Annotated in this window: 54 protein-coding genes, 1 pseudogene and 1 riboswitch (1 of these 56 running past the window's edge); of the genes and pseudogenes, 25 read left to right on the forward strand and 30 right to left on the reverse strand. The window is 64.8% G+C overall.

What is annotated here, in order from left to right; all coding sequences use genetic code 11:
• On the reverse strand, positions 1–649 hold a 649-nt coding region (locus L6D75_RS23520), incomplete at its 3' end, for a urocanate hydratase family protein (protein WP_476748325.1).
• A gap of 316 nt (positions 650–965) precedes the next feature.
• The gene (gene hutC, locus L6D75_RS23525) at positions 966–1,715 is read right to left on the reverse strand and encodes a histidine utilization repressor (RefSeq protein WP_176517554.1); all 750 of its coding nucleotides are present in this window, start codon (positions 1,713–1,715) and stop codon (positions 966–968) included.
• A 112-nt stretch (positions 1,716–1,827) separates the two neighbouring features.
• Here hutC and L6D75_RS23530 point away from each other — a divergent pair, with 112 nt between their 5' ends.
• Positions 1,828–2,385 carry a YdeI/OmpD-associated family protein gene (locus tag L6D75_RS23530; RefSeq protein ID WP_176517555.1) on the forward strand — a complete coding sequence of 186 codons (558 nt, stop codon included), beginning with the start codon at positions 1,828–1,830 and terminating at the stop codon, positions 2,383–2,385.
• 99 nt (positions 2,386–2,484) lie between these two features.
• Here L6D75_RS23530 and L6D75_RS23535 read toward each other — a convergent pair whose 3' ends face one another.
• The 7 genes from L6D75_RS23535 to L6D75_RS23565 all read right to left on the reverse strand — a co-directional run bounded on the left by L6D75_RS23535 (position 2,485) and on the right by L6D75_RS23565 (position 8,303).
• Positions 2,485–2,973: a DUF2878 domain-containing protein gene (locus L6D75_RS23535; protein WP_176517556.1), complete on the reverse strand. Its 489-nt coding sequence runs from the start codon at positions 2,971–2,973 to the stop codon at positions 2,485–2,487.
• 2 nt (positions 2,974–2,975) lie between these two features.
• The gene (locus L6D75_RS23540; RefSeq protein WP_176517557.1) at positions 2,976–4,235 is read right to left on the reverse strand and encodes an SAM-dependent methyltransferase; all 1,260 of its coding nucleotides are present in this window, start codon (positions 4,233–4,235) and stop codon (positions 2,976–2,978) included.
• Positions 4,210–5,022 (reverse strand): DUF1365 domain-containing protein, encoded by an 813-nt coding sequence (locus tag L6D75_RS23545; protein ID WP_176517558.1) that lies wholly within the window; start codon positions 5,020–5,022, stop codon positions 4,210–4,212. The genes L6D75_RS23540 and L6D75_RS23545 overlap by 26 nt, the downstream gene beginning before the upstream one ends.
• A complete protein-coding gene (locus L6D75_RS23550) occupies positions 5,019–6,266 on the reverse strand; it encodes an NAD(P)/FAD-dependent oxidoreductase (RefSeq protein WP_176517559.1) in 1,248 nt (415 codons plus the stop codon). The genes L6D75_RS23545 and L6D75_RS23550 overlap by 4 nt, the downstream gene beginning before the upstream one ends.
• Before the next feature lie 6 nt (positions 6,267–6,272).
• On the reverse strand, positions 6,273–7,025 hold the full coding sequence (locus tag L6D75_RS23555; RefSeq protein WP_176517560.1) for an SDR family NAD(P)-dependent oxidoreductase: 753 nt from the start codon (positions 7,023–7,025) through the stop codon (positions 6,273–6,275).
• Entirely contained in the window at positions 7,022–7,444 is a 423-nt protein-coding gene (locus L6D75_RS23560) for a nuclear transport factor 2 family protein (protein ID WP_176517561.1), read from the reverse strand. The genes L6D75_RS23555 and L6D75_RS23560 overlap by 4 nt, the downstream gene beginning before the upstream one ends.
• 61 nt (positions 7,445–7,505) lie before the next feature.
• The gene (locus L6D75_RS23565) at positions 7,506–8,303 is read right to left on the reverse strand and encodes a LysR family transcriptional regulator (protein ID WP_176517562.1); all 798 of its coding nucleotides are present in this window, start codon (positions 8,301–8,303) and stop codon (positions 7,506–7,508) included.
• Positions 8,304–8,425: 122 nt separating this feature from the next.
• Here L6D75_RS23565 and L6D75_RS23570 point away from each other — a divergent pair, with 122 nt between their 5' ends.
• From L6D75_RS23570 to L6D75_RS23590, 5 genes are all read left to right on the forward strand, one after another.
• Positions 8,426–9,157 carry an SDR family oxidoreductase gene (locus L6D75_RS23570; RefSeq protein WP_176517563.1) on the forward strand — a complete coding sequence of 244 codons (732 nt, stop codon included), beginning with the start codon at positions 8,426–8,428 and terminating at the stop codon, positions 9,155–9,157.
• 117 nt (positions 9,158–9,274) lie between these two features.
• Positions 9,275–10,204 (forward strand): malate dehydrogenase, encoded by a 930-nt coding sequence (locus tag L6D75_RS23575; protein ID WP_176517564.1) that lies wholly within the window; start codon positions 9,275–9,277, stop codon positions 10,202–10,204.
• 37 nt (positions 10,205–10,241) lie between these two features.
• Positions 10,242–10,880: a dihydrofolate reductase family protein gene (locus tag L6D75_RS23580; RefSeq protein WP_176517565.1), complete on the forward strand. Its 639-nt coding sequence runs from the start codon at positions 10,242–10,244 to the stop codon at positions 10,878–10,880.
• Between the two features lie 77 nt (positions 10,881–10,957).
• A complete protein-coding gene (locus L6D75_RS23585; protein WP_176517566.1) occupies positions 10,958–11,596 on the forward strand; it encodes a LysE family translocator in 639 nt (212 codons plus the stop codon).
• 3 nt (positions 11,597–11,599) lie between these two features.
• On the forward strand, positions 11,600–12,478 hold the full coding sequence (locus L6D75_RS23590) for a LysR substrate-binding domain-containing protein (protein ID WP_176517567.1): 879 nt from the start codon (positions 11,600–11,602) through the stop codon (positions 12,476–12,478).
• A gap of 36 nt (positions 12,479–12,514) precedes the next feature.
• Here the strand turns inward: L6D75_RS23590 and L6D75_RS23595 are convergent, their stop codons facing one another.
• Positions 12,515–13,732, reverse strand: coding sequence for an amidohydrolase family protein (locus L6D75_RS23595; RefSeq protein WP_176517568.1), 1,218 nt, complete (start codon positions 13,730–13,732; stop codon positions 12,515–12,517).
• Positions 13,733–14,061: 329 nt separating this feature from the next.
• On the opposite strand from L6D75_RS23595, the gene L6D75_RS23600 reads away from it, so the two are divergent.
• The gene (locus tag L6D75_RS23600) at positions 14,062–15,216 is read left to right on the forward strand and encodes an MFS transporter (RefSeq protein ID WP_176517569.1); all 1,155 of its coding nucleotides are present in this window, start codon (positions 14,062–14,064) and stop codon (positions 15,214–15,216) included.
• Here the strand turns inward: L6D75_RS23600 and cynR are convergent.
• Positions 15,164–16,099, reverse strand: coding sequence for a transcriptional regulator CynR (gene cynR / locus L6D75_RS23605; RefSeq protein ID WP_176517570.1), 936 nt, complete (start codon positions 16,097–16,099; stop codon positions 15,164–15,166). The genes L6D75_RS23600 and cynR overlap by 53 nt on opposite strands.
• A 110-nt stretch (positions 16,100–16,209) precedes the next feature.
• Between cynR and L6D75_RS23610 the strand changes: the two genes are divergently transcribed.
• The 3 genes from L6D75_RS23610 to L6D75_RS23620 are packed head-to-tail and all read left to right on the forward strand — an operon-like array spanning position 16,210 to position 18,643.
• Positions 16,210–16,869 (forward strand): carbonic anhydrase, encoded by a 660-nt coding sequence (locus L6D75_RS23610; protein ID WP_176517571.1) that lies wholly within the window; start codon positions 16,210–16,212, stop codon positions 16,867–16,869.
• Between the two features lie 24 nt (positions 16,870–16,893).
• A complete protein-coding gene (gene cynS, locus L6D75_RS23615; RefSeq protein ID WP_176517572.1) occupies positions 16,894–17,364 on the forward strand; it encodes a cyanase in 471 nt (156 codons plus the stop codon).
• 55 nt (positions 17,365–17,419) lie between these two features.
• Complete coding sequence (locus tag L6D75_RS23620; protein WP_176517573.1) at positions 17,420–18,643, forward strand: amidohydrolase family protein; 1,224 nt, start codon at positions 17,420–17,422, stop codon at positions 18,641–18,643.
• A gap of 11 nt (positions 18,644–18,654) precedes the next feature.
• On the opposite strand, the gene L6D75_RS23625 is transcribed toward L6D75_RS23620, so the two are convergent.
• The 7 genes from L6D75_RS23625 to L6D75_RS23655 form a co-directional block, all read right to left on the reverse strand.
• Complete coding sequence (locus tag L6D75_RS23625) at positions 18,655–19,584, reverse strand: LysR family transcriptional regulator (RefSeq protein WP_176517574.1); 930 nt, start codon at positions 19,582–19,584, stop codon at positions 18,655–18,657.
• A gap of 16 nt (positions 19,585–19,600) precedes the next feature.
• Entirely contained in the window at positions 19,601–20,110 is a 510-nt protein-coding gene (locus L6D75_RS23630; protein ID WP_176517575.1) for a flavin reductase family protein, read from the reverse strand.
• A 25-nt stretch (positions 20,111–20,135) separates the two neighbouring features.
• Entirely contained in the window at positions 20,136–21,167 is a 1,032-nt protein-coding gene (locus tag L6D75_RS23635; protein WP_176517576.1) for a methionine synthase, read from the reverse strand.
• Between the two features lie 27 nt (positions 21,168–21,194).
• On the reverse strand, positions 21,195–22,181 hold the full coding sequence (locus L6D75_RS23640; protein ID WP_176517622.1) for a DUF1852 domain-containing protein: 987 nt from the start codon (positions 22,179–22,181) through the stop codon (positions 21,195–21,197).
• A gap of 134 nt (positions 22,182–22,315) precedes the next feature.
• Complete coding sequence (locus L6D75_RS23645) at positions 22,316–23,326, reverse strand: ABC transporter substrate-binding protein (RefSeq protein WP_176517577.1); 1,011 nt, start codon at positions 23,324–23,326, stop codon at positions 22,316–22,318.
• A gap of 121 nt (positions 23,327–23,447) precedes the next feature.
• A riboswitch (cobalamin riboswitch) is annotated at positions 23,448–23,645 on the reverse strand.
• A 32-nt stretch (positions 23,646–23,677) separates the two neighbouring features.
• Positions 23,678–24,394: a murein L,D-transpeptidase catalytic domain family protein gene (locus L6D75_RS23650; RefSeq protein WP_176517578.1), complete on the reverse strand. Its 717-nt coding sequence runs from the start codon at positions 24,392–24,394 to the stop codon at positions 23,678–23,680.
• 110 nt (positions 24,395–24,504) lie between these two features.
• On the reverse strand, positions 24,505–25,539 hold the full coding sequence (locus L6D75_RS23655; protein ID WP_176517579.1) for a L,D-transpeptidase: 1,035 nt from the start codon (positions 25,537–25,539) through the stop codon (positions 24,505–24,507).
• Between the two features lie 337 nt (positions 25,540–25,876).
• Between L6D75_RS23655 and L6D75_RS23660 the strand changes: the two genes are divergently transcribed.
• Positions 25,877–27,148, forward strand: a complete 1,272-nt coding sequence (locus tag L6D75_RS23660; RefSeq protein WP_176517580.1) for a RidA family protein — start codon at positions 25,877–25,879, stop codon at positions 27,146–27,148.
• 11 nt (positions 27,149–27,159) lie between these two features.
• On the opposite strand, the gene L6D75_RS23665 is transcribed toward L6D75_RS23660, so the two are convergent.
• A complete protein-coding gene (locus L6D75_RS23665; RefSeq protein ID WP_176517581.1) occupies positions 27,160–28,131 on the reverse strand; it encodes a GlxA family transcriptional regulator in 972 nt (323 codons plus the stop codon).
• 132 nt (positions 28,132–28,263) lie between these two features.
• On the opposite strand from L6D75_RS23665, the gene L6D75_RS23670 reads away from it, so the two are divergent.
• The 3 genes from L6D75_RS23670 to L6D75_RS23680 all read left to right on the forward strand — a co-directional run bounded on the left by L6D75_RS23670 (position 28,264) and on the right by L6D75_RS23680 (position 30,327).
• The gene (locus L6D75_RS23670; protein ID WP_176517582.1) at positions 28,264–28,905 is read left to right on the forward strand and encodes an HD domain-containing protein; all 642 of its coding nucleotides are present in this window, start codon (positions 28,264–28,266) and stop codon (positions 28,903–28,905) included.
• A gap of 81 nt (positions 28,906–28,986) precedes the next feature.
• Entirely contained in the window at positions 28,987–29,379 is a 393-nt protein-coding gene (locus tag L6D75_RS23675) for a RidA family protein (protein WP_176517583.1), read from the forward strand.
• A 21-nt stretch (positions 29,380–29,400) separates the two neighbouring features.
• On the forward strand, positions 29,401–30,327 hold the full coding sequence (locus L6D75_RS23680) for an ABC transporter substrate-binding protein (RefSeq protein WP_176517584.1): 927 nt from the start codon (positions 29,401–29,403) through the stop codon (positions 30,325–30,327).
• A 45-nt stretch (positions 30,328–30,372) separates the two neighbouring features.
• Here L6D75_RS23680 and ada read toward each other — a convergent pair whose 3' ends face one another.
• Positions 30,373–31,449 (reverse strand): bifunctional DNA-binding transcriptional regulator/O6-methylguanine-DNA methyltransferase Ada, encoded by a 1,077-nt coding sequence (gene ada / locus L6D75_RS23685; protein WP_176517585.1) that lies wholly within the window; start codon positions 31,447–31,449, stop codon positions 30,373–30,375.
• 79 nt (positions 31,450–31,528) lie between these two features.
• Positions 31,529–32,143: a DNA-3-methyladenine glycosylase family protein gene (locus L6D75_RS23690; RefSeq protein WP_176517586.1), complete on the reverse strand. Its 615-nt coding sequence runs from the start codon at positions 32,141–32,143 to the stop codon at positions 31,529–31,531.
• Between the two features lie 69 nt (positions 32,144–32,212).
• On the opposite strand from L6D75_RS23690, the gene L6D75_RS23695 reads away from it, so the two are divergent.
• Positions 32,213–32,374: a DUF2986 domain-containing protein gene (locus tag L6D75_RS23695; protein ID WP_176517587.1), complete on the forward strand. Its 162-nt coding sequence runs from the start codon at positions 32,213–32,215 to the stop codon at positions 32,372–32,374.
• Positions 32,375–32,386: 12 nt separating this feature from the next.
• Here L6D75_RS23695 and L6D75_RS23700 read toward each other — a convergent pair whose 3' ends face one another.
• The 7 genes from L6D75_RS23700 to L6D75_RS23730 form a co-directional block, all read right to left on the reverse strand.
• Complete coding sequence (locus tag L6D75_RS23700; protein ID WP_176517588.1) at positions 32,387–32,770, reverse strand: tautomerase family protein; 384 nt, start codon at positions 32,768–32,770, stop codon at positions 32,387–32,389.
• A gap of 254 nt (positions 32,771–33,024) precedes the next feature.
• Positions 33,025–33,399 (reverse strand): RidA family protein, encoded by a 375-nt coding sequence (locus tag L6D75_RS23705; protein WP_176517589.1) that lies wholly within the window; start codon positions 33,397–33,399, stop codon positions 33,025–33,027.
• Positions 33,400–33,423: 24 nt separating this feature from the next.
• Positions 33,424–34,110, reverse strand: coding sequence for a DUF3726 domain-containing protein (locus L6D75_RS23710; RefSeq protein WP_176517623.1), 687 nt, complete (start codon positions 34,108–34,110; stop codon positions 33,424–33,426).
• 2 nt (positions 34,111–34,112) lie between these two features.
• On the reverse strand, positions 34,113–35,807 hold the full coding sequence (locus L6D75_RS23715; protein WP_176517590.1) for a hypothetical protein: 1,695 nt from the start codon (positions 35,805–35,807) through the stop codon (positions 34,113–34,115).
• A 27-nt stretch (positions 35,808–35,834) separates the two neighbouring features.
• Positions 35,835–37,385, reverse strand: a complete 1,551-nt coding sequence (locus L6D75_RS23720; RefSeq protein WP_176517591.1) for a BCCT family transporter — start codon at positions 37,383–37,385, stop codon at positions 35,835–35,837.
• A 52-nt stretch (positions 37,386–37,437) separates the two neighbouring features.
• Positions 37,438–38,424, reverse strand: a complete 987-nt coding sequence (locus L6D75_RS23725) for a dipeptidase (protein WP_176517592.1) — start codon at positions 38,422–38,424, stop codon at positions 37,438–37,440.
• Between the two features lie 12 nt (positions 38,425–38,436).
• On the reverse strand, positions 38,437–39,879 hold the full coding sequence (locus L6D75_RS23730) for an aldehyde dehydrogenase family protein (RefSeq protein ID WP_176517593.1): 1,443 nt from the start codon (positions 39,877–39,879) through the stop codon (positions 38,437–38,439).
• Between the two features lie 95 nt (positions 39,880–39,974).
• Between L6D75_RS23730 and L6D75_RS23735 the strand changes: the two genes are divergently transcribed.
• Both L6D75_RS23735 and L6D75_RS23740 read left to right on the forward strand, forming a co-directional pair.
• Positions 39,975–40,856, forward strand: a complete 882-nt coding sequence (locus tag L6D75_RS23735) for a LysR family transcriptional regulator (RefSeq protein WP_176517594.1) — start codon at positions 39,975–39,977, stop codon at positions 40,854–40,856.
• 103 nt (positions 40,857–40,959) lie between these two features.
• Positions 40,960–41,724, forward strand: a complete 765-nt coding sequence (locus L6D75_RS23740; RefSeq protein ID WP_176517595.1) for an MHYT domain-containing protein — start codon at positions 40,960–40,962, stop codon at positions 41,722–41,724.
• An 8-nt stretch (positions 41,725–41,732) separates the two neighbouring features.
• Here L6D75_RS23740 and L6D75_RS23745 read toward each other — a convergent pair whose 3' ends face one another.
• Both L6D75_RS23745 and L6D75_RS23750 read right to left on the reverse strand, forming a co-directional pair.
• Entirely contained in the window at positions 41,733–43,043 is a 1,311-nt protein-coding gene (locus L6D75_RS23745) for an MFS transporter (RefSeq protein WP_176517596.1), read from the reverse strand.
• Positions 43,044–43,132: 89 nt separating this feature from the next.
• Complete coding sequence (locus L6D75_RS23750) at positions 43,133–44,557, reverse strand: amidase (RefSeq protein WP_176517597.1); 1,425 nt, start codon at positions 44,555–44,557, stop codon at positions 43,133–43,135.
• A gap of 124 nt (positions 44,558–44,681) precedes the next feature.
• Between L6D75_RS23750 and L6D75_RS23755 the strand changes: the two genes are divergently transcribed.
• The 8 genes and pseudogenes from L6D75_RS23755 to L6D75_RS23790 form a co-directional block, all read left to right on the forward strand.
• Positions 44,682–45,458: an IclR family transcriptional regulator gene (locus L6D75_RS23755; RefSeq protein ID WP_176517598.1), complete on the forward strand. Its 777-nt coding sequence runs from the start codon at positions 44,682–44,684 to the stop codon at positions 45,456–45,458.
• Between the two features lie 184 nt (positions 45,459–45,642).
• The gene (locus L6D75_RS23760; RefSeq protein WP_176517599.1) at positions 45,643–46,170 is read left to right on the forward strand and encodes an HvfA family oxazolone/thioamide-modified RiPP metallophore; all 528 of its coding nucleotides are present in this window, start codon (positions 45,643–45,645) and stop codon (positions 46,168–46,170) included.
• A gap of 65 nt (positions 46,171–46,235) precedes the next feature.
• On the forward strand, positions 46,236–47,075 hold the full coding sequence (locus L6D75_RS23765; protein WP_176517600.1) for an HvfB family MNIO-type RiPP peptide maturase: 840 nt from the start codon (positions 46,236–46,238) through the stop codon (positions 47,073–47,075).
• Positions 47,068–47,820, forward strand: coding sequence for an HvfC family RiPP maturation protein (locus tag L6D75_RS23770; RefSeq protein WP_176517601.1), 753 nt, complete (start codon positions 47,068–47,070; stop codon positions 47,818–47,820). Before L6D75_RS23765 ends, L6D75_RS23770 begins: the two co-directional genes overlap by 8 nt.
• 119 nt (positions 47,821–47,939) lie before the next feature.
• Positions 47,940–50,204: pseudogene (locus L6D75_RS23775) on the forward strand (type VI secretion system Vgr family protein); the annotation flags it as partial.
• Positions 50,205–51,285: 1,081 nt separating this feature from the next.
• The gene (locus L6D75_RS23780) at positions 51,286–51,810 is read left to right on the forward strand and encodes a hypothetical protein (RefSeq protein WP_176517603.1); all 525 of its coding nucleotides are present in this window, start codon (positions 51,286–51,288) and stop codon (positions 51,808–51,810) included.
• 10 nt (positions 51,811–51,820) lie between these two features.
• Positions 51,821–53,857 (forward strand): lipase family protein, encoded by a 2,037-nt coding sequence (locus L6D75_RS23785; RefSeq protein ID WP_176517604.1) that lies wholly within the window; start codon positions 51,821–51,823, stop codon positions 53,855–53,857.
• Positions 53,858–53,888: 31 nt separating this feature from the next.
• Positions 53,889–54,617, forward strand: partial view of a hypothetical protein gene (locus tag L6D75_RS23790; RefSeq protein WP_176517605.1) — the 5' portion only. Its footprint extends 36 nt past the window's final position; 729 of the gene's 765 nt are visible here — the first part of the coding sequence; its start codon is at positions 53,889–53,891; the stop codon falls past the right edge of the window.

The raw sequence follows: 54,617 nt of genomic DNA on the forward strand, positions 1-54,617 counted from the left end.
CGCTGGCCTGTTCGTCGACGTAGCGGGTTTCCAGGCGGAAGTCGATGCGGCTCTGCTGGCATTCGATGTTCAGCGAGCAGGCACCGGCCAGGGTCGCGGCCAGTGGCTGGGCGCCGCCCATGCCGCCAAGGCCTGCGGTCAGTACCCACTTGCCCTTGAGGCTGCCGCCGTAGTGCTGGCGGCCGGCCTCGACGAAGGTTTCATAGGTGCCCTGGACGATGCCCTGGCTGCCGATGTAGATCCAGCTGCCGGCGGTCATCTGGCCGTACATGGCCAGGCCCTTGGCATCCAGTTCGTTGAAGTGTTCCCAGTTGGCCCAGTGCGGCACCAGGTTGGAGTTGGCGATCAGCACGCGCGGGGCGTTGGCGTGGGTCTTGAACACGCCGACCGGCTTGCCCGACTGCACCAGCAGGGTTTCGTCGTCGTTGAGGTTAGTCAGGCTCTCGACGATCTTGTCGTAGCAGGCCCAGTTGCGCGCGGCGCGGCCGATGCCGCCGTACACCACCAGTTCCTTGGGGTTTTCGGCGACCTGCGGGTCGAGGTTGTTCATCAGCATGCGCAGCGGCGCTTCGGTCAGCCAGCTTTTGGCCGTCAGCTTGTTGCCACGCGGGGCGCGGATTTCGGTGTCACGGAATCGGGAAGCTTTCATGGCGGTTTCCTTCTTATGAATGCAGTGCAGAGGTGGGCGTTGTTAAGTCTTATACATACAAGCATATATCAACCTGTATATACAACATGGAGCGCGCCAACGTGCCTGATGCCAGGTGAAAGGTTTCATCTGCGTCGGGATAAAAAAGAATTGGCTTTGTTTTCAGTGGCTTGCGACTGATTGGAGAGCGGTCAAAGAGAGGGGTGAGCGGGGTTTGACGACGGAAGGTCAAAAAAAATTTTGATCGATGCCTAGCGCGATGCGCACGCGGTCATCGACGAAGCTCAGTCGATGACCCTGCCGGAGGATAGTGCGGTTACTGGCCGAAACGGCCCTCCAAGCGGTAGCGCGAGCCTGGATAGATCAGCCGAGCGCAGCCAACTTGCCTTTTACCCGACCAGCTGCGACGCCGGATGAGAAGACAAGGGTCGGTGCGTTTGATGTGCAGCAGTTTGCACTCCGCGGGTGTTGCCTGGATGGCCTCCACCATGTGCTCGGCTTCGGTCAGCGGCGCGAGCTGGATCAGGTAGGCAAACGGCGTGATACGGGTGAAATCCTGCTTGAGATAATCGGGGGCGATGTCGGCATTGACGAAGCGTTCCTCGATTTGCACGGGAATTTCGTTTTCGTAGTGCACCAGCACCGAGTGGAACAGGTTCTCGACCTCATCCAGGGAGAACAGCAGCGAAGCGGGGAGCGGCTCTGCAAGCGCCTCGAGCCGGACCACTTCGCTGCGATGCAGGTGTCCGCGCTTGGTGATTTCCTCGGCGATGTCGTGAATCTGAAACAGTGCGGCATGCCCTTTGACCTCTGCCACGAAAGTGCCTACGCCTTGCAGGCGCACCAGCACGCCTTCGATGGTGAGTTCGCGCAAGGCCCGGTTGATGGTCATCCGGCTGACGCCCAGCTGGTTGAAGAGCTCACTCTCGGAGGGCAGCTTGAAGTTGGGGCCCCAGACGCCGGTGCGGATCTGTTGAAGGATGATGTCTTTGACTCTTGCATAAAGCGGGGCGGGGCTTTCTAGGGCAAATGCGGCCAAAGATGCACGATCGTCAGGTTGGGGCACTGTTTTTTCCTGGTGAGAGGGAGTGACTAGCGAAGCAGTTTAACCTTTACTTCAGGTTCCTCGCCATGGCGGGCAAACCCCTGAACGTAGCGTCGTGATAGGAGGCGTTGCAATGCCAGCAACCGATGCGACATCCCGCTTCGAAGCAACGCTTCGTCGCCCGGCAAAGCCCGGCGACGATTCCTCGTGGGCGTTCGTGGTACTGCCAAAAGAGGCCAGTGCAAAACTGCCGAGGCGTGGAAGGACGAGCGTCGAAGGCACGATCAACGGGCGCCCGTTTCAGGCAACCCTGGAGCCGGATGGTCAACTGAGCCATTGGCTGCGGATCAGTGCGGCATTGCTCGAAGCGGCACAGGCAGCCATCGGGGATACCGTCACAGTGGAGTTGGCGCCTGCGGAGCAGGAGCTCGAACCTGATATCCCGGCAGATTTTCAAAAGGCCCTGACAGCCACGCCTGAGGCCCATCGGGTTTGGAACAGTACGACCACCCTCGCACGGGTGGACTGGATTCATTGGATGACATCGGCCAAGCAATCCGCGACGCGCGCAAAGCGCATTGCGGATGCATGCGACATGCTTGCATCCGGCAAGAAGCACGTTTGCTGTTTTGACTCGTCGGGCTATTACAGCAAGGCGTTTCGTGCGCCTGAGGCGGAAGATGACGCCTAGGGGCGGTCCCAGTGGATGGCACCGGCTGCGCCGGTGTTCGCGGGGCAAGCCCGCTCCCACAAGAAAGAAAGTAGATAGTGCCAGCTTTTGGGGGTTGGGCTAGCTTCTTGCTGCGAAGCGCAAGGTCAGTGGCAGTACCAGCATCCAGATTGGCGCGAGGATGAGCCCGGTAAGCAAAGGTCCTAATGGCAACTCGATGCCCGCCACCCTGGCTCCGGCGAGGTAGGCCAAGGGGCCGCCCAGCAGGCCCAGCAACGCGGCGCGCCAGAGCGGTCGGCCGGCCCAGGCCAGGCTGTGGCGCAAGCCGCTGGCCAGCACCAGCCACAGCAATGCCAGCCACAACGGCAAGGGCCCGTGTGCGAAGCGAAACACCCCCAACAGGCCCAGCACGCTGTCGAGCAGGCAGCCGGCCAGGGCCACCCACAGCAAAACCCGCACCTCACTGCGCAGGCTCGGGCACAGGCACAGGTGCACCACCAGCCCCGCCAGCACCAGCCACAGCAGCCACGGCTGCCGCGCGCCCAGCACGCAGGCCCACCAGCCGGCCTGCAGCCACAGGGCATTGCCCAGCAGCCAGCCGCGGGCCATGTTCAGGCGCCTGGCAGGGGCGCCCGGCGCGCCAGGGGCGCGGCCCAGAGCATCTGCGCCACGCCGATGGTGCGCTCCTCGAAACCGCCCTGGCAGTAGCACAGGTAGAACTCCCACAAGCGCTGGAAGGTTTCGTCATAGCCCAGCGCCGTGAGCTCCGAGCGCGCCAGGCGCAGGTTGTCGCGCCAGTGGCGCAGGGTGCGGCTGTAGTCCTGGCCGAAATCTTCCAGGTGCACCAGGTTCAGCGCGGTCTGGCGGCTGGCGGTGTCGAGCAGCACGCTTAACGAGGGCAGGGCGCCACCGGGGAAGATGTAGCGCTGGATGAAGTCGACCGAGCGCCGGGCCTGGGCGTAGCGCTGGTCGCGGATGGTGATGGCCTGCAGCAGCATCAGGCCGTCGTCCTTGAGCAGCGCCGCGCACTGGCGGAAGAAGGCCGGCAGGTAGCGGTGGCCGACGGCTTCGATCATCTCGATCGACACCAGCTTGTCGAAGCGCCCGCACAGGTCGCGGTAGTCCTCCAGCAGCACCGTGACCCGCTGCTCCAGGCCCAGGGCCTTGACCCGTTGCAAGGTGTAGGTGTGTTGCGCGGCGGAAAGGGTGGTGGTGGTGACCTGGCAACCGTATTCCAGGGCGGCGTGGATGGCCAGGCTGCCCCAGCCGCTGCCGATTTCCAGCAGGTGCTCATCAGGCTTGAGCTCGAGCTGCTGGCAGATGCGCTCAAGCTTGCGCCGCTGGGCCTGCTCCAAGGTTTGCCCGGGGCTGTCGAAGCGTGCGGCGGAGTACATCATGCTGGGGTCGAGCAGGCGTTCGAACAGCGCATTGCCCAGGTCGTAGTGGGCCAGGATATTGCGCCGCGCGCCGTGCCGGCTGTTGCGGTTGAGCCGGTGCAGCAGGCGCAGCGGCGGGCGCGCCAGGCGAGCCAGGCCGCCCTCCATGGCGTCGAGCACCTCCAGGTTGGCGACGAACAGGCGCGTGACGGCGGCAAGGTCGGGGCTGCGCCAGTAGCCGTGGATGTAGCCTTCGCCGGCGCCGATCGAGCCGTTGCCGGCGACCAGCCCCCAGGCGGCGTTGTCGAGGATCTCCACTTCCGCGTACAGCGGGCTTGCGACGTCGCCGAAGGTCCATTGCTGGCCCTGGCTGATCAAGCGCAGGTGGCCGTGGCGCAAGCGGCGCAGCTGCGCCAGCACGGCGTGCCGGGCCAGGCCGCCGAGCAGGGGCGCGAGGCCGGCCGATTTGCTAATGCTCAAGGTCGGTGCGGGCATGGTCGTGCTCCTCGCGGGCAGGTTGGCCGAGCGCCAGGTCGTGCTGGCTGGTGAAGTGGTCGTGTACGGGGGTGCGCTTGAGCAACAGGCGCAGGGCTTGCCAGTAGATGGCGCTGACGGTGCGCAGGCTCATCCACGGGAACGCCAGCAGGTAACGCTGCAGGCTGGCACGCGAAAGTGGCTGGCGCTGCAGGGCCAGGTCGGCTTCGAAGCATTTTTGCCCGGCGCGCCAGTTTTCCATGTGGATGCGCACGCGCTGGGCATCGAGGGCGAAGCGCAGGTGGTAGTCCATGTCCGCTGGCAGGAACGGCGAGACGTGGAAGGCCTTGGCCACGCTCAAGGGCTGGCCCAGCTCGCCCTGCACCGGCAGCACGTAGTGGAAGCGCTCGCGCCAGGGCGTGTTGCGCACCTCCAGCAGCACGGCGGCAACCTGGCCGTGGCGGTCATGGCAGAAGAACACGCTCACCGGGTTGAACGACAGGCCCCAGCTGCGCGGCTGGGTCAGCAGGTGCACGGCGCCTTCGGGCACCTGCCCGGTGGCCTGGCCGACCAGCAGCCGCGCGGCCTCGGCCAGCGGCATGCCCTGGCGGGTGAGGGCCGGCAGGTAGTCGGTCTGCCGCCAGCACAGCGGCGCCAACCGCGAGCGCCCGAGCCAGCGGCTCAGGCCTGGCAGTTGCGCTTGCTCGGCGAGGTCCAGGTAGAACATGCCGATGCGGTAGCCAAACGCATGGGGCCTGGGGGCCAGGCGCCGGTGGCTGACCCAGCCGTGGCAAAGGCTGCTGTTCACAGCTGTTCTCCAAAGTGTTCGGCCACCTTCAGCGCACTGAGCACGCCGTCTTCATGAAAGCCGTTGGCCCAGTAGGCGCCGCAGTAGTAGCTGTGCAGCGGGCCCTGCAGCTCGGCGTGGCGGGCCTGGGCGGCAACGGCGGCGAGGCTGTACTGCGGGTGCGCGTACTGGAAGCGGGCCAGCACCTGCTGCGGGTCCACCAACGCGCTCTGGTTGAGGCTGACGCAGAAGGTCACCGGCGCCTCGATGCCCTGCAGGATGTTCATGTTGTAGGTGAGCGCGGCAGGCGCCTGCGGGCTGCTGCCCAGGCGATAGTTCCAGCTGGCCCAGGCCTTGCGCCGGCGTGGCAGCAGGCGCTGGTCGGTGTGCAGCAGCACCTCGTTGGCGGCGTAGCGGATGGCACCGAGGATCGCCCGCTCCGCATCGCTGGGCGCCGCCAGCAGGGCCAGGGCCTGGTCGCTGTGGCAGGCGAACACCACCTTGTCGAAACGCTCGCTGCCGGCTGCGCTGCTGACCTGCACCCCTTGTGCGTCGCGCTCCACCCGCTGCACTGGGCAGCCCAGCCGGATGCGTTCGGCGAACGGCTGGCACAACGGCGCCAGGTAAGCCCGCGAGCCGCCTTCGATCACCCGCCATTGCGGGCGCTGGCTGACCGACAGCAGGCCATGGTTGCGGCAGAAGCGCACGAAGAACTGCAAGGGGAACGCGAGCATGTCGGCCCGTGGCATCGACCAGATCGCCGAGCCCATGGGCACGATGTACTGGTCGATGAAGCGCTGCCCGTAGCGCTGCTGGTGCAGGTAGGCGCCCAGCGTGGTGTCGCTGGCGATCCGCTGCTGGTCGAGGTCGGCCAGGGCCTGGCGGTTGAAGCGCAGCACGTCGCGCAGCATCCCCCAGAAGCCAGGGCGCAGCAGGTTGCGGCGCTGGGCGAACAGGGTGTCCAGGTTGTGGCCGTTGTACTCAAGGCCCGTGGCCGGGTCATGCACCGAGAAGCTCATTTCGGTCGGCCGGCTGGCCACGCCCAGCTGTTGCAGCAGGCGGATGAAGTGCGGGTAGGTCCAGTCGTTGTAGACGATGAAGCCGGTGTCCACCGCGTAGGCCTGCCCTTGCCATTGCACATCGACGGTATGGGTATGCCCGCCGAGGCGCGGCTCGGCCTCGTACACCGTGACCGGGTGGCGGCGTGACAGGAGGTGGGCGCAGGTCAGGCCGGCGATGCCCGTGCCGATGATGGCGATGTGCATGCTGGGCTAACCCTGGGGCTTGCGCGCGATGCGCCGGCCCAGTGCCAGGCGCCAGGCCGGCGGCAGGGCGCCGAGCAGGCGCAGAAGGCGAGTGAAGCCGCCGGGGAAGGCGATTTCCAGCGGGCGCCGGGGCAGGCGCGCGAGGATATGCGCGGCGGCGCGTTCGGCGCTCCACAGCTGCGGCATGGGGAAGTCGTTGCGGCGGGTCAGCGGGGTGTCGACGAAACCAGGGCTGACCAGGGTAACGTCGATGCCTTCGCCGACCAGGTCGATGCGCAGCGATTCCACCAGGTAGCGCAGCGCCGCCTTGGAGGCGCCATAGGCGCCCGCGCGCGGCAGCGCCAGCCAGCTGACCGAGCTGCCCATCACCACCAGGTGCGGCTGCCGGCCACGGCGCAGCAGGGGCAGGGCGGCGGCCAGGCAATGGCTGGTGCCGTTGACGTTGGTGCGCATCACTCGCTCGACAAGGGCCGGGTCGAACTGCCCCGGCTCCAGGTACTCGCAGGTGCCGGCGTTGAGCATCACCAGGTCCAGCGCGCCCCATGCCTGTTCGATCTGTGCGGCAATCTGCGCCACCTGCTCGGGCTGGTCGAGGTCACCCACCGCCAGCAATACCTGGCCCGGAAAGCGCGTGGCCAATGCTGCCAGGCTGTGTGCCTGGCGAGCGCCCAGGGCGACCTGGTGGCCTTGCTCCAGCAAGCGCAGCGCCAGGGCCGCGCCGATGCCGCTGCTGGCACCGGTCAGCCAGCAACGGCTCATGCCAGCCGGCCCTTGAGCCAGCGGATCGCGCCGCCCATCAGCGGGAGATGCTCGTAGAGCAGGGCGCCTGCGTCGAAGTAGTCCTGGTGAAAATGCACCCGCTCGTGCCAGCGCAGGTGGCTGCAGCCCTGCAGGCTGATCCGCCTGCCGCCGGCCAGGCGCGGGTGGCGGTAGTGCAGGGTCCAGCGGATGTAGCCGTGGCCGGGCTCCAGTTCGTCGGTGCCCTCGAAGTGGTACTGCACCTCGGACACGTTGGCGTACAGCTGGGCGAAGTAGGCGCGCAGGGCAGGGAGGCCGTCGATCTGGTGCAAAGGGTCGCGGAAGGCTACATCCGCGCTGTACAGGTCGCCCAGTACCTCGAGATTGTGTGTATCCAGCGTGGCAAAGCGTTCGACGAAGCGTTGCAGGAAGGCGGACATGCACAATACCTGTACAAAAGTAAGGTTCTGTACAAGGTATAGTGCAGGTGCCTGGATAAATCTATACAGCAGAACTGTTTTGTACAATTTTCTCCTGCAGGACATCACGCAGCTGGATCACCCCTTCGAGCGCCAGCGCCTGGGCTGAGTAGCACAGGCCGATGCGCCGGCGCAGGTCCAGCTGCGGCAACGCTTCGCTGCGCACTTCGCGGTGTTCGGCGGCAAGCGAGGCCGGCACGATGGCGCTGCCCAGGCCGGCGGCGACCATCTCCAGGGCCAGGCCGAAGGTCTCGGCTTCGGCCACCGGGCGGCTGTCGTAGAACGGCAGCAGGCGCTGGTGGCTGGGTTGCGCGGGGCAGGTGACCCAGCGCCTTGCCTCGCCCCCCTGCGGCGACGCCAGCACGAAAGGGTCGCTGTGCAGGGGCAGGAACAGTTCGTCCTCGCAGCGCAGTTCTTCGCTGGCCAGGCGCGCCGCGCCCGCGCAGCCGGTAACCAGCTGCAGCTGCAGCGCAGGGCTGAGGGTCGCCGCCGCCTGCACCACCTGGCGCAGCACCGCAGCGCCCACGTCCTGCTCGACGCCGATCTGCAGCGGCGCCTGTTCCCGGTCGTGCTTGAAGCGGGTCAGCAACCGGCCGGCATCGGCCACCATGCGCTGTGCCTCCGGGTACAGCGCGCGGGCATCCTCGGTCACCTCCACGCCCCTGGCCTGGCGCACGAACAGCGTGGTGCCCAGGGCTTGCTCAAGCGCCTTGATGCTGCCGGACAGGGCCGGTTGGCTAAGGTGAACGGTGCGCGCGGCGGTGGTGATGTTGCGCGCCTCGAAGACTGCGATGAAGGCGCGAAGCTGACGATAATCCATGGTTTACCCATAAGTGTTGCCGATGGCTGTCAAAAGAATATCCCATTTTTCGTGCCTGGAACTGGCTCCTATACTGCCAGCGCTACCTACCCATAGACATTTCGGATAACAGGACGCTTGCCATGACCGCTACCCACAAACCCCTGGTCGTCATCACCGGTGCCAGCTCCGGTATCGGCCTGGCCACCGCCAGGCTGCTCTCCGGCCGCGGCCACGCGCTGTTGCTGCTGGCCCGTCGGCTGGCGCCGATGCAGCAGCTGCAACTGCCCAACAGCCTGGCCCTGGCCGTGGACATCACCGACCGGGCGGCGGTGCTGGCTGCCGTGGCCGAGGCCGAGGCGCAGTTCGGCCCGGTGGACGCGATCATCAACAATGCCGGGGTGATGCTGCTGGGCAGCATCGCCACGCAAGACCCAAGCGAATGGGACCGCATGCTCGACGTCAACGTGCGCGGGCTGCTCAACGGCATCCACGCGGTGGCCGGCGGCATGGTCGCGCGCAAGCGCGGCACCATCATCAACGTCAGCTCCGTGGCCGGGCGCAAGGCGTTCCCCAACCACGTGGCCTACGTCGGCACCAAGTTCGCGGTCACCGGGTTGTCCGAGAACCTGCGCGAAGAGCTGGCGCCAAGCAACGTGCGGGTGATCACCATCGAGCCGGGGGCGGTGGATACCGAGCTGCTCAGCCACACCACCGACGACGCCATCAAGGCCGGCTACGACGACTGGAAGCAGGAGATGGGCGGGGTGCTCAGCGCCGAGCACATCGCCGAGGTGATCGACTTTGCCTATGGCCAGCCGCAGTCGGTGTGCGTGCGCGAGATCGTGGTCTGCGCGACCCGGCAACAGGCCTGACGCACCACGGCCGGCAAGACCTCAGGTCACCTGCGGGTGGCCTTTTGGCTTGCGCGGTCAATACTTCCCTGTACAGGCGGGCGTGCTGCGGGTTTCGCGCGCCGCGGGAGGTTACCGATGAACAAGCTAGCAATTGTGGGTGCCGGGCTGGTGGGCGAGGCGGCGGCGCAGATCATCGCTCGGGAAGAGTTGTGCCATGAACTGGTGTTGCTCGATGTGCAGGGCGAACTGGCCAAGGGCAAGGCGCTGGATATCTGGCAGGCGGCCATCGAGTCGGGCTCCGATACCCGGGTGGTGGGCGGGGCCGATGCGCAGATGCTGCAAGGTGCCGACCTGGTGGTGATCACCGCGGGCGTGCCACGCAAGCCCGGCCAGTCGCGCCAGGATGTGTTGAGCATCAACCTGCCGATTCTCGACGGCATCCTGGCGGATATCAGGCGCCAGGCGCCGGCTGCGACGCTGTTGGTGGTGTCCAACCCGGTGGATGTGCTGACCTACCGGGCCTGGTCGGTCAGCGGGCTGGAGCGCGACAAGGTATTCGGCCAGGCCGGGGTGCTGGATACCGCGCGCATGAAGTGCTTCATCGCCGAGGAAACCGGCTTTTCCGCACGCGATATCACCGCGCTGGTGCTGGGCGGGCACGGCGACAGCATGGTGCCGCTGATGCGCTACTGCGCGGTCGGTTCGGTGCCGCTGGCGCAGTTTCTGTCCAGCGAGCAGATCGAGCGGATCGTGCAGCGCACCCGCCAGGGTGGCGGCGAGATCCTGGGCTTGAAGAAGGTCGGCAGCGCCTGCGATGCACCGGGTGTGGCGATTGCCCAGATGGTCGATGCCATCGCCCATGGGCGCAACCGCATCTTGCCGACGGTGGCGATCCTCGAGGGCGAATACGGGCGCACGGATATCGCCATGGGTGTGCCCTGCGTGCTGGCCAGGCAAGGGATTGCCCGGGTGATCGAAATGCCGCTGGATGCGCAGGAGCAGGCGATGTTCGACCACTCGGCCGATCAGGTCGCGCGTGATATTGCCGAAATGAAGGCACTCTAAAGCGCTCCCACAATGCCCACCACACAAGAGGCAAACCATGAGCAAGGTATTCGTCAACATCGGCCTGAGCCTTGACGGCTACATGGCACCGGAAGGCATGAGCATCGAGCACTGGGACCACCCCGAGTACAAGGACTGGGGCGCCAAGTGGGGCGCGCTCATGAGCTGGATTCTCAAGCAGCAGTACTTTCGCGAACACCTGCTGTTCGCCAAAGGCGGCGAAACCGGCCCGGTCAACGACATGCTGCGCAGCACCATGGAGCGTGCCGGCGCCTACATCATGGGCAAGCGCATGTTCGATGCCGGCGAGCGCAGCTGGCCAGAAGAGGCGCCATTCCACGCTCCGGTGCTGGTCCTCACTCACCAGCAGCGCGAGCCGTGGGTGCGGCCGGGCGGCACCACCTTCCACTTCTTCAACCACGGCCCGGCCAAGGCGCTGGAGCAAGCCCGGGCACTGGCGGGCGGCCGCGACATCCGCATCTCGGGCGGCGCCGATGTGATACAGCAGTACCTGAACCTCGACGCCATCGACGAACTGGAGATTGCCCTGGCGCCGGTCATCTTCGCCAGCGGCCGGCGCCTGTTCGAGCACCTGCACGGCCCCGCCCCGCAGTTTCGCATCGACAAGGCCCTGCACACGCCAGACGCCACGCACCTGCGCTACGTGCGTGGCTGAAACCGCCAGTCCTCCCTGGCGGTGAGTTTCTGGCATCATGCACCGGCCCTTTCCGAACGCTGAACGAGCCTCAAACCATGGACCCGCATACCTTACTGGCCTTCACCCTGGTCGCTGCGATTGCCATCGCCAGCCCCGGCCCTGCGACACTGATGGCGATCAACAACAGCCTGGCCCATGGCCAACGCAGCACGATCTGGTCCTCGCTGGGCAACGCCAGTGGCCTGTTCTGCCTGTCGGCAGCCGCGATGCTGGGCCTGGGCGCGTTGCTAGCCAGCTCCGAATGGCTGTTCAACCTGGTGAAGATCGCCGGCGCCGGTTACCTGTTGTACCTGGGCGTGAAGCAGCTGCTGAACAAACGCCCGCTGCTGGCAGGCGACATCCACGCAGGGGAGGCCCGCAGGCCGACGCGCCGCAAGTTGTACCGCTCGGCATTCTTCACCGCGCTGTCCAACCCCAAGGCGACGCTGTTCTTCACGGCGCTGTTCCCGCAGTTCATCGACCAGGGCGCCGCCTTGTTCCCGCAGTTTCTGATCCTGACGGCGATTTTCATGACGCTCTCGGTGTCGTCGCTGAGCCTGTACGCCGCGCTGGCCTCGCGCGCCAAGGGCGTGCTGCAGCGCCCCGAGTGGTCGCGCTGGGTCAGCCGCGGCGTGGGGGTGACCTTCATCGGCTTTGCGGCCGGGATCCTCGCCATGCGCCGGCAGACGGCCTGAGCCATGACCGACAGTGCAAAACCCAACCGCGCCATCTACGACCTGGACATGCTCCGCGCCGTGGTGATGGTGGCCGACTGCGGCAGCTTCACCACCGCCGCCGCCCGCCTGCATTCCACCCAGTCGACGGTCAGCCAGAAGGTACGGCGCCTGGAAGAAATGGTCGGGCACCAGCTGCTCGACCGCAGCAACCGCGAAGTGCACCCCACCGATGCCGGCGAGACCCTGCTGGGCTACGCGCGGCACCTTCTGGCGGTGAGCAACCAGTTGAGCGAAGCCTTGTCGGGTGGGGTGACGGTCACCGTGCGCATCGGCCTGCCCGACGACTTTGTCGCCGGCAAGACCGTGCAGGCGCTGGCGGCTTTCAACCGGCGCAACCCCAAGGTCAAGCTGGAGATCACCGGCGGCCTGAGCCGCGACCTGATGAGCGCCTACGACCGTGGCGAACTGGACCTGGTGCTGGTCAAGCAGCGGCGCCACAGCCGCGAGGCCAATGCCTGCCAGCCGGAGCGCATCGAGTGGTTCGACAGCGCCCAGTACCCGTGTTTCGCCCAGGACCCGATCCCGCTGGTCACCTTCCCGCCGCGCGGGCTGTACCGCGACGACATGATCAACGCCATCGAGGCCATGGGCCGCAGCTGGCGCATCGGCTTTACCAGCTCGAGCCTGGCCGGCATCCAGGAAGCGGTGGCCAATGGCCTGGGCGTGAGCCTGCTGCCGCTGCGCGTGGTCACGCCGGAGCATCGAATTCTGGGGGCAAAGGAGGGGTTCAAGCCGATCAAGGTGTTCGAGGCGGCGATCTTCCATGGGCCCACGGCGGACCCTGTGGTCAAGGAGCTGGCCGATATCCTGATCGGGATTCTCAGGGCCGAGGCTGAGTAGTGCCGGGGGGCGGCAAGCGCCCCCCGCTGGCCGTTTTCAGCGGCGCAGTTCCTGGGCGAATTGCGCTGCCTGCAACTGCAGCACCGCAGGCCCGCCCCAGAACGCGCCACGGCGCACGATCACCCGTTCATGCAGCGCCGCCGCCACCGCCGCGGCCGCATTCGGCGCCTTGAACAGCACGAAACTCGCCTCGTTGCCGACCTTCAGCCCGTAGTCCTGCTTGCCCATCACGCCGGCACTGGCCTCGGTCGCCATGTGCAGCGCCACGCGCAGTTCCTCGTCGGTGTTGAAGCCCGAGCGGTAGCTCACCAGCATGGCCCGCTGCAGCATGTCGCCGTTGCCGTAGGGCCACCAGGCGTCCTGGATGTTGTCGTTGCCGGTGAACACCCGCACGCCACCGGCACGCAGGCGCAGCACCGGTGGGAAGGCGTGCTCGCCCGGCGCGTTGGTCATGATCGACACACCGGCCTTGGCCAGCACCTGGGCGGTGCGGTCGACCACGCTGTCGCTGACGTCGCCCAGGCCATAGGCATGGCTGACCGCGACCAGCCCTTGCATGCCCAGTGCCTGGGTGCGCGCGGCGATGCGTTCGAGCTGGGCGATGCAGATGTCGCCGGGCTCGTGCAGGTGGATGTCGACCTTCACGCCATGGCGCTCGGCGATGCCGAAGACGATGTCGAGCTGGCCCTCGGCGTCGCCGTCCAGGGTCGTCGGGTCGATGCCGCCGACCACCTGGACCCCTTCACGCACGGCTGCCTCCATCACCTCGGCGGTGCCGGGGCAGCTCACCACGCCGGCCTGGGGGAAGGCCACCAGCTCGATGTCGACCAGGTCCTTGCAGGTTTCACGGGCCTGGAGGATGGCCCGCAGGTTATCCAGGCCGGTGGTGGCGTCCACGTCCACATGGCAGCGCATGGCCAGGGTGCCGAACGAGGCGGCCTGGCGAATCAGCGCCTCGGCGCGCTCGACGATCGGCGGGGCGCTGGCCAGTTCGCGCTTTTCCACGGCCAGGCGCTCGCGCAGGCTGGCGACCACCTGGTGGGGGTGCCAGCGGTCGCCGACGAAGCTTTTGTCGAGGTGGATATGGCCGTCGACGAACCCTGGCAGTGCCAGCAGGCCTTCGAGGTCGATGGTTTCGCGGGCCGGCTCGGCGGCGCGCTGCGCGCCGAGGTGGCTGATGCGCCCGCTCTTCACGGCGATGTGCAGTGGCAGGCCATCGGCGTCGATGGCGTTGATGAACTCACGGTCGTTCATGGGAGGCCCTTGTGCAGCAGGGCCGGCTCGGCAGTACGCACCAGGCGAGCTGGCCCCTTTGGTTGTCAGTAGCGGTACACGGTAGGGAAGATGCCCGTGCCTCACAAATTAATTATCAGGATCGATTGCAGTGCGTTTCTGGATACAGCCCGGCAAACTTCGCCTGCATTAAAAAGCCCACTGCAGTCGATTTCGATATTTAACTTTCCAAGCTTTCGAACAGGCCCCAGGATTGACCGCGAGCCGGCCTGCAAGCTGTCTATTACGGCACTGGCGGCGCGGTCGGCACACACAATAAAAACAAAACAGCCGTGTTCGGGGATCTGTTCATGATCAATGATTCCAGGCGCCTGCGCGCCGCCCTTATCTTCATTGCCTGCACTTCATTCATCGTCTGTGGCGTGCAGCCCATCTTCATGGGCTTGCTGACGGAACGCCTGAACCTGTCACTGGACCTGCAGGGCTGGGTGGTGTCGGTCGAGATGATCGGCATGACCCTGGGCACCTTGTTGTGCCCGCTCATGATGAAGCGCCATGGCGGGCGCAGCCTGTGCCTGCTGGTCGGCCTGCTGTGCGTGGCCTTGAGCATCGCCACTGCCTTCGCCGAAACCCACACCGTGCTGCTGGCCGTGCGCCTGGCGGCCGGCACCTGCGCCGGGCTGGTGTATGCCTACGCGGTGTCGACCCTTGGCCGGCTGCCCAACCAGGACCGCTCGTTCGGCCTGATGCTGTTGCTGCAAACCCCGGAGTACTCGCTGTTTTCCGCCGCATTGCCGGTGCTCGCCGCGCAGAGCGGGGCGGTCACGGCCCTGTGCTCGTTCGGCCTGTGGTACCTGTTGATCTGCGCCGCCGCCCTGGCCCTGCCGCGCCGCCCCGCAGCGCTGCTGGCCAGCGGCGAAGGCTCGCCGGCCCAGGGCGGCTCGGCGCGTACCGGGCGCACGGCGCTGGTGGGCATGCTGTTCATGCAGATCGCCATCTACTGCGTGTGGGGCTTCATCGACCAGCTGGCACGCGACCAGGGCATTGACGGCGTGGACATCGGCTGGGCCTTCGGCCTGTCGGCGCTGGGCGGCTTGCCCGGGGCCGGGCTGCCGAGCCTTCTGGGTGCGCGGGTCAACCGCCAGGTGATGATCGCCGTGGGCCTGGTGGCGGTGTTCATCTCCATCGCCATGCTCACCGGCCACACCCGCACGCCGACGCAGCTGTGCGTTGCGCTGCTGCTGATCAACTTCGGCTGGGTGCTGTCGCTGTCGTACTACATGGCGCTGATCACCACCAACGACCCGACCGGCAAGCTCACGCCGCTGGTCAGCATCACCCTGATGGGCGCCGCGGCGGTGACGCCTGCGCTGATCGCCATGCTGGTGGAAGGCTCCAACCAGCAACTGATCTTCGTGCTGGGCACGGCGGCGCTGGTGGTCGCGTTTGCCGTCACGTGCCTGGGCGCGGGGCCGAAGGCGCTGCGCGGCAAGGCCGCTTGCTGAACAGGCGTTCCCCCACCACCTCGTTGGCCAGTTCGATGAAGGCCCGTGCTGCAGCGCTCTGGTAAGCCCCCCGGCGCTGCATCAGCACGGCGGTGCGCTGCAGGCGCACCGGGTCCAGCGCAATGGCCAGCAGGTCTTCATGGGCCAGCGCGATGGTCGCGGGCAGCAGGGTGGCCAGGGCCGTCCTGCGCACGATTTCGATCACCGCACTGATGGCGTTGGCCTCCATCCGCACCTGCGGGCGAATGTCGTGCTGCTGGCAGAAGCGGTCGATCTGCTCGCGGGTGGCGAACTCGGTGCCCAGCAGAATCAGCGATTGCGCGCTCAGCGCCTGCAGCCCGACGGACTGCGCCGTGGCCAAGGGGTGGCGGTCGTTGACCACCAGGGCCAGGGTTTCCACCAACAGCGGGGTGGCTTCGATGTCCTGGGCCTGCACCTGCTCGAAGGCGATCCCCACATCCAGCCCATCGGCGAGCAGCAGCGCCTCCATGCGCTCCTGGGACAGCTCGCGCACATCCAGGGTGATGTGCGGGTAACGGCTGTGAAAGGCCTCCACCAATGGGCCTACCAGGTAGGTGGTGAAGGTTGGCGTCACGGCAATGCGCAGCGCGCCGCGGCTGAGGTCGCCGACATCGTGGATGGCGCGCTTGGCTTCCTCCAGCTCCTGCGCCGCCCGCCGGGCATAGCGCAGGTACACCTCACCGGCATCGGTCAGGCGCGTGGTGCGCCCGCTGCGGTCGAACAACTGCGCGCCCAGGCTTTCCTCCAGCTGCCGGACCTGCTGCGACAAGGCCGGCTGGGACACGTGCAAGGCCGCGGCGGCGCGGGTGAAGCTCAGGTGTTCGGCCACCGCGAGGAAGTACTGGATGTGGCGGGCAAGCATGGCTACTCACATAAGATTATCTGATGTACCTAATCATAAATGAGACTTTTACCTTATGCCATGCGCTGCGTAACCTTTGCCTCACACCACGCCAGACAGAGGCAACAGCCATGAAAGAGATCATCGACGGCTTCCTGAAATTCCAGCAAGACGCCTTCCCCGAGCGGGTCAAGCTGTTCAAGGACCTGGCCACCCAGCAAAGCCCACGGGCGCTGTTCATCTCCTGCTCCGACAGCCGCCTGGTGCCGGAGCTGGTCACCCAGCGCGAACCGGGCGAGCTGTTCGTCATCCGCAACGCCGGCAACATCGTGCCGTCCTACGGCCCCGAGCCTGGCGGCGTGTCGGCCTCGGTCGAGTATGCGGTGGCCGCGCTGCAGGTCGCCGACATCGTCATCTGCGGGCATTCCGATTGCGGCGCCATGACCGCCATCGCCACCTGCAAGTGCCTGGACCACATGCCCGCCGTGGCCGGCTGGCTGCGCTACGCCGACTCCGCCCGGGTGGTCAACGAAGCCCGCCAGCATCAGGACCGGCACAGCAAGGTCGAGGCCATGGTGCGCGAGAACGTCATCGCCCAGCTGGCCAACATCCAGACCCACCCCTCGGTGCGCCTGGCCCTTGAAGAAGGCCGCGTCACCTTGCACGGCTGGGTCTACGACATCGAGAGCGGGCGCATCGACGCCTTCGATGGCCGCACTGGCCGGTTCCTGCCGCTGGCCGCCAACCCGCAAGTACACGCCGTATCCCATCAACCCAAGCACGTTGCCTGAACCATTACCCCAAGGAGACACCCCATGATCCAGTCCCAAGCCACCCAGAGCGTTCGCCAGGCCCTGACCGAAGTCATCCTCATGGCCAAGGCCCGCAAGGACCTGTCGTATGCGCAGATCACCGAGGGCACCGGCCTGTCCGAAGCCTTCGTCACCGCCGCCTTGCTCGGCCAGCACCCGCTGCCGGCCAGCGCCGCCCAGGTGGTCGGTGACAAGCTTGGCCTCGACGTCGATGGCATTGCCCTGCTGCAGACCGTGCCGGTGCGTGGCTGCATGGAGCGCGGTGTGCCGACCGACCCGACGATCTACCGCTTCTACGAGATGCTGCAGGTCTATGGCACCACGCTGAAGGCGCTGGTCCACGAGAAGTTCGGTGACGGCATCATCAGTGCCATCAACTTCAAGCTCGACATCAAGAAGGTCGAAGACCCCGAAGGCGGCTCCCGCGCGGTGATCACGCTGGATGGCAAGTACCTGCCGACCAAACCTTTCTGATACCCCGCTGATCGGCCTGGCGCCCCACGGCGCCGGGCCTGTAGGAGTGAAGCGCATGGACCTGATCTTTCGAAGTGTGCGCATCGATGATGCGCAACCGCTGCAGGATGTCGCCGTGCAGGGCGGCAGGATCGCAGCGATCGCCCCGGCCATTGCCGGCCAGGCCAGGCAAGAAGTGCAGGGCAACGGCAAGGTGCTGATCCCAGGCTTCGTCGAGGGCCACCTGCACCTGGAAAAAGCCCACGTCATGCACCGCAAGGCCAACCGTTCCGGCACCTTGCAAGAAGCCATCGCCGTGACCGCCGCGCTCAAGCCAAGCCTTACCCGTGACGACATCCTCGCGCGTTCCACCCAGGTGCTGCGCGCACTGGTGCAGGCGGGCAGCACCCATGTTCGCGCCCACGCCGAGTTCGACCCGGCGCAGGGCTTCACCGGCCTGGATGTGGTGCTGGAACTGCGCGAAACCTTCCGCGATTTCATCGATATCCAGGTGGTCGCCTTCCCCCAGGAAGGGATTCTCAAGCTGCCTGGCATGCAAGACATGATGGTCCAGGCGATGGAAAAGGGCGCCGATGTCGTCGGCGGCATCCCGTACAACGACAGCTCGCCCCATGAGCACATCGACTTCGTCTTCGACCTGGCCAAGCGCTTTGGCAAGGATATCGACCTGCACCAGGACTTTGCCGACGACGCCGAGCGCATGAGCATCGAATACGTGGCCCGCAAGACAATCGCCGAGGGCTACCAAGGGCGTGTCAGCGTGGGCCACCTGACCAGCCTCGGCGCGGTCGCCCCCGAGCGCCAGGCGCCGATCATCGCGCTGCTGCGCGAGGCGGGCATCAGCGTCATGTGCCTGCCCGCCACCGACCTGCACCTGGGCGCCCGCGGCGACAGCCACAACGTGCGCCGCACCTTGACCCCCGTGCGGGCACTGCGTGATGGCGGGGTGAACGTGTGCCTGGCGACCAACAACATCCGCAATGCCTTCACCCCCTATGGCACCGGCGACCTGCTGAACATCGCGCAACTGGCCTTGCCGGCCTGCCACCTGGGCGGTGCGGACGACCAGGCCACCTTGCTGTCGATGCTGACGACGGCGCCGGCCAAGGCGCTGGGGCTACAGGACTACGGGCTGGCCGTGGGCAAGCACGCCGACCTGGTGCTGCTGGACACCCGTGCGGTCAGTGATGTGGTGCTCGACCTGCCGGCGCGGCTGATGGTGCTCAAGCGCGGCAGGGTAGTGGCCACCTGCGAACATCGCCGCTCGGTGGGGTTCTGAGCGCGTGACGCTCAGTGCACGTTGCTGGTAACGGCGTTGACGCCCTCCAGCGTTGCAAAGGAGATGTCTTTGGCCGTGAGCAAGAAATCACTCATGTAGGGCACCTCGAGCATGTCGCTGCGCACCGCCGCGAACAGTGTGGCCTGCAAGCCTTTGGCGCCCAGGCGCTTGGCGATGACATAGCCGCGTGTGGTGTATTCGTGCAGCGCCCAGTTCGGCAGGCAGCACACGCCCCGGCCGCTGGCCACCAGCTGCATCATCATCACGGTCATCTCGGCGGTGCGCACCTGGGCCGGCTCAAGGTCGGCCGGGTCGAAGAAGCGGGTGAAGATGTCCAGCCGGTTTCGCTCGATCGGGTAGGTGATCAGGGTCTGGCCGGCGATGTCGGCAGCTTCCAGGTAGGGCTTTTCGCGCAGGGCATGGTGCTTGTCGATGGCCAGCATCGCCTCGTACTCGAACAGCGGCACGTAGGTGATCCCGGGCAGGGGCAGCGGGTCGGAGGTCACCACCAGGTCGAGGTCGCCGCGCTCCAGGGCCGGCAGGGGCGCGAAGGAAAGGCCTGAGGCCAGGTCCAGTTCGACTTCAGGCCAGGCGCCGCGAAACTCGTCGAGCGAGGGCATCAGCCACTGGTAGCAGCTGTGGCACTCGATGGCGATGTGCAGCCGCTCCGCTGTGCCGCCCGCCAGCCGGGTCAGGTTGCGCTCCGTGCTGCGGATCAATGGCAGTACCTGGTCGGCCAGCTGCAGCAGCTTGAGGCCGGCGGTGGTGAAACGCACCGGTTTGGACTTGCGCACGAACACCGGCATGCCGATGCGGTTTTCCAGCTCGCGGAACTGGTGGGACAGCGCCGACTGGGTCAGGTGCAGGCGTTCGGCGGCCTCGGGCAGGCTGTCGGTTTCGCGCAGGGCATGCAGGGTGCGCAGGTATCTCAAGTCGATCATGGGCGAAGGCAAGCGCTCAGGCCGCGCCAGGCGCGGCGAGGTTGCAATATTGTCCTTTGTAGTACAGCAAGGGTTGAGTGGCGCCCGTGTCGTGCAGGTTCAGCGCTTTGACTTCGCCAATCACGATCAGGTGATCGCCGGCGGCGTGTTCGGCGTGGATTTCGCAATCAAGCCAGTGCAGGCTGCCGGCAAGCAGCGGGTTGCCCAGCGGCGAGGGTTGCCATTGCACGCCCTGCCACTTGTCGCTGCCCTTGCGGGCGAACTGGTTGGAAATGCCCACCTGTTCGCCGGCAAGGATGTTCACCGCGAACCGGCCCGCCTTGCGCATGCCGGGGTAGCTGGCCGATTCGCGCATCACGCTGAACGACACCAGCGGCGGGCTCACCGACACGCTGTGGAACGACTGGCAGGTGAAGCCGACCGGCTGCTCATCGACCAGTGAGGTGATCACCGTGATGCCGGAGGCGTAATGCCCGAGCGCCTTGCGAAAGCTCAATGGCTCGATGGCAATACTGGAAGGTGACATGGCAAGTCCTGAAGTTTGGCGGCCTTCAACGGCCCGAAAGTTCGCTGCGAACGATGGCTGCGCCGGCACTCAGGGCATTGAGCTTGCCGCGCGCGACCTGGCGCGGCAGCGGGGCCATGCCGCAGTTGGTGCACGGGTAGAGCTTGTCGGCATCGACGAATTGCAGCGCCTTGCGCAGGGTGTTGGCGACTTCCTCGGGGGTCTCGATCGCGTGGCTGGCCACGTCGATGGCGCCGACCATCACTTTCTTGCCGCGAATGAGTTCGATCAGCTCCATCGGCACGTGCGAGTTGTGGCATTCCAGCGAAACGATATCGATGCTCGATTGCTGAAGCTTGGGGAAGGCTTCTTCGTACTGGCGCCATTCAGAGCCCAAGGTCTTCTTCCAGTCGGTGTTGGCCTTGATGCCGTAGCCGTAGCAGATATGCACGGCGGTTTCGCACTTGAGGCCTTCGATGGCCCGTTCCAGGGTCGCCACCCCCCAGTCGTTCACCTCGTCGAAGAACACGTTGAACGCAGGCTCATCGAACTGGATGATGTCGACGCCAGCAGCTTCCAGCTCGCGGGCTTCCTGGTTGAGGATCTTGGCAAACTCCCAGGCCAGTTTCTCGCGGCTCTTGTAGTGGCTGTCGTACAGCGTGTCGATCATGGTCATGGGGCCTGGCAGCGCCCACTTGATGGGTTGCCCGGTTTGCTGGCGGAGGAACTTGGCGTCCTCGACGAACACTGGCTTGCGCCGCGCGACGGCACCCACCACCGTGGGCACGCTGGCATCGTAGCGGTCACGGATCCTGACGGTTTCACGCTGCTCGAAGTCAACGCCGTCCAGGTGTTCGATGAAGGTGGTGACGAAGTGCTGGCGGGTCTGTTCGCCATCGCTGACGATGTCGATGCCTGCCTGTTGCTGTTCTTGCAACGCCAGGCGCAGGGCGTCCTGCTTGCCGTCGAGCAAGGCCTGATCCTGCAGTTTCCAGGGCGACCAGAGGGTTTCGGGCTCCGCGAGCCAGGAGGGTTTGGGCAGGCTGCCGGCAGTCGAAGTAGGTAACAGCTTATTCACGAGAAAAGACCTTGTAGTGTCTGAATGTCAGACAGCGTAGTGGCTGGACCACTGCTCAAGTACCGCGCCGTAAGGTTTGATGAAGTGTTCTTCGACAAACCGCCCTTGTTCGATGGCCAAGCGGCTGCGTTCTTCCCGGTCATAAACAATACGCGTCAGCGAATAATCCTCGTGCTGCAAACTTGGCTGATAAGACGTGCCGGCGGCAGAGTTGGCGTTGTAGATTTCCGGGCGGTAGATCTTCTGGAAGGTGTCCATGGTGCTGATGGTGCTGATCAATTCAAGGGCGGTGTAATCGCTGAGCAAATCACCGGCAAAATAGAATGCCAGTGGCGCAACGCTGTTTGCCGGCATGAAGTAACGCACGCTCAGGCCCATCTTCTGGAAGTACGCATCGGTCAAGGAATATTCATCTTGCTGGTATTCCTGGCCGAGCACCGGGTGCTGGTTTTCAATGCGCTGGTAGGTCTTGCTGCTGGACACGCTCAGGCAGATGACCGGCGGCTTGGCAAAATGCGCTTTATAGGCGCTGGAATTGACGAAGGCCTTGAACAGCTTGCCGTGCAGCTCGCCAAAATGTGCCGGTGTGCTGAACGCCGAGGCGCCTTGGTTGTGCCCCAGCAGCAGGACGCTGAAGTCGTAATCGCGCACGTAGGATGAAAAATTGTTGCCCACCACGCCTTCGATGCGCGCGCCGGTGTGTCGGTCGACGATGCAGGTTTTCAGTATTTCGATCAACGGCAGGGCGTTATCGCCGCGTGCGGCATCCAGGGTCATTGCCACCGAAATGATTTCAAGCTCGACGCTGTAGCGGTCGCCTTTGGGATTATCCCAATGGGCCAGTGCATTGAAGCGGTTATCGATCATGCGCAGGGTATTGCGCAAGTTCTGCTGGCGGCTCGCGCCCCTGGCCAAATTGGCAAAGTTGGTGGTGAGGCGAGTATTTTCAGCAGGCTGATAATGTTCGTCGAAACGAATGCTGTTGATCGCGAAGTTGAAAATGTCCTGCGTCATGATTGGCGGTCCCACTCGAATATTTATAATCGCTTAATTGAGGCGCATTTTAGGTTGAGGTATTGAGTGAGTGGAACTGAAACGAATTCACAAAACCTTTAGCCCTGTTCATGACGCACGCTGCGCAAGCGTATTTATTGCCCGGCATCACCGGTTGCGAATGCGCTCGACAGGGTTTCCAGGCCGCGGAACAGGCGAATCCCCGCCTGCATGGCGTCGGCGTCGAGGATGATGATGCGCCCCTGCCTGACCGCCTCCATCTGCCGGGTCACCGGGTCGTTGCGCAGGAATTCGAGTTTTTTCTGGTGGTCGTCCGCCGGGAAGCGGCGGCGGTCCATGCGGGCGATGATGATCCAGGTGGGGTTGGCTTTTGCCAGGGTTTCCCAGCCGACCGTTGGCCATTCCTCGTGGGACTGCACGACATTGCGCACGCCAAGGGTCTGCAGCATGAAGTCGGCCACCCCTTGGCGGCCGGCCACGTAAGGGTCGAGGGCAAGGTCGGCGCTGGAGAACCAGAACAGCGCCGAGGTGTTCGACAAGTCCTTGCCGGCGAGCCGTTGCCGGGCATGTTCCAGCTGCCCCTGCAGCTGTTGGTTCAGCGCCTCGCCGCGGGCCTGCACATCGAAGATCGCCGCCAGCTGGCTGACACTTTTGTAGAGGGTCTCGATCCTGAAGGACTGGGTACGGGTGCCGTCGGCGCCGACCAGGTTGTCCTTGCCTTCGCAGTCCGAAGGCAGCAGGTAGGTCGGGATCTTCAGCTCGGCGAACTGCTCGCGGGTGGCGACCGCGCCCTGGGGGCCGACCATCCACTCGAACTGCACCGTCACCAGCTGCGGGCGCTTGCCGACCACGGCCTCGAAGCTCGGTTCGTTGTTGGCCAGGCGCTCGACCTTGGCATCCTGCGCCTGGAACTCGGGCAGCACGTTGTTGAACCACAGCGAGGAGCCTGCGAGCTTGCTGCCAAGGCCCAGGGCATAGAGCATCTCGGTGCCGGCCTGGCCGATGCTGACGGCGCGTGCCGGGGCCTGGGCAAAGGTCTGCGGCGCAGCGCAGTTGTCGATCGTCAGGGGGTAGTGCGTGGCGCCAGCCTGGGCCAGGCCTGGCAGGCTCAATGCGCCGAGCAAGGCAGCGATGCGGGGCAGCATGGGGCGATCTCCTGTCGAACGTTGCGCGGCACAGGCGCACGGACAGGCATCACCTTGCCCCGTGCAGGCACGGGGCAGGCCCAGGGCAGGGCAGAGGATGGCCATCCCGGACACCCCGCCGGTTGGTGAATGTGTGCCGGCAGGTCTCCTGACTGGTGCGTCATGGCCCGGCTCCTGCCTTCCCGGAGAGTGTCCAGTGGCGTTTCAGGAGCGGGCTCGGCACCTACAGTTGCGGGGGCAGTTCCGTTTGGCTCGCATGCGGGCGAGCGACGGATTCCCTATTAGTTCCGTGATGGAAACCGGCGGGCGGCATCCTAGACCATCTGCCAGGCGATGGACAAGGGCGCGGGCCTACTTGCTGGCAATCGACTGGTTCGGCAACGGGCAGCTCTGGTCGTTGAGAAAGTGCGATTTCTTCAGCCAGTCCTGCTGCGGGTAGTAGGCGAACACGTAGCTGCCACGCTGCAGCGTGTCGATCAGCTTGCCGGCGATTGCCGGGCGCACCGCAGGGCAGCCCTGGCTGCGGCCCAGGCGGCCGAGCCCGGGCACCACCTTGGGGTCGGCATAGGCGGCGGCATGCATGACGATCGCCCGCGACATGCTGTTGTCGTTGAACCCAGGCTCCAGCCCCTGCAGGCGCAACGAGCGGCCGTGCTTGCCGCTGTAGGTCTGGCCGGTTTCATACAGGCCGATGGAGGACTGGTAGCTGTTCGGCGCGTTGGAGAAGGTGCTCGGCACATCGGCGCCGCTGTTCTTGCCGTGGGCCACCCACTCTTCGAACAACAGCTTGCGGGCGTTCAGGTCGAACACCCACAGGCGTTTGTCACGCGAGGCCTTGGAGTAGTCGATCACCGTCAGCAACTTGCCCGGGTCGTTGTGGCTGGCGCAGGTGTAGGCGGTGAGTGCCAGGGCCAGGGTCTCGACGCTGGCGTTCGGCGCCAGTTGCTGCAGTTCGGCGGCGCTGGGCAGTGATTGCGCCTGGGCGGGTAGCCAGGCGCCGAGGAAAAACAGGCCAATACTGGCCGCTGAGAGCCGCAGGGCTCCCCGCAAAGGTTCGAACATCGACATGGATTATCCTGTTGAAGACCTGTCTGGGGTCGCAAGCAAGATCAAGCGAAGACTCAGCTTGATTGAAGGCCAAAGGCCGCTACTTTGCTTGAAATTCACAGGTTTGCCGATCATTTCTTGACCAATGGCTTAGCATCCTCGCCGTCGTCGGTGCTGATCACGGTGAATTGGCCGTTGCTGCGGGTATCGCGGGTGGAGGCCCAGTCGGTGATCACCAGCATGGTGCCGACGTCCATCGCCGCACGCAGGTGATGGCGAAATTCCGGGCTCATGTTCAACTGCCCCAGCTGCTCGTAGGGCGTGTCCCCGTACTCCGGGTTACTCAGGCCCACCACCGACCAGCGCAACGGCAGCGCGCCGTCCAGTGCCAGGGCAGACGGTTTTTGCAGCAGCGAATACACCGCCATGCCGCTGCGATGGCGGCTGCTTTCCAGGGTCAGCGCCGGCGCCGAGCCGATCAGCTGGCCGCCGCGAAACACGTAGGCGCGAAGGTCGGCGCGGCTGATCAGGATCGACAGCGGCCCGGCGGCAGGGTCGGGGTCGCTCCAGAACTGCTGGTTGTTCAACACCAGCGGGCCCTGGGCCTTGCCATCGCTGACCGTCGGCGCCAGCACGCCGGGGTGGTAGACCTCCACCGGGGCACTGTGGGTGTCGGAGACGATCACGGTGGTCGAGCTGAACCCGGTGACCTCATACAGCTTCTTGGCAAATTCCATCGGCAGCCGCACGCAGCCATGGGAGGCGGGGTAGCCCGGCAGATGGCCCGCGTGCAGGGCAATGCCGTCCCAGGTCAGGCGCTCCATGTAGGGCATGGGGGCGCTGTTGTAGAGGCTGGATTTGTGCTCGACCTTCTTCTGCAGAATGCTGAACACCCCGGTGGGGGTTTCGCGCCCGGCCTTGCCGCTGCTCACGGTACTGACGCCGATGGCGATGCCATTGCGATAGACGTAGGCACGCTGCTCGGTGAGGCTGATCACCACCGTGACCGGGCCCACCGGCGAGACTTGCGGGTACCAGAGAAACTGGCCCGGCTTGAGGCTGTCGAGCTGGCTCCTGAGCTGGGCCGGGCTGGGCACCTTGAGTGGGGCTGCCGTGGCCAGTGCGCCGGCAAGTAACAAAGCCATTCCTAGCGATACACGCAACATCGATTCCATCCTCATGGCGCCATGCGCGCAGCTTAATCGCAACCTTCGTTATCCGGCAAATCAGTGCAGTTTTGCCAACTAATCCCACATCCGCGCCATTGCAGTTATTCCAAATCAATCTGTCAGCCAGCCACTTCGCTTCGATTATTGCGCCCGGTCAATGGCGCGATACCCAGCGCTCACTACAATTGCCCTGCTTCATCCCTCCTGACACTCGCTCACCCGCCCTCAAGGCAGTGAACCAGTCGCCCGGCCCCACAGTGGCAGCCTTCGATCGCGCAATGGATTATCTGCTTGCCACTCAATCTGTGAAATCCAGAAAGATGGGAGTACTAGCATGAGTGGCTACAACGCCGTATTGGCAAGAAATACCGGCAATGCTCCAGAAGGCATTGGCCCTTATTCGCAAAGTGTCGCGTTCTCGCACTACAACAACCTTAGCGCCCAGTTACCCATCGACCCCGCATCCGGTGCCGTGGTGGCAGGGGGTGTGAAGGCGCAGGCGGAGCAGTGTTTCAAGAACATCAAGGCCGTGGTGCAAAGCGTCGACCACACACTGGAGGATGTGGTCAGGCTCAGCATCTTCCTGCGCAACATAGCCGATGCCGAAGTCGTCAACAGCGTCTATTCGGCCTATTTCCCAGGCTATGTGCCGGTGGTGACGACTGTCGCGGTTGCCGCATTGCCGATGGATGCCCTGGTGCAAGTGGAAGCCTTGCTTTCCAATGGCGTAGGCACGATCCCAAACGCCCCCCAGGCCGGCGACCTGATCAAGACGGTGTGCAATACCGAGCGTGCGCCGGCAAGCGCACTGTCCGCGCAGGCCGTGGCTTTTTCGCACTACAACAACTTGTCTGCGCAACTGCCGATCGACCCGCAAACCGGCAAGTTGGTGGCAGGCGGTGCCAAGGAGCAGGCGGCGCAGTGCCTGAAAAACATCAAGGCGATCCTCGAAGGCATGGACGTGCCTTTCGATGACATCGTCAAGATCACCCTCTTCGTGAAAAACCTTTCGGACCTCGCGCAGGTCGACCAGGTGTACAAAACCTTCTTCCCCGACTCGGCCATTGCCAGGGCAGTCGCTTACTTCCCCGCGCGCACGGTCGTGGTGGCCTCAGGGTTGCCCATGGATGCGTTGGTGCAGATAGAAGCCGTCATCTCCCACGGCGATGGCACGCCACCGCAAGTTGTCGAAGACCGCCACGGGATTGTCATCAAGGCAAACAACACGCCCCGTGCGCCCCTGCACCCGCTGTCCACGCAAACGGTCGCCTTCTCGCACTACAACCACCTCTCTGCGCAACTGCCTTTGAACCCCAGTACCGGGAAGTTGGTGAGCGGGGGTGTGAAAGAGCAAGCGCAGCAATGCCTGAACAACGTCAAGGCGATTGTCGAAAGCATCGGCCACGCCCTGAGTGATGTGGTCAAGGTCAACGTCTTCCTTGCCGATATCCAGGACCTTGCCGCCGTGGACGAGGTGTACACGGCGTTCTTCCCCGATGGCGTGCCTGCACGCAGGGTGGTTGGCGTGTCCGCGCTGCCCGAGAACGCGCGGGTACAAGTCGATGTGGTGCTGGCAAACGCTGAAGGCACCCCGCCAGGCCAGTAGCCGGCGAACGTTCAGCCCACGCGCCCGTAGCGCTTGCGGTACTCCGCAGGCGTTACCCCCACGTGGCGGACGAAGGCGCGGCGCAAGGTGTCGGCATTGGCAAAGCCGCAGGCGGCCGCCACCTGCTTGGGCGCTTCGCGGCCTGCTTCCAGGCGCGCCCTGGCGGCGTTGACCCGGGCCAGTTCGACCCAGGCCGCCGGGGTCATGCCCACCTCGCTGTGGAACACCCGGGCAAAATGCCGCGGGCTCAGGCCGACACGGGCGGCGAGGGCGGCAATGCCATGGCCCTCGGCCGGGTTGGCGGCGATGTAGCGCTGCAGGCCCTGCAGCGCCGAACGCCCGGCCGGCGAACTGGCGCCTTGGCGGCTGAACTGCAATTGCCCGCCCGGGCGCTTGAAGTACATCACCAGATGCCCCGCAACCTGTTTGGCCATTTCGTGGCCCAGGTCTTCTTCGACCAGGGCCAGGGCCAGGTCCAGCCCGGCGGTTACCCCGGCTGCGGTGCGCAGTTTGCCGTCGTGCACCTGGATGGCATCGGCATCGACCTGTACCGCGGGATAGCGCGCAGCCAGCGGCGCCGCCACCGACCAGTGGGTGGTCACCCGCCGCCCATCCAGCAGCCCCGCAGCCGCCAGGGCAAAGGCCCCGGTGCACACCGAGCCGTAGCGCCGACAGGCGCCTGCGCGCTGGCGCAGCCAATCGAGAATGCCGGGGCGCAGGTACTGCTCGGCCGCCTGCGGGGTGCCTGCCACCAGCAAGGTGTCGAGCGCTGGCAGTTCGTCGCCTATCCAGCCATCGGCCAGCAGCCGCGTGCCCGAGGAACTCACCAGCGGCCCCGGTTCGCAGGCCAGCAACAGCAGGCGGTAGGCCTGATGGCCGAGCTGCCGGTTGGCCTCGGCGAATACATCGAGCGGGCCGCAGGCATCGAGCAGTTGAACGCCCGGCAATGCCAGGATGGCAAGGGTGATCGGCTGTTTGGGCATGGCGGTTTCTCAAGGGGCGCGGGCAAGGCTGTATGGCGCCGACAATGGCAGTATCTGACTGGTCAAGTCAATTGAGGACATAGGCGGCGCCCAGCAGACTGGACGGGTCATCCACCCCTCCGAGGTACGCACATGTCCACATCCATTGCCGGCATCCACATCCCCGACAGCGCCATGGCGCGAGAAATCACCGAGCTGGTGCGCGACACGGCATCGCCGCTGCTCTACCACCACTCCAGCCGGGTCTTCTATTTCGCCGCCCTGGCCGGCCAGCGCCTGGGGCTGAAATACGACAGCGAGCTGCTGTACGCCGGCTGCATGTTCCATGACATGGGCCTGACCCACTCGCACAGCAGCGATTGCTGCCGCTTCGAGGTCGACGGGGCCAACGCCGCGCGCGATTTCCTGCAGCGCCACGGCGTCGACGAGCGCGATGTCGAGCGGGTCTGGACGGCCATTGCCCTGCACACCACGCCCGGCATCCCGGAACACATGCACCCGCTGATTGCGCTGGTGACCGCAGGTGTCGAAACCGACGTGCTCGGCCTGCACCACGAAGGGCTCGGCAGTGCGGCGCGAGAGGCCGTGGTGCAGGCGCACCCACGTGGCGAGCAGTTCAAGGAAGCGATCATCCAGGCGTTCTACGAAGGCATCCGGCACAAGCCGCAGACCACCTTCGGCAACGTCAAGGCCGATGTGATCGCGGACAAGGAGCCGGGATTCCGGCCTGGCAACTTCTGCAGCGTGATTCGCCAGTCGTGCTGGCCCAGTTGAGCGCTGGCGCGCACATGCATGGACGGCACGCACGTACTCGCGTAGGTTTGCCATCCGTCCATTTCCTGAGTTAGCCAGGCCATGACCGATCGCCAGATCATCATTCCAGAGCAGATGAAGTTGCTTAGCGAGCAGGCGGGCTACGCCCCAGCGGTAAAAGTTGGCAAGACGCTCTACTGCGCAGGCCAGGTAGGGCGTACCGCGCAGCTGACAGTCATCGAAGACCCGCAGCAGCAGTTTCTGGCCGCATGGGAAAACCTGCGGCTGGTCTTGAGCGCCGGTGGCTGCAGCTTTGAAGATGTGGTGGAGATGACGACCTATCACGTCGACATGCACCGCCACATGCCAACCTTCAGGCGTGTGAAGGATCAGGTCTTTCCAAGGGGCACCTGTGCATGGACGTGCATAGGCGTCAGTGAACTCGCAAGGCCGGGCCTGCTGGTGGAGATCAAGTGCATTGCCGTGCAGCGCTAGCGCTTTTGGAGAGCAAATTCCATGAGTAAGGCTTGGGGGCTGTTGCTTGCAGCGCTTTTCACCGTGCCGGCCGTGGCCGGCACTTACCGCAACTGCGCGCAGCAGTGGAACCTGCCCCCGTCGCCACCTTCGCGCATCGTCGCCCTCAACCAGCATGCGGCCGATCTGCTGCTGGCGCTGGACGCCGGCCCTGCGCTGGTCGGCGTGGCCTACCTCGATGACAATGGCGCGGGTTGGCGCCAGGGGCAGTACGCCGGCGTGCCGGTGATCGCCCGCGAGTACCCGGCCAGCGAAGTGCTGTACGCGCAAAGGCCCGACTTGGTGGTGGGCGGTTTCGCTTCGGCGTTCGGCGCCGGCATCACCTCGAGAAGCGCACTGGGCGCCAATGGCATTGCCTCCTACCTGCTGGAGTCAGCGTGCGACGGCCATTCGCTGGATTACTTCGGCCATGTGCGTCACGACCTGGCCACCCTGGGGGCGTTGCTGGGCCGGCAACGGAAGGCCGGCGAACTGATCACCTCCATGGACCGCGACCTGGCCCGCGCCCGGGCGCTGGGCAGCGCCAGCAAACCGCTGTCGGTGTTCTACCTGGACAGCGAAATCAAAGGCCTCGACAGCCAGGGCAAGCGCGGCTTCGTCACCCAGTTGCTGGCGGCTGCCGGGGCGCGAAATGTGTTTGCCGACATCGACCTGTACCGCGTCAACGCCAGCCGCGAGACCTTGTTGCTGAGTGACCCGGACGTGATCCTGCTAGCCGACGCCGTGTGGTCGCCCGCCAGCCGCAAGCGCCAACTGCTGCTGCGTGACCCGGTGCTGTCGCGCCTGCGCGCCGTGCGCGAGCAGCGCATGATCGACATCCCGTTCACCCACCTGATGCCCACGCCGGCCAGCGGCCGTGTGGCGCTGGCGCTTGGGGAGCAGTTCAAGGCATTGCAGGCGGCGGATTGAGGGGCTTGCCGTCATTGCCCAGCAGCCGCCATAGCCGTGGCGCGGTCAATGGCCGGACTCGCGATCGAGCAGCTCGCGCTTGCGCTCCACGCCCCAGCGATAACCCGAGATGTCGCCATCACGGCGCACCACCCGGTGGCAGGGGATCGCCACCGCGATGTGGTTGGCCGCGCAGGCCTGGGCCACCGCCCGCACGGCCTTGGGCGCGCCGATGCGTTCGGCGATGTCACTGTAGCTGGCCGTCGCACCTGGCGGGATCTCGCGCAGCGCTTGCCAGACGCGCTGCTGAAACGCCGTGCCCTGGATGTCCAGGGGCAGGTTCAGGCCCAGCGAGGGCGCTTCGATGAAGCCCACCACCTGGGCGACCAGGGCCTCGAACTGCGGGTCGGCGCCAATCAGCTGGGCCTTGGGAAACTGGTCCTGCAGATCGGTCAGCAGCGCCTCCGGGTCTTCGCCCAGGAGGATCGCGCAGATGCCGCGCTGGCTCTGGGCGACCAGGATCGCCCCAAGCGAACAGGCGCCGATGGCAAAGCGAATGGCCGTGCCCACGCCGCCATCCCGGTAGGCCTTCACGCGCATGCCCAGCAGTTGCTCGGAGGTGGCGTAGAAGCGGCTGTTGGAATTGAAGCCGGCGCCGTAGATGGCGTCGGTCACCGAGGTTTCGCCCTGGCCCAGTTCTTCGCGCAGCTTGCGGGCGCGGGTGGCCGAGGCATACGCCTTGGGCGTCAGGCCGGTTTCGGCCTTGAACAGGCGGTGGAAGTGAAAGGCACTCAGGCCCAGTTGCGCCGCCAGTTCGTCGAGCGTGGGTGGCGTGGGCGAGGCGTCCATCAGCCGGCAGGCCTTGGCCACCAGCGCGGCGCGCTGTTCGCGGGCGCCGGTCTGGTCGCGCGAGGCGCGCAGGCTTGGCCGAAAACCGGCGGCCTCGGCCTGCGCTGCGTCGTTGAAGAACATGACGTTTTCGCGCTTGGGGCGGCGCGCGCTGGAGCTGGGCCGGCAGTACACGCCGGTGGTGCGCACGGCATACACGAAATGCTCGTCCGCGGCGGGGTCGCGGGCCTGCACGGCGGCCCAGCGTTGTTCATCCGTGTTGAAAGGGGCGCTCGACGGCTTGGGCAGGTTCATGGCGCAATCTCGCTAAGGGGGAGTGGGGCCAGTCTATGAACCCCTCGCTGCGCAAGCACTCCGGTTCTTGCGCTTGAATTCACCTGGCCTGGGGCACGCGCCACAGGTACCAGGCCGCGGTGGTGCGGTGGGGGCTCCAGGGTTCGCCGATTTCGCGCATCTGGCGCGGCGTCGGGGCTTTTTCCAGGCCTTTGAGGCGCCGGTAACCCTCGCGCACGCCAAAGTCGTCGACCGGCAGGATGTCGGCCCGCTCCAGGCTGTAGATCAGGAACATTTCCACCGTCCAGCGGCCGACACCGCGCAGCGACACCAGGCGCTCGACCAGCTCGGCGTCGCTCATCGCCTGGGCCTCGGCCAGCGTCGGCACCACGCCATCCAGGCGCGCCTGGGCAATCGCGCGGACAGTCGCCAGCTTGTTCGCGGAAAAGCCGCAGGCCCTTTGCCGTTCGGCGTCCGTGGCCAGCAAGGCGTCGGCAGCGGGGAATGCCTGGTCGGGATAGAGCGCCAGAAACCGCCCCAGGATCGCATCGCCGGCCTTGACGTGCAGTTGCTGGTAGGCGATGGCGCGAATCAGCGCTTCGTAGGGCTCGCGGGCCGGTTTGGTTTCATGGCGGCAGGGGCCGATGGCGCTGATGTGGCGCGCCCATTCGTCGTCCAGGCCCTGCAGGAACAGGGCGGCATTTGCATAAGTCACGGCGGGCGCTCCAACAGCCAGCGTTAACAGTGTAGGCTGCAAGCGTATCTCTTTTTTACCGAGCTCCGTATGAACCGCCGCAAGAAAATCAAACAGCTGATGCAAGCCCACGCCAAGAAAGCCAGCGCCAAGCTGGCCCCGCGCAGCAAACCCAAGTACATCTGCAAGGCCGAGCGCCTGAAAATGGCCGAACAGGCCGCCCTCGACGGCATTGCTGTCGTTCAAGAGTGACGCCTGCGGCGGTCAGTTCGCGTACTGGGCGATGCCGTTGCCGAACGACCAGTTCTCCTTGCGCACCTCGACCAGGTTGATGAACACATCCTCCGGGCGCACGCCGGCTTCGCGCTCGAGCCCTTGCGCGATGGCCAGGTACAGCGCTTTCTTCTGCTCCAGGGTGCGGCCCTCGTTGAGGGTGATCTGGATGAAGACCTGGGCCTCGGTGCGCTGGATGCCCAGGTAGTGTGGGTCGTTCACCAGCTTGTCGCTGTCGTGTTCGGTCAGCACCTGGAAGTTGTCGTGCTCCGGCACGTTGATGGTCTGGCGCATGGCGGCGTAGACCACCTTGCCCAGGGTCTGCAGGTGGGTGGGGTTGGGCTGGCGTCTGATGTCGATGCGTACCAGTGGCATGTCGGGCTCCTCGAAGGGGAACGCTGCGGCGGGTTGGCAGTGCGACAGTAACGATAGCTGGGTGGGGCAGTACTATCCAAAAGCGTGTGCGTTGCACCTACTGTGGGAGCCGACTTGCCGGCGATGGGGCCCGAGCTGACACTCAGGGTTGCCTGCCCTGGCCTCATCGCCGGCAAGCCGGCTCCCACAGGAGAAGTACGCGAGCCTTGGCTTGTGGGCTCCCACAGGAGAAGTGTGCGACCCTTGCTTGTGGGCTAAGGCACACAAGCGTAGACAACCAACTCCACCAGCATCTCTTCGCGGGCGAGCCCGGCCACCACCACGGCGGCGCGGTTGGGGTAGGGGGGCTGGAAGTACTGGCCATAGAGGCTGTTGACCGTCGCCAGATAGCTGCGGTCGGTCACATAGATCAGCACCTGGGTCACGTCGTCCAGCGAGGCGCCCGCCGCCTCCAGGGTGTGGCGCAGGTTGTCCAGGGTCTGGCGGGTCTGGGCCTCGATGCCGCCGGGCACCACCTGGCCCTGGGCGTCGATCGGGATCTGTGCAGTGTACAGCGTGCCATTGCCCACCACCGCCCATTCCAGCGGCGCCTTGGAGGCATACAGGTCGGTCTTGATCGCATGTTTCATTGAAGGGTTCCTGAAGGTTGGCAATCAGTCGGCATCGCTACCACCGCCAGCGCCATGACGGCGCGAGGCTTCGGTGCTCTCGACCAGGATCTGTTCGGCGAACTGCTGCAGCCGCTGCCAGGTCTGCTCGCTCACCACGAAACCCTGGCTCAGCGTGCCGACGCGGGTGACCGCCGCTGTAGCGGCTTGCGTCGGCCGGCTGAACAGCACGGTGATGCTTTGTTCTGCGCAAGGTTCGGCGGCTTCGCTGTGCAGGGCGGGGCAGCTGGCGCCAGCGGCGAACGTCGCCACATGCCGCTGGCGTGCATCGCCCCACTGGGCGCGCACCGCAAGGCCGCGTTCGGCCGCCCGGCTCAGGTAGCCCAGCAACAGCAGGCGGTTGTGGCACTGCTGGATGCGCAGCACGGCCTGGCCGTCGCGCAGGGCCTTGCCCAGTGCCAGCTCCACCACGGTGGCGGCGCAGCGCAGCACGCTCTGGCCCTGGGCGTCGATCACCAGCAGGGCGCTGTCTTCATGGCACAGGCTGTAGGGCCGTGCGGCTTCGCTGTGCAGGTAATCCAGCGCCTTGGCCAGCGTGCCGACGCCGTCCAGCCCTTGCAGGTGCAGCCAGCCGACCAGCTCGGCGGCATCCTCGCAGTCACCGGGCGCAAAGCCCATGCCTTCGAAGGCCTTGCGGCACATCACCTGGATCTCGTTGAGCGATACGCGCATGGTCACACACCCTCCTGCGGCATGACCGCGAAATTCCAGTCATCGGTGAACGGCTGGCCGATGTCGGCAACCAGGGGCGCGCCCTGGAACAGCGTGATGCGCACCCAGCGGCTGGATTTCGGGTCGAACTTGCCGGCGCCGAAAAACGCCAGCTTGCAGCGCAGCAGGTGGATCGGCAGCATGCCCTCGGCCAGCAGGTTGGCGCGGATCTCGCCATAGGCGGTGCGCGCCATGCCTTGCAGGCGGCGGACCGTGCCCTTGAAGCCGGGTTGGGCGATCAGGAAATGCGCCGTCAGCGCCTGGGGCTGGGTGCCCAGGTGGGCGAGCAGGGCGCTGTGGCAGCGCTGGATATTGCGCGCGATGCCCAGCTGCATTTCCTTCTCGGCGCCCGGCTCCTGGTGGCGCATGCCTAGGCGGGGTTCTTCTTTTTCCGCAGAGCGGTACCAGAAGAAGTGCTCGGCCTGCACGTCGCTGAAGTCGTAGGCCAAGGCCCAGGCATAGTGCTGTTCGATCAGCTCGCGCAGCTGCGCAAGCGGCATCTGCGCATCCAGCTGGCAGCCTTCGACCACGCCCATCTGCTCGGCCAGCGGCGTGACCTGTTCGGGGTACAGCTCCAGCAGCAGGCTGACCAGCAGCTCCTGGCAACCGACCCCGGCCTGGGCTTCGCTCCAGCCCTGCAGGCGCTGCCAGAGGCCGGCGCTGCAGGCTTGGGTGTCGAGCCAGTCGCCGAGGCGGGCGAGCTCGGCGAGGGTGCGCAGGTCTTGCTCGTGCTGGCGCTGGTCTTCGGTGCAGGTCTGCGCAAGGTGCGCCTGGGCCCTGGCCAGCAGCGCGCGCAGGCGGGCCAGCCTTTCAGGGCTCGGAGCTTGTGCCAGCACCAGGGCCAATGCGCGTTCCCGTGTGGCGATCCAGCGCTCGACGAGCTGCGGGTGGTTGATCAGAAACGGCGCCATCCCCAACCCGGTGGCATTGCCGACCCCCAGGTAACGCTGCAGCGCCGGCGCCAACGGCACCGCCCGTTGCGGAGCGAGGGCGCGGGCCATGTGCTCGATCTGCTCGATGCTGAAATGGCGCAGCAGGTACACCGTGAACATCTGCGCGCTGAACGGCTGGTCGAAGTCCGGGTTGCCCTGCAGGCAGGCGAAGTCGGCGATGCCGAACTTGCCATTGCCGTACACCGCGGTGGTGCGGTACAGGTAGCCGACTTCGGCCAGCTGGCGCGGGTCGGGCTGGTTGCCTTCGGCCAGCGCCGCGAGGAAGCGGTCGAAGTTGCGCAGGCTGCGGTTGGCCCGCGACAGCACCAGCACCCGGGCATCGAAGCGGCCGGCTTCCTGCAGCGGCACATTGCGCTGCAGGTCGGCCAGTTGCGCCGCGTCGACGTCACCTGCCAGCAGCACGAAGGCCACGTCCCACTGGTCGGCGATCACCCGGTCGCTGCGCTTTTCCGGCGGCAGGTAGGCCGAGAAGATCACGCAGTGGTAGTGCGCGTTGGGCGTGTCGATGCGGTAGATGGCGGTGCCGAAGCCGTTGCCGTCGAGGTCGAAGCGGCTGCGGCTGATCTGCCAGCGCTGGTTCATCATCCGCCGCAGGCTGCTGCGCACGAAGCTCAAGGGGCTCTGGAAGTGGCTGCCCAGGCGAGCCAGGTCCATGACCTGGCTGGCCGGGCGCAGCCCTGTGGGGGCGAACGCGGGGTTGCTCATTGTTGTTGTACCTGCATGCATCATGGTTCAGACGCCTTGTTCGCGGGCCATGTGCCGGGCGATGCGCACGGCATCCCACAACGCTGGCAGAATCACCAGCGACACCGGCACCGCGGTGATGACGATAAAGGATTGCAAGGCCGTGACACCGCCTGCGCCGATGGTGATCAGCACCACCGCCGCCAGGCCCATGCCGATGGCCCAGAAGCCGCACAGCCATTTCTTCGGTTTGTCGTTGCTGGACATCGCCAGGGCCACGGTGAAGGCCATGGCATCACCATTGGTGGCCACCGAAATGAAGCTCAGAAACAGGAACAGCGCGCTGATCAGGCCGCCCCACGGCAGGTTCTGGGTCACCCCCAGCAGCAGGTCCTCGGCCTGGGTGCCATGGGCGGTGACGATGCCGGGGGTCTGCAGTTCCAGGCCGATGCCGGTGCCGCCGACCACGGTGAACCAGAACATGGTCACCAGCGGGGCGATGATCGACAAGGTCATGATGATCTCGCGAATGGTGCGGCCCCGCGAGATCCGCGCGACGTACAGCGCCACCATGGGGGCATAGCCGATGAACCAGCCCCAGTAGAACACCGTCCACCAGTCCAGCCACTTAGGGTCGGCGCGGAACAGCGTCATCGGGATGAACTGCTCGACGTGCAGGGCAAAGGCCGCCGGGAAGCCGCCGAGGATGAACAGCGTCGGCCCGCACAGCACCATGAACAGCGCCAGGCCGATCATCAGCCACACGTTGATCTCGCTGACGAAACGGATGCCCTTGAGCCCCACCAGGCACGACACCGTGTACATCGCCGTGACCAGGACGATGGTCAGCGACTGGGTGACGATGCCATTGGGCACGCCCCACACTGCGTGCATGGCGCTGCTGATCTGCAGGCCCAGAAAGCCGATCGGGCCGATGGTGCCGGCGACCACGGCGATGATCGAGGTGGCGTCGGCCAGGGTGCCGATCGGCCCTTTCAGCGCACGCTCGCCGAACAGCGGGTAGAGCAGGGTGCGCGGGGCCAGCGGCAGGCCCTTGTCGTAGTGCAGGTGCATCAGCACGATCGCCAGCAGGCTGCCGAGCACCGCCCAGGCAAGAAAGCCCCAGTGCACGAACGACTGCGCCAGCGCCGCGGTGGCTGCTGCTTCGCTGTGCGGCTGCACGCCGGCGAACAGCGGCGGTGGGCTGGCAAAGTGCATCAGCGGCTCGGCCGCCGCCCAGAACGCGCCGCCACCGGCGAGCAGGGCGCACATGATCACCGCGATCCAGTTGAAGGTGCTGATGTCCGGGCGCTGGTCGACGCCGCCCAGGCGCACCCGCCCGCAGCGCGAGAAGCCGATCACCAGGCTGACCGCGAAGGTCGCCAGCATCAGCACCTGCCAGTACAAGCCAAAGAACCGCGTCGACCAGGCGAACAACGTGTTGACCAGCGCCGACACCGCGTCGATGTCGACCAGCGCCGCAACCAGGAACGCGGCCAGGAAACCGCCGCTGATCAGAAACAGCGGCCAGTCGATGTCCCGCGCCAGCGGCAGGCCCAGGGCCTGGCCTTCGGCCGGCAGGGTGGTGGGGTTTTTCATGAAGCCTCCGGAAGCTGCTTTGTTGTTATTGTCGATGCTGTCCGTGCGCGGCTCAGGCGTGCGGCGTGCTGGCGGTTTCCAGCAGGCGCAGCCAGTTGAGCCCCATGATCCTGCGTACATCGTCTTCGGCAAAGCCCCGGGCGCGCAGGCCCCGGGCGATGTTGGGGAAATCGCGGCTGTCGCGGAACCACTGCAGCGGCGCCGGCCAGTTGGCGTTGTCCTTGGAGCCCTCGCCGTAGTCCTTGTCCTTGCTCCAGCGCCCGTTGCGCATCCATTCCAGCACCGCCAGCGGCTGCGCCTGGCACAGGTCGGTGCCGATGCCGATGTGCTCCACGCCCATCAGGTCGGCCGTGCGCGCGACCATGTCGCAGAAGCTTTCCAGGCTGCAGGCCGAGGCGTCCTTGAGGTGGAAGGGGTAGGTGCTGAAGCCCAGCAGCCCGCCGGATTCGGCGATGCCGCGCAGCACCGCGTCAGACTTGTTGCGCTTGGCGGCATGAAAACTTGCCGGGTTGGCGTGCGACACGATCACCGGCCGGCTGGACAGCTCGATGGCTTGCAGGGTGCTGCGTTCGGCGCTGTGGGACATGTCGATGAGCATGCCGACCCGGTTCATCTCGGCGATCACCTGGCGGCCGAAGCGGCTGATGCCGTTGTCCTCGCTTTCGTAGCAGCCGCTGGCGAGCAGGCTCTGGTTGTTGTAGGTGAGCTGCATGACGAACACGCCGAGCTGGCGAAACACCTCGACCAGGGCAATGTCGTCCTCGATCGGCGAGCAGTTCTGGAAGCCGAAGAAGATGCCCACCCGGCCTTCTTGCTGGGCCAGGCGGATGTCGCCGGCGCTGCGCACCGGGCGAATCAGCTCGGGCCAGGTCTCGAAGCGGCGGTTCCACTCGCCCAGGCGCGACAGGGTTTCGCGGGCGTTTTCGTGGTAGGCGATGGTGGCGTGCACCGCGCTCAGGCCACCGGCCTGCATCTGCTGGAATATTTCCGGGCTCCAGTTGGAGTACTGCAGGCCGTCGATCATCAGGAGGTCGTTCATGCTGGTCATCCTTCAGGGCCGCAGGTAGGTGGTCTTGACCACGGTGTAGAAGTCGCGGGCGTACTGGCCTTGCTCGCGCGGGCCGAAGCTGGAGGCTTTGCGCCCGCCGAACGGCACGTGGTAGTCGGTGCCGGCAGTGGGCAGGTTGACCATCACGCAGCCGGTCTGGGCGCGGCGCTTGAATTCGCTGGCATGGCGCAGGGACTGGGTGATGATGCCGGCGGTCAGGCCGTAGGCGGTATCGTTGAGCGTGGCCAGGGCTTGTTCGAAGCCGCTGACGCGGATCACGCAGGCGATCGGGCCGAACACTTCCTCGCGGTTGATGCGCATGTCGTTGCGGGTATCGACGAACAACGCCGGGCGCATGTAGTAGCCGTCGCTCTCCAGCTGCAGGCGTTCGCCGCCTTCGATCAAGGTGGCGCCTTCGGCCTGGGCCAGGCGCAGGTATTCCAGGTTCTGCTCCAGTTGCCGGGCCTCGGCCACCGGGCCGATCTGCACCCCGGGATGCAGAGCGTGGCCGACCTTGAGCTGGCGCATGCGCAGGCGCAGCGCGTCGACGAAGCGGTCGTGGATGGCGTCGCAGACGATCAGCCGCGAGGAGGCCGTGCACTTTTGCCCGGTGCCGAAGAACGCGCCATTGAGCGCGCATTCCACCGCCAGCTCGAGGTCGGCGTCATCCATCACCACCAGGGCATTCTTGCTGCCCATTTCCAGCTGGCAACGCACCAGGTTGGCGGCGGTGGCGACGGCCACGCGGCGGCCGGTCTGCAGCGAGCCGGTGAAGGTCAGGGCGTCGATATCGGGCGATTGCACCAGGGTTTCGCCGACGCTGGCGCCACTGCCCATGACCAGGTTGAAGGTGCCATGGGGCAGGCCTTGGCGGCTGATGATCTCGCTCAGCGCCCAGGCGCTGGCCGGCACCAGGTTGGCCGGCTTGAACACGACGGCGTTGCCGAAGGCCAGGGCCGGGGCGATCTTCCAGGCGGCGGTGGCCATGGGGAAGTTCCACGGGGTGATGACCCCGACCACGCCCACTGGCTCGCGGTGCACTTCGATGTCGATGCCGGGGCGCACGGAGCTGGCGGTTTCGCCCATCTGACGCAGCACTTCGGCGGCGTAGTAGTGGAAGAACTGGCCGCTGCGCTGCACTTCGCCGATGCCCTCGGCCAGCGGCTTGCCTTCTTCACGCGAGAGCAGCTCGCCGAGCTCGGCCTTGCGTGCGATCAGCTCGTCGCCGATGGCCATCAGCACCTGCTGGCGGGCTTCCAGGCCGCTGGCGGCCCACTGCGGTTGCGCGGCGCGGGCGGCCTGGATGGCTTGCAGGGCCTGCTCGGCGGTGGCCTGGTGGTACTCGCCGATCAGGTCGCCGGTGTCGGAGGGGCTGTGGTTGGCGATGCAGCCCTGGCCCTCGCACCATTGGCCATCGATGTAGTTCTTGTAGGTGTTGTGTGACATGGATGAAAGCCTCTGTTTGCCTGGCGTTCATCTTGCGAGCAATATGGGGCAAATAAAAATTAATAAAAAAAATGCTTTGATAAGGAACGCTAACCATGTTGCCCGAGCTGAAAATCGCCCAGCTGCGCTACTTCGTGCTGGTCGCCGAACTCAAGAGCTTCCATGCCGCCGCCCGCCAGGCCTGCCGCACCCAGCCGGCAATCTCGCTGGCGGTGCGCGAGCTCGAGCAGAAGCTCGACCAGGCCCTGGTCGAGAAGGGCGGTGGCCGGGTGGAGCTGACGCCCTTCGGCGAGCACTGCCTGCCGCTGTTTCGCGGCCTGCTCGAACACCACGACCGCATCGCCCGCGAGGTGACCCTGCTGGCCCACCACGAAATCGGCCAGGTCAGCATCGCCACCGTGCCCTCGGTGGCCAGCCGCCTGCTGCCGGGGCCGTTGGCGCGCTTCGTGGCCGAGCACCCGAACGTGCAGGTGAGCATCCAGGACGCCACGGCCGAGCGGGTGCAACAGCTGCTGGCCCAGGGGCAGGTGGATTTCGGCATCAGCAGCCTGTGGGCGCAGGACGAGCAGCTCGACTTCGCGCCGCTGCTGCACGACCAGGTGGGCGTGGTGTGCCGCGCCGACCACCCGTTGGCGCAGGCCGGCGCGCCCTTGCACTGGTCGCAGCTGCAGGGGCTGGCGATGGTGCGCAACGGCACCTCGCGGCTGCTGGAGGGCAGCGAGGCCGAGGCGCTGCTGGCGCACAGCCGCTTGTTCGTGTCCAACATGATTTCGCTGATCGCCATGCTGGAGCAGGGCGTGGGCATCAGCACCTTGCCTTACCTGGCCTTCCCCCAGGAGAACGAAAAACTTGCCTTCCTGCCCCTGGCGGCGCCCAAGGTCGAACGGCAGATCGGCCTGCTGACACGCAAGGGGCGCAGCCTGTCGCCGGCCGCGCAGGCGCTGCGCGAATTTCTGCAGGCGCAGATGGCGGGCTGACGCTCAGCCGTTGGTGGCATGGCTGAGCAGGCTGTCGGCATCGGTGCCGCTGCTTCGCTGAGGTATGATGCCGGTCCGTGTCCCAGAGCCTGCCGTGCCTTTCATGACTGCCTTCTACCTGAAATTTCTCATCACCCCCACGCTCATGCTGGCCATCTCCTTGGCGTCCAAGCGCTGGGGCACCAAGATTGGCGGCCTGCTCTCGGGCCTGCCGGTCACCTCGGCGCTGGTGATCCTGTTTCTGAGCCTGGAGCAGGGCGCGGGGTTCGCCTTGCAGGCTGTGCCCGGGGCCTTGGCGGGGCTGGCTGCGGTTCAGGCCACCTACCTGTTCTACTTCCTGGTGACGCGGCGGGTTTCGGCGCTCATCGGTTGCCTGGCGGCGTTGGCGGTGTACGCGGTCAGCGCCTGGCTGATGAGCCGGCTGGGGGTGCTGACGGCTTCTGTTGCAGTGACCCTGGCGCTGCTCAGCGTGATCATCGTGGTCACCCGGCCCAAGGCTGACAGTGCCCCGCCCAAGGTGGTGGCGTTGCCGCGTTGGGTCATCCCCATGCGCATGCTCACGGCCACCTTGCTGCTGGTGGCGATCACGGCCAGTGCCCAGTGGCTGGGGCCGGTGGCCAGCGGCTTGCTGGCGCCGATCCCGGTTATTGCCTGGCCGCTGGCGGTGTTCGCCCACGTTCAGGGCGGGCACCAGGAGCTGGGGGCGATCGTGCGCGGCAATGCCATTGGCGCGGTGGGCATGCTGGGCTTCTACCTGGCCGTGAAGGCCTCGATCGAAACCTGGGGCACGCTGCCATCGATCGCCACCGCCGTGGTGCTGGCGGTGGCGGCGACCTTCCTGTTGGCGCGCCTGCTGGACCGGCGCTAGGCCGTGCCTCAGGCGTAGCTGGGCTGCAGCAGCGGGCTGCGGCGGCGCATCAGCAGCAGCACGCAGGCGAACGAGATGAACGCCAGCAGCGAGTAGAACAGCGCCAGCGGCCACCACTGGCCCGCGGCCTGGCCGGCGATCAGCGTGCCGACCATCGGTGTGGTGCCACCGATCAATGCGCCGCAGGCCTGGTACGCCAGCGAGATCCCCGAATAGCGCTGGTACACCGGGAACACGTTGACGATATAGCCGGCGATCACCGCGTAGAACGCCGAGGAGAACACCTTGGCCAGCGAAATGCCGAGGATGATCATGCTGTTCTGCCCGCTGGCCACCAGGCTGAACATGGCATAGGGCACCAGCATGCTGGCGGCGGAGGTCAGCAGCAGGAAGCGCCCGGCGCCGACCTTGTCCGCCAGCCACGCGGCGATGGGCTGGTTGATCAGTTGCACGATGGCCACCACCGACAGGCACTCGAGGATCACCGAGCTCTTGATGCCCAGGTACTGGGTGGCGTAGGCGATCATGAAGGTGTTGGTGAAGTAGGCCGAGGAAATGCCGATGGAGCAGGCACCCATCACCAGCAGGATCAACGGCCAGGCATCGCGAACCACGCTCTTGACCGGCGACTGCTCGGGCTTTTCCTGCTTGGCCTGGGCTTCGAACTCGGGCGATTCGTGCACGCCGCGGCGGATCACGAACGCCAGCAGCAACAGCAGCACACTGCCCAGGAACGGCAGGCGCCAGCCCCAGCTGTAGAGGTCGGCATCGGGCAGTTCGGTGATCAGGCGAAACACCATCAGCGACAGCACCAGGCCCGCCGGGCTGCCCAGCTGGGCGAACGAGGCGTAGAAGCTCTTCTTGCCCTCGGGCGCATGCTCACTGGCCAGCAGCACCGCACCGCCCCATTCGCCACCCACGGCGATGCCTTGCAGGATGCGCAGGGCCACCAGCAGCACCGGCGCCAGCAAGCCGACCTGCTCGAACGAAGGCAGCAGGCCGATGCCGACTGTGGAAACCCCCATCAGCACCAGGGTAAGAATCAGCGAATACTTGCGCCCGAAGCGGTCGCCCAGGTGGCCGAAGATCACCCCACCCAGCGGGCGGGCGAGAAAGCCCACCGCCAGGGTGGCGAACGACGACAAGGTGCCCACCAGCTGGCTGCTGCCGGGGAAGAACACATGGCTGAAGATCAGCGCCGAGGCGGTGGCGTAGATATAGAAGTCGAACCATTCGATCAGGGTGCCGAGAAACGACCCGGCGGCGGCGCGGATGGGTTGCCGCGCGCGGGTGGGCGATGCGTGGGGTGAAGTGGACATGGGGCTTCCTTTGACTGTTATTGGCATTGTTCAAAAGGCATCAAGCCGGCGTTGTGTGTGCGTCTGTCGCGCCTTGCCAGCGTTGCGGGTCAGCCCGCCAGCGGGCGGTCTACATAGGGGCGGTTGAGCGTTTCCAGTGCCTGGGCGAAGGCCAGCAGGCGCTGTTCGTCGCGGTAGCGGCCGACGATCTGCAGCCCCACCGGCAGGCCTTGCTCGCTGAAGCCGCAGGGCAGCGAAAGGCAGGGGTGGCCGCTCAGGGTGATCAGCGAGCAGCTGTTCATCCAGTCGATGTAGGTGTGCATGGGCTGCTCACCGATCTGCTGGACGAAGGGTTGTTCCACCGGGAATGGCAGCACCTGGCTGACCGGCGCCACCAGGAAATCGTACCGCTCCAGCAGCGCCTGGGTGTCGCGGAACAGGCGCGCGCGCACCGCTTCGGCATCGATCACGTCCTGGGCGGTGAACTGGCCGGCCTGCTCGATGTTCCACACCACGGTGTCCTTGAGCTGCGCGCGGTGGCTGGCGAGCAGGTGGCCGTAGCCGCTGGCGTAGGTCAGCGCGCGCAGCACCTGGAAGGCGCGGGCGCCGCCGCTGAAGTCCGGCTCGGCCAGCTCCACGCTGCAGCCCAGGTCGGCCAGGCGGCGCACGCCGGCTTCGGTCACGGCGCGTACTTCAGGCTCCACGGGCAGGCCGCCGAGGTCCGGGCTGTAGGCGATGCGTGCGCCGCGCCAGTCGCCTTGCAGCTGCGCATCCAGGGGCAGCGTTGCCGATTGCAGGGACAGCGGGTCACAGCGGTCTTCGCCGGCAATCACGCTCAGCAGCAGGGCCACGTCCGCCACGCAGCGGCCCATGGGGCCGGCCACCGTCAGTTGGCCGAAGCTGTTGTTGTTCGGCCAGTTCGGCACGCGGCCGATGGAGGGGCGCAGGCCGACGATGTTGCAGAAGCTTGCCGGGTTGCGCAGCGAGCCGCCCATGTCGCTGCCGTCGGCCAGGGCCACCATGCCCGTGGCCAGGGCCACCGCCGCGCCGCCGCTGCTGCCGCCGCAGGTCATGGCCGGGGCGTAGGGGTTGCGGGTGGCGCCGAAGACCTGGTTGAACGTCTGCGAGCCGGCGCCGAACTCCGGCAGGTTGCTCTTGCCCACCAGGATAGAGCCGGCTGCGGCCTGGCGGCTGACGATCAGCGAGTCTTGGCTGGGCACGTGCTCGGCATACACTTGCGAGCCCCAGGTGGTGCGCATGCCGGCGGTGAGGAACGAATCCTTGTGCGCCACTGGCAAACCATGCAGCGGGCCAAGCGCACCGCCCTTGGCCTGGTGCTCGTCGGCAGCCGCGGCCTTGGCCAGGGCGCCTTCGGCATCGACGGTGACCAGGGCATTGAGCGCCGTGTTGTGCCGTTCGACTTGCGCCAGGCACGCCTCGGTCAGCTCACGCGCCGACAAATGCCCTGCGCGTATCTGCGCTGCCAGCTCCCAGGCGGGCCGGGTGGCCAGGTTGGAGGAGGGTTGACCAGGCATTCGAATCTCCTTAAAGTATCGCTACGCAATACTAATTATTGTTGGGTGATACTATGTATATGCCAGGTCGCGCCCAGCGGTCAAGATGGCCTATGCTTGGCCACCCGAATGGAGGCACCGCCACGTGAGCGAGAAAGACCCGCGCCAGCAGCACCCGCAGTTCATCGAGACCTTGGAAAAAGGCATTCGCGTGCTGGAGATCTTCCGCGACGGCCAGCCCTCGCTGGGCCTGACCGAGCTGGCCGAGGCCTGCGACATGACCAAGAGCGCGGCCCAGCGTTTCACCCACACCTGGTGCGAGCTGGGCTACCTGGCCAAGGACGAACGCTCGCGGCGCTACAGCCTCACCCACAAGGCGCTGGAGCTGGGCTTTCTGTACCTCAATGCCTCGCCGCTGATCAGCCGCGCGCTGCCGGCGCTGAAACTGATTCGCGAGCGCTGCAACCTGACTGTCAACCTGTCCGTGCTCAGCGGCCACGACATCGTCTACGTCATGCGCATTCCAGGCCCCAACCAGACCCACGCAGAAATGCTGCCCGGCCGCCGCATGCCGGCCTGGTGCACGTCGGCCGGGCGCGTGCTGCTCGCCGACCTGCCGCCTGCGCGGGTGCAGGCGAGCCTGGCCGAGGTGGCGCCGGTGGCCTACACCGCCCACACCGAAACCGACCGCCAGGTGCTGCTGGAGCGGGTGCAGGAAGCCGGCCGCAACGGCTATGCCATGACCCGCGAGCAGGTGCTGGTCGGCCAGGTGGGCATCGCCGCGCCGATCCGCAACGTGCACTTCCAGGTGGTGGCGGCCATCAACATCACCGCCCAGCTCAGTGCCTGGCCGGTGGAGAAGGTGCAGCAGGAGCTGGTGCCGCTGCTGATGGAAGTGAGCCAGGCGGTGACCCTCGGCTGAGCCGGTGTATCACCGTGTATCACGCCGCCTGCATGAGCCGTTCGCTTACAAAACCCGCTGCATCCTGATACGCCCCGGACACAGGCCTGAGGCCAAATGAGCCAGCCCCAACGCCCAGCCAGACGGCTGCGTTGCCAGGCCCATTTCGCCCTTGCGGCATGACCGAACCATTCAGGAGCAGCCTATGTCCCGTATCCAACGCCCCACCAAGACCCGCCTCGGCCTGCTGAGCATCGCCTTGCTTGGCGGCATCAACCTCACGCCCTCGGCCTTTGCCGTCGAGCCACTGCCCCAGGGCTATCAGCTGGCCGCCGCAGAAAAGGCCGGGGAGGGCAAATGCGGCGAAGGCAAATGCGGGGCCAGCGGCGCCTCGGCAAAAGCCACCCAGGCCGAGGGCAAGTGTGGCGAAGGCAAGTGCGGGGCCAGCGGCGCCTCGGCAAAAGCCACCCAGGCCGAGGGCAAGTGTGGCGAAGGCAAGTGCGGCGACGCCTCGTTCGCACGCACTGACACTGACCACGATGGCCGCGTCTCGCGCGCCGAACTGCTGGCCAAGGCCCCGGGCGCCAATGCCGAATTCGACGCGATCGACGCCAATCACGACGGCTACTTGTCCGAAGCCGAGGTCTATCAGTTTCGCAAGCATCAGTTCGACGCCAACGGCAAGCCGTTCCCCAGCGACCTCTACAGCAAGCTGAGCCAGGCCCGCGACTGACCTTCGCTGGCGTCCTCCCCGGGCCCATGCCGGGGAGGACACTCCACCCTCCAGGAGCTTGCCCCATGAACACACCCTCCGCGCTGCAGGGCGCAGGCCTCGGCTTGCGTCGAGCCCTGCTGCCCGAACTGCTGACCCTGGACGCCGGGGCCGTGGACTTTCTCGAATGTGCGCCAGACAACTGGATCGGTGTCGGCGGCGCCTATGGCCAGGGCCTGGCGCAACTGGCCGAACGCTTCCCGCTGGCCTGCCACGGCCTGTCGCTTTCGCTCGGTGGCCCGGCGCCGCTCGACCACGGTTTCCTACGCCAGATCCGCGGCTTTCTCGACCACTATCGCGTGCCGCTGTTCAGCGAACACCTGAGTTACTGCGCCGATGACGGCCACCTCTACGACCTGATCCCGCTGCCGTTCACCGACGAAGCCGTGCGCCACACCGCCCGGCGCATCCTTGAGGTGCAGAACGCACTGGGCCGGCGTATCGCCGTGGAGAACATTTCCTACTATGCCGCGCCCTACCAGGCGATGAGCGAGATCGACTTTCTTCAGGCCGTGCTCGGCGAAGCCGACTGCGACCTGCTGCTGGACATCAACAACCTGGTGGTCAATGCCTGCAACCACGGCTATGACGCCACGGAGTTTCTCACCCGCCTACCGCCTGGGCGGGTGGCCTGCCTGCACGTGGCCGGGCATTACGACGAAGCGCCGGGGCTGAAGATCGACACCCATGGCGCCAGCGTCCAGGCCGATGTCTGGGCATTGCTCGGCGATGCCTACCAGCACCTGGGCCCGCGCCCGACGTTGCTGGAGCGCGACTTCAACCTGCCGCCGCTGGCCGAATTGCTGGGCGAGGTGCAGCACATCCGCACCTTGCAGGCTCCGGCAAGGCAGCGGCGCCATGGCTGACACCCTGCAAGCCCAGCAGCTGTGCATGAGCCGCCACATCCGCGACCCGCAGGGCAACCCACCGCCGCCGGGGATCGAAGCCCGGCGCCTGGCGGTGTATCGGCGACTGTTCTTTGGCAACGTGCTGACGTTACTGACGGGGAGTTTTCCGGTGCTGCAGGCGAGCCTGGGGCCTGAGCGGTGGCGAGCGCTGATTGAAGGCTTTTACGCCGACCATCGTTGCACCACGCCCTTGTTCACGGAGGTGGCGGGGGAGTTGCTGGACTATCTGCAAACTCGCGCAGATCTACCGGGGTGGGTGGCGGAGTTAGCCCATTACGAATGGATCGAGACCGCGTTGCTGCTGAGCGATGTTTGCGAGCCTAAGGATGATGCCAGTGCCGATGTGCTCGATGACGTGCCGGTGCTGTCCGGGCTGGCCATGCCGCTGGCCTATGCCTGGCCGGTCAGCCAGATCGGCCCTGGGAGCATTCCACGGCAGGTGCCACAGGCGCCGACACTGCTGCTGGCGTACCGGGGCGCCGACTTTCAGGTGCACTTCTCGCGTTTGGCGCCGCTGGCCCATGCGCTACTGGTGTCGTTGCAACAGCAGCGATGCAGTGGCCGTGAGCACCTTGCTGCCCTGGCGCACAGGGCTGGCGTTGAACTGGCGCAGGTCGAGCAGCAAGGGTTGGCTTTGTTGAATGCTTTGCGCGCCCAAAATGTGGTGGTTGCCCTGGGTCGCGGTTTTCGGCGCAGGATGTAACCTTTATGTAGGACAATTTCCAGTCAGATGTAGGAGCTGTCTATATTTCCCTGGAAGGGTGGCCCCACCAAAGAATGTGCGCCAGGGTTCGGAACTTCACTGCAGTGGAGTTTCGAAAAATGTCGCAAGGCGTCTTTGATCACAGCCAGCACAAACTGGCAGTGGAGGGTTTGGCCGCAGCACTCGATGTGTTGTCCTTCGAAGGCAGGGAGCAGCTCAGCGAACCCTTCCTCTACCGCGTGGAATTCACCTCGGCAGAACAGGACATCGCCGTCGAGCTCATGCTCGGCAAACGCGCCACCTTCAGCCTGCATCCACCCCCCAGCAAGCTGCCCCTGCTGGGCCTGCCCGCACCCCAGATCAAACCGCTGCGCACCGTGCATGGCGTGGTCACCGGCTTTGAGCGCCTGTCCAGCTCGCGGGACGAGGCCCGCTATCAGCTGACCCTGCAGCCGCGCCTGGCGCTGCTGGGCCGCGGCCAGCAATACCGTATCTACCAGCACCAGTCGGTGCCACAAATCGTCGAGCACATCCTGCGCAGCCGCCATGAGTTCGAGGGCCAGCACTTTCACTTCGACCTGGTGCGCGAATACCCCCGCCGCGAGCAGGTGATGCAGTACGGCGAAAGCGACCTGGCGTTCATCACCCGGCTGCTGGCCGACGTCGGCATCTGGTACCGCTTCAGCAGTGATGACCGGCTGCGCCTGGACGTGGTCGAGTTCCACGATGACCAGCGCCGCTACCAGTTCGGCCTCGCGCTGCCGTGCCGGCCGCCGTCGGGCCTGAGCAGCACCGGCGAGGATGCGGTGTGGGCACTGCAGGCGCGCCACCAAGTGGTGGAGCAGCGCATCAACATGCGCAGCTACCAGCACCTCAAGGCCCGCGCGTTTCTCGATGGCGAGGTCGACCAGAGCCGTGGCGCCACCACCACCTACGGCGAAAGCTACCGCTACGCCGAGCCCTACGCCGAGCTGGGCGATGCCCTCGACCAGCACGAAGACCTGCTCAGCGAGAGCGGTTTTTTCTACGCCCGCCTGCGCCACGAGCTGTACCTCAACGACCAGACCCGGCTCAGCGGCGTCAGCAGCAGTGCAGCCCTGGCGCCGGGGCAGGTGCTGAAAATCAGCGGTGGCGCGCCCCAGGCATTCGCGCCCGGCGTCGTGATTACCCGCCTGGTCATCGAGGCTGCGCGCGATCGCAGCCTGACCGCCCGCTTCGAAGCCATTCCCTATTCGCACGCGGTGGGCTTTCGCCCGCCACTGGCGCCCAAACCGCAGATCGCCGGCACCGTGCCGGCCCGGGTGACCAGTTCGCTGCAGCACGACCGCTATGGCCACATCGACCTGCACGGGCGTTACCGGGTCAATTTCCTGTTCGACCGCGACACCTGGAAAACCGGGGAAGAGAGCGCCTGGCTGCGCCTGGCCCGGCCCTATGCCGGCGACACCCACGGCCTGCACCTGCCGCTGATCCAGGGCACCGAAGTGGCGGTGGCATTCGAGCAAGGCGACCCCGACCGGCCCTACATCGCCCACGCGCTGCACGACAGCCAGCACCCGGACCACGTGACCCTGCGCAATTACCAACGCAACGTGTTGCGTACGCCGGCCAACAACAAGCTGCGCATGGACGACACCCGGGGGCAGGAGCACGTCAAGCTGAGTTCCGAGCATGGCGGCAAGAGCCAGCTCAACCTGGGGCATGTGGTTGATGGGCAGAAGCAGAAGCGGGGTGAAGGGTTTGAGCTGAGGACCGATGCCTGGGGCGCGATTCGCGGCGGTAAAGGGCTGTTCATCAGCGCTGATGAACAGACGAAAGCCCAGGGCGAGCAGTTGGACATGGCTGCTGCGATCAATCAACTAGAGGGCGCACTGTCGCTGGCCCGCTCCCTGGCCAATGCGGCGCGCATAGCCAAGTCCACGGCAAGCGATACCGACAGCCAGGCACGCCTGGGCCAGGCCTTGAAAGGCTTGGCGCAGCCGGGTGTAGTGCTTCATGCGCCTGCGGGTATCGGCTTGCTCAGTCCGGCAAGCATCTGCGTCAGCTCAGGAAGCGAAAGTGTCGGTGTGATGGCCGCACACAATACTGACATCAGTGCAGGGCTGGATATCACGGCAAGTGCAGAGGAGCGGGTCAGCGTACTTGCGAACAAAGGCCCCCTGCAGTTGAAAGCGGGCAACGGTCCAGTGCAGTTGCACGCCCTGGGGGGCCACCTGCATGCACTGGCCAAGACGGATATCAAGATCGAAAGTGTCGAAGGCCGCGTCGAAATCAGCGCACCGCAAGAGTTGGTGCTGAGCTGCGGTGGTGCATACATTCGTTTGAGGGGCGGAGAAATCGAGCTGGGCGCGCCCGGCAACATCTACCTCAAGTCGGCGCATGTACAGAAACTGGCGGGTGCCAGTCTCGATACCCCGCCCACGGCGCTGCCGTCTGGCTACGCGGGTCGTTACATCCTCAACGATGAGGCCCAGGCGCCTTTACCCTTTACTCGTTACCGGATCACCACGGCAGAGGGGGAGGTATTTGAAGGCCAAACCGACAAGGACGGCCGGACCATGGCCGTCAATACCCAGTTGCCGGAAGGCCTGACGATCGAATTGCCTGAAGCGATTCTTGGTTACGACGTACAGCTGCGTTTGCGCGGTGAAGATGGGAAGCTGGCCAGCAACCTCAAGTATTCGATTGCACTGGCAGATGGGCGGGCGTTTTCCGGTACCACGGATGCGCAGGGGCAAACCCAGCGGATTGCGACGCATAAGCCAACGCCGGTCACGGCACTGACCCTTTTTCCGCCACAGTCTGTTGATGGGTTTTGCTGTGCAGCACAAAACATCGAAGTTCCGATGGTGGTGGACCTGGCCGATAACGGCATCGCCACCAATGACCTGGAACTCGGCAACGCCACGCAAGAAATTGCGTTGCCAAAAGGCAAAAGGCGCCCACTGACACCTGGCGAAATGGCCATGGCCAGGGCCCTGTTCAAAGACGCCGTGGATTACACCAAGGTCTGGGTGTACCACGCAGGCTGGTGGGTTTTCGCGGGTCAGCAGAACACGGCAGTGACGCCCAACGGAAAAATGTACTTTCCCGAAAGCACCGCGTTGTACAGGGATGATTTTTCCTCAACAAGCGATCACCGAGACAAGGCGCTGTTCATTCATGAAATGACGCATGTCTGGCAGTACCAGTTGGGGTATGCGGTAAAGCGGCATGGGCTGACCGTATCAAGCCAAGGCGCCAAGGCGTACCGCTATGCGTTGTCCGAGAGTGGCACGTTGTCGGATTACAACATGGAACAACAAGGCGAGATCCTCTCTGACTATTACATGATTTGCGTGTTGGGCCAGCCCCATGGTGTCTGGGATCCGGCAAATGCCAATAAACCTCCGGCGCTGCTTGCAACAACGGTTGCAGATTTTTTGCGCAATCCTGCCGACAAATCCCATCTTCCCGGATGACTGCATGAGTATGAAGCGTTTATCAGCGTTTATCGTTTGCTCGGGCGTGCTCGGCTCTGCAGTAAATGCCACCCCTTCGGGGCATTTGGCATTTGCCGATTTAACTTCGGTAAATGGCCAGCCAGCCCTCTGTTTGCCTGAACGTGCGAAGGCTCCATTTGCGGTGGGGTGGGTGATATTGACTGAACGTTCTGCCCGGAACGCAGGCGTGTGGGGGCTGCAACTGAAGGAGGGGGCTACGCCATTGATGTTGAAACCGGGCGAGTGTTTTACCTATGGCGTTGTTCCGCAAGCCTATGAGTTGATGAAACTTGGCGCGAACGAACGTCCCTTGGCGTTGGCGATGAATAACACTTATTCGTTCAGGTTGCACAGTGCGTTGCAGTCTACCGATGTCTACACCGTTGCGTTTTGTGTGGGTCAGGGAAGGGGCGGCATGTTCGAGTTCTATAAAAGGTCCTCGTCATCAAGTCGCGAAAAGTTAGGCGCGCCTTGCAAGGCCACTAAAGACAATAACGTTAGCGAATAAGGATGAGCGTGTGAACGAATTTCTCCATCGCACGGATACACTGGGCTCGAGCAAAGTAGTTATTTGTGGCAAGCAGAAAGCCCATTGGCTCGAGTTTCAATTGCTCGATGAGCGGGGGGAGCCGCTGGCGGGCATTCCCTATCGCGCCGAAAACGACGCCACGCGTGCGGCATGTGCACCACTATACACAGGGGTGAGCGATGCCCAGGGCGTGATACGCCTGGAGGGCCTGCACCCGATTCGCATCAGCCTCAAGATGGCCGCCGACCCGTTGGCCGAGCAACTGTCGACGCGCCGGCTGCGTGCCGAACGGCCCGAACCCGCCCGGCCGGGCTTGGGCGACCCTACACCGCTGCATGGGCCGCAGCGTCCAGGGTTTTCGCCGATTGAGCGCGAAGCGCAGGCTGCAGGTCATGCCTACCATTACCTGCGTATTGGGCAACTGTGCGATCAACTGCCCCACTTCGACCCGCCGCTGACGGACCCAGGTTCGCCACCGGCCTTTCACTTTCCGGACTCCAGTTATGAGGGATTTAGCGTTGATTACGAGGGCTTGAACCGCCGCCATGTGCTGGAGGTTTGTCCGCTGCGCGCCTGGTCCCTGGTGCTGCACCATCAGCGTGAATACAGCCTGGCCAATGCTTACAACTTAGGGTTGATGAGTATCTTGTCTTACAGTAAGTCGCTTGGATTGGATAAGGGGTCGGTCAGGGAATTTTTTTACCTCCAATGTATGGATCTATCACGCACGCCGCGGGTGTGGGACAACGGGCAGGCGTGGCCATGTTTGGTAGCAGATGTACCCTTCAGTGAGCGTTACACCGTTGCAGCACTGCTGGATACTAGCCTGGCTGAGCCGCCGGAAGGTCATACTCAACTGTTTTATGCCATTAGTGCGGCCCAGGTATTGGTGGCTTGGCGCGGGACTGAAACAGATGGAGTTGATGATCTAATAACCGATTTGTCATTTCGGCCTGTTGAGTCGAAAGCAACTGTAAGTTGTGAGTCCAGCGTCCCTTGCCCTGAATTGACGGCGCAAGGTCGTGTCCATCTGGGGTTTCGTGATGGATTTGAAATCGCTAAAAAAGTATATTCAGATGATCTAGAAAGGATCATTCCTTCTCGTGCGGAAGTGAGACGGACTTTTATATGTGGTCATAGCTTGGGCGGTGCATTGGGACTGATCCATTCCGCCTCAATTAAAAGGTTTAATCCTGTGCTGTATACCTACGGGATGCCACGTGCCTTTACAATTAATGCTGTAAAAAGCTTGAATGAAATCATTCATTTTCGCCACGTCAATGACTCTGATGTCGTCCCGCGCGTCCCCCCAGAAGCCGATCTGGACAGTAATTTATACAAATTGTACGGGCCATTGGGCACCAGCCTGGGTTTTGTCTGGTCGATAATGAAGTTAACAGCCAGCGCCGTTATCAATCACGGTGATCCGTTTAGCCATCACGGTGAGATTGCGTTGTTTTATGTGGCTGATCAGCATGTTCAGCGCAGAGGTTCACAGTTTCCCGCTTATCTCAACAAGGAGGGGCTGGGTGCGCCCTACCACACGACCATTTCTCATCGGCTTCAGGAAAAAGCCAAGCTTTATTTAGTTCCTAGCCTGGACGAAGCGGAGAGTTCAAAGGCGGAGGAGGCCCAGAAACGGTTGATCAATTCGTTGGATAGGGAAAACAAGGACAGATTTTTCCAGCCTTATAGCAACCCTAGGATGGGGAGGCGGATAAGTATCACCAATCACTTCATGTCAGAGTATCAACCTTATCTGCACAACCAATTGTTAGAGTCTATTAACCCGCATCGAATACAAGCACGTCAGGTTCAGCGGCAGAAGTTCGAGCAACAGATGAACGATAATGTTGGGAAAATCCCTGCGGATGAGTATTCGCGTAATCGTAGGTTTCTCGACCTGCACAGTCGGCTCAGCCAAGCTTTGATGGTGACGCGAAAAGCTGAGGGGGGTGATGATGCACTGTCCAGATTTGATCTTGTGACAGACCCCGAAGCTTACTATGAGAAAAATTTCTCCTGAGAATTAAGTGCGTTTGAAAGTGAGGTGATGTTTGAAAAAATACATCATGTTAATCCTGTGTTTCAGCCTCTATGGCTGTGCCAGCGATAGAAGTCTTGCGCCGAATATGGACGGCGAGTTGGTCACCGTGACGGTCAAGGTACCGGCTGGTCTTGTGGTAAGGGATATGCAGGTCATTTACCGCTCGATGCTGTGCACATTCACCGGTTATACGGCGAGCGGAGTGAGCTATCAGCGTTATGGATACCAGAGTGCCGATGTGCAGCCTGTGCGTCAGGGGCAAACCGATTTATATCAAGCAAAGTTGGCGGTGAACGGAGGTGGGGCTTGTCAATGGCGCCTAAGCAACGTCACGTTCGGAATCAGAGTTAAAGATCCGGATAGTTTTGGCGACGGTGTGGTTTACGGTACAGGAGGTGGAGTGGTCGTGATGTTCGATGGCAACGACTCAGGGCGCGGCGGCGCGGATAGAAACGTTGATGGCGATTTGGTTTTGGTGCAAGAGTTTTATCCCTGGTTGCATGAGGGATTTATTGGGGGGTATGAGAAGTCCGTCAGTTTGAAGGGGGAGGGTCATATTTATGCAAAGTATCGAGCTCTGCAGGCGCAGGAAGTGTATTTTGAGCCTATTGTTCATTGGGGAGTTGTTGCACGCTCTATAGAGCCAAAACAAAAGCGCGAAGGCGAGCGGACCATTTTCTACTATCCCGACGGCAGCAGTTCACCGGAAATTCAATCTGAGCCCAACTTTCGTAAGTTG

Source organism: Pseudomonas faucium, assembly GCF_021602585.1.
In the GTDB taxonomy this organism is placed as follows: Bacteria; Pseudomonadota; Gammaproteobacteria; order Pseudomonadales; family Pseudomonadaceae; genus Aquipseudomonas; species Aquipseudomonas faucium.

Excerpts from the sequence above, each read along its gene's own strand:
- L6D75_RS23715 (WP_176517590.1), bottom strand. The coding sequence starts at position 35,807 with ATGAGCAACCCCGCGTTCGCCCCCACAGGGCTGCGCCCGGCCAGCCAG.
- L6D75_RS23710 (WP_176517623.1), bottom strand. The coding sequence starts at position 34,110 with ATGCGCGTATCGCTCAACGAGATCCAGGTGATGTGCCGCAAGGCCTTC.
- L6D75_RS23760 (WP_176517599.1), top strand. The coding sequence starts at position 45,643 with ATGTCCCGTATCCAACGCCCCACCAAGACCCGCCTCGGCCTGCTGAGC.
- L6D75_RS23695 (WP_176517587.1), top strand. The coding sequence starts at position 32,213 with ATGAACCGCCGCAAGAAAATCAAACAGCTGATGCAAGCCCACGCCAAG.
- L6D75_RS23630 (WP_176517575.1), bottom strand. The coding sequence starts at position 20,110 with ATGTCACCTTCCAGTATTGCCATCGAGCCATTGAGCTTTCGCAAGGCG.
- L6D75_RS23640 (WP_176517622.1), bottom strand. The coding sequence starts at position 22,181 with ATGACGCAGGACATTTTCAACTTCGCGATCAACAGCATTCGTTTCGAC.
- L6D75_RS23555 (WP_176517560.1), bottom strand. The coding sequence starts at position 7,025 with ATGAGCCGTTGCTGGCTGACCGGTGCCAGCAGCGGCATCGGCGCGGCC.
- L6D75_RS23590 (WP_176517567.1), top strand. The coding sequence starts at position 11,600 with ATGACCGACAGTGCAAAACCCAACCGCGCCATCTACGACCTGGACATG.
- L6D75_RS23750 (WP_176517597.1), bottom strand. The coding sequence starts at position 44,557 with ATGCCTGGTCAACCCTCCTCCAACCTGGCCACCCGGCCCGCCTGGGAG.
- L6D75_RS23660 (WP_176517580.1), top strand. The coding sequence starts at position 25,877 with ATGAGTGGCTACAACGCCGTATTGGCAAGAAATACCGGCAATGCTCCA.
- L6D75_RS23740 (WP_176517595.1), top strand. The coding sequence starts at position 40,960 with ATGACTGCCTTCTACCTGAAATTTCTCATCACCCCCACGCTCATGCTG.
- L6D75_RS23620 (WP_176517573.1), top strand. The coding sequence starts at position 17,420 with ATGGACCTGATCTTTCGAAGTGTGCGCATCGATGATGCGCAACCGCTG.
- L6D75_RS23565 (WP_176517562.1), bottom strand. The coding sequence starts at position 8,303 with ATGGATTATCGTCAGCTTCGCGCCTTCATCGCAGTCTTCGAGGCGCGC.
- L6D75_RS23650 (WP_176517578.1), bottom strand. The coding sequence starts at position 24,394 with ATGTCGATGTTCGAACCTTTGCGGGGAGCCCTGCGGCTCTCAGCGGCC.
- L6D75_RS23595 (WP_176517568.1), bottom strand. The coding sequence starts at position 13,732 with ATGAACGACCGTGAGTTCATCAACGCCATCGACGCCGATGGCCTGCCA.
- L6D75_RS23680 (WP_176517584.1), top strand. The coding sequence starts at position 29,401 with ATGAGTAAGGCTTGGGGGCTGTTGCTTGCAGCGCTTTTCACCGTGCCG.
- L6D75_RS23675 (WP_176517583.1), top strand. The coding sequence starts at position 28,987 with ATGACCGATCGCCAGATCATCATTCCAGAGCAGATGAAGTTGCTTAGC.
- L6D75_RS23700 (WP_176517588.1), bottom strand. The coding sequence starts at position 32,770 with ATGCCACTGGTACGCATCGACATCAGACGCCAGCCCAACCCCACCCAC.
- L6D75_RS23665 (WP_176517581.1), bottom strand. The coding sequence starts at position 28,131 with ATGCCCAAACAGCCGATCACCCTTGCCATCCTGGCATTGCCGGGCGTT.
- cynS (WP_176517572.1), top strand. The coding sequence starts at position 16,894 with ATGATCCAGTCCCAAGCCACCCAGAGCGTTCGCCAGGCCCTGACCGAA.
- ada (WP_176517585.1), bottom strand. The coding sequence starts at position 31,449 with ATGAACCTGCCCAAGCCGTCGAGCGCCCCTTTCAACACGGATGAACAA.
- L6D75_RS23540 (WP_176517557.1), bottom strand. The coding sequence starts at position 4,235 with ATGCCCGCACCGACCTTGAGCATTAGCAAATCGGCCGGCCTCGCGCCC.
- L6D75_RS23765 (WP_176517600.1), top strand. The coding sequence starts at position 46,236 with ATGAACACACCCTCCGCGCTGCAGGGCGCAGGCCTCGGCTTGCGTCGA.
- L6D75_RS23780 (WP_176517603.1), top strand. The coding sequence starts at position 51,286 with ATGAGTATGAAGCGTTTATCAGCGTTTATCGTTTGCTCGGGCGTGCTC.
- L6D75_RS23725 (WP_176517592.1), bottom strand. The coding sequence starts at position 38,424 with ATGAACGACCTCCTGATGATCGACGGCCTGCAGTACTCCAACTGGAGC.
- L6D75_RS23625 (WP_176517574.1), bottom strand. The coding sequence starts at position 19,584 with ATGATCGACTTGAGATACCTGCGCACCCTGCATGCCCTGCGCGAAACC.
- L6D75_RS23735 (WP_176517594.1), top strand. The coding sequence starts at position 39,975 with ATGTTGCCCGAGCTGAAAATCGCCCAGCTGCGCTACTTCGTGCTGGTC.
- L6D75_RS23570 (WP_176517563.1), top strand. The coding sequence starts at position 8,426 with ATGACCGCTACCCACAAACCCCTGGTCGTCATCACCGGTGCCAGCTCC.
- L6D75_RS23610 (WP_176517571.1), top strand. The coding sequence starts at position 16,210 with ATGAAAGAGATCATCGACGGCTTCCTGAAATTCCAGCAAGACGCCTTC.
- L6D75_RS23575 (WP_176517564.1), top strand. The coding sequence starts at position 9,275 with ATGAACAAGCTAGCAATTGTGGGTGCCGGGCTGGTGGGCGAGGCGGCG.
- L6D75_RS23585 (WP_176517566.1), top strand. The coding sequence starts at position 10,958 with ATGGACCCGCATACCTTACTGGCCTTCACCCTGGTCGCTGCGATTGCC.
- L6D75_RS23730 (WP_176517593.1), bottom strand. The coding sequence starts at position 39,879 with ATGTCACACAACACCTACAAGAACTACATCGATGGCCAATGGTGCGAG.
- L6D75_RS23655 (WP_176517579.1), bottom strand. The coding sequence starts at position 25,539 with ATGTTGCGTGTATCGCTAGGAATGGCTTTGTTACTTGCCGGCGCACTG.
- L6D75_RS23550 (WP_176517559.1), bottom strand. The coding sequence starts at position 6,266 with ATGCACATCGCCATCATCGGCACGGGCATCGCCGGCCTGACCTGCGCC.
- L6D75_RS23770 (WP_176517601.1), top strand. The coding sequence starts at position 47,068 with ATGGCTGACACCCTGCAAGCCCAGCAGCTGTGCATGAGCCGCCACATC.
- L6D75_RS23745 (WP_176517596.1), bottom strand. The coding sequence starts at position 43,043 with ATGTCCACTTCACCCCACGCATCGCCCACCCGCGCGCGGCAACCCATC.
- L6D75_RS23600 (WP_176517569.1), top strand. The coding sequence starts at position 14,062 with ATGATCAATGATTCCAGGCGCCTGCGCGCCGCCCTTATCTTCATTGCC.
- L6D75_RS23535 (WP_176517556.1), bottom strand. The coding sequence starts at position 2,973 with ATGGCCCGCGGCTGGCTGCTGGGCAATGCCCTGTGGCTGCAGGCCGGC.
- L6D75_RS23705 (WP_176517589.1), bottom strand. The coding sequence starts at position 33,399 with ATGAAACATGCGATCAAGACCGACCTGTATGCCTCCAAGGCGCCGCTG.
- L6D75_RS23720 (WP_176517591.1), bottom strand. The coding sequence starts at position 37,385 with ATGAAAAACCCCACCACCCTGCCGGCCGAAGGCCAGGCCCTGGGCCTG.
- L6D75_RS23580 (WP_176517565.1), top strand. The coding sequence starts at position 10,242 with ATGAGCAAGGTATTCGTCAACATCGGCCTGAGCCTTGACGGCTACATG.
- L6D75_RS23645 (WP_176517577.1), bottom strand. The coding sequence starts at position 23,326 with ATGCTGCCCCGCATCGCTGCCTTGCTCGGCGCATTGAGCCTGCCAGGC.
- L6D75_RS23670 (WP_176517582.1), top strand. The coding sequence starts at position 28,264 with ATGTCCACATCCATTGCCGGCATCCACATCCCCGACAGCGCCATGGCG.
- cynR (WP_176517570.1), bottom strand. The coding sequence starts at position 16,099 with ATGCTTGCCCGCCACATCCAGTACTTCCTCGCGGTGGCCGAACACCTG.
- L6D75_RS23560 (WP_176517561.1), bottom strand. The coding sequence starts at position 7,444 with ATGTCCGCCTTCCTGCAACGCTTCGTCGAACGCTTTGCCACGCTGGAT.
- L6D75_RS23530 (WP_176517555.1), top strand. The coding sequence starts at position 1,828 with ATGCCAGCAACCGATGCGACATCCCGCTTCGAAGCAACGCTTCGTCGC.